The following is a 56,886-nucleotide window of genomic DNA, read 5'->3' as shown; positions in this document are numbered from 1 at the left end:
ATCTGCGTGCAGCACAGGCTGCGGGGCAGATCGGTGATGTGGTTTCTATTGAAGCCAACGAACATATCGCGCCCTATCACGGTGCCTTCTTCATGCGGGATTGGCGTCGCTATTCCAAATATTCCGGCGGCTTCATGCTGGAAAAATGCTGCCACGACCTCGACATTTACAACATGGTCACCGGCTCACGCCCAACCCGCGTTGCCAGCTTTGGCGGAAGAAAATCCTTTGTTCCGAGCAATGCACCGGCAAAAGATGCAGATACGCAGGTGTATCACGTGAAGGAATCCATCTGGGAAGCGGCGGAAGATCCGTTCCTCTCCGATGGCGATATCGTTGATCACCAAACGGCGATCCTCGAATACGAGAGCGGCGCCACCATGGCCTTCCACACCAACATCAACGTGCCGGACGAACACCGCCGGTTCTGCGTGATTGGCACCAAAGGCATGGCGGAAGGCGACTTCGTGCGCGGTTATCTGAAAGTCACCGATGCCCATACCCGTGGCACATTGGTGGACGAAGATTACACCAAGTCCATTGACCGTCCCGGCGCACACTACGGTGCCGACGACATGATGTGTCAGGACCTCTGCGCGTACTTGCGCGGTGAAATGGACAGCCTGCCAGTTTCCGTAGTGGACGCGCTGGAAGCAGGCGTTGCCGCACTGGCATTGGATCAGGCGCGCACCACCGGTCAGGTCGTGGATCTGACCTCCTATTGGGAAAAATTTGACAGTTTCGACCTGCGGGGAACCGCAGCAACAACAAAAAAGATGGAATCAATACAGTGACCAAACTCCCCGGCGCGTACATGCGTGCTGAGATCGATCAGGCAATTCCGGCATTTGCTGAAGGCGTGCTTCAGGACCTTTCAGCAAGTGTCAAAGCAGCAACACTGGACAAGCTCGACGCGTTTTACACCATTGCGCGTGGAAGCTCAGACGCTGCCGCCAACCTGATCTCCTATGAACTGATGGCTGAACTGCAAAAGCCGGTAACAACCTTGCCGCCCTCTGTATTCAGCCTGGGGAATGGATTGCAGCTGGGCAATGCTGGCGCGCTTATTTTCTCTCAATCCGGGGGAAGTAAAGATCTGATCAGCGCTGCAATCGGGTTCAAGAATGCGGGCGGTAAAACACTCGCCATTACCAACACACCCGGCTCTCCGCTGGCAGCCGAAGCGGATGCCTTTGTCGATATCAAAGCAGGGCTGGAACAAGCCGTTCCTGCCACCAAAACAGTGATCTGCACCATCGCCGCCGGAATGGCTCTTCTGGCAGCGCTCAAACCGGATTATGCCAAAGCCTGTGAAGCTGCAGCGAAAGCCATGCTGGCCAGCGCTGATGCCAAGTTAGAGCAGGCTGATCAGATCATCGAGGCCGTGAAATCCACGCCCCACGTCTATGTCATCGGACGCGGATGCGGGTTCGGTGCTGCCCATGAAATGGCGCTGAAGCTGAAGGAAACCACAGCTATTCATGCCGAGGCATACTCCGCGGCGGAGGTGCTGCACGGTCCGCTGCAACTGGCCACCAAACCGCTCTGTGTCCTCATTTTGGATACGGGAGAAGAGGTCAGCAACCAGAGCCTGAGCTTGGCCGAAGAGCGGTTCCGCTCCGTCGGCGCAAATGTTTTCCGCCTGACACCAGAAACCGTTGGTGCGCAGGGCCTTACTCCCGCAGCAAGCTCCGCCATGCTGCTGCGTGCATTGTACCCAGTGATTTTGGAAATTGCTCTCCAGTTGGGTCTGGATCCAGACCAACCGGAAACACTTTCTAAGGTTACTGTAACTATTTGATTTTATGAAGGAATGCTGCGATGGTCGATCTGACCAAATGGGCAACTACGCGCGAAATTCAGGCGCAACCGAAAATCTGGGCAAACTGGGGGCAGGAGTTTTCTACCCGCCTCAGTGACCTGAGCGAGTGGGTCGCCAACTCAGGCGCCACGGAAGTCTGGTTCTGCGGAGCAGGCACATCTGCCTATATTGGCGACCTTCTGTGCAGAGCGCTGGACGCAACCTCCGTGTTGCCAATGCGCTCAGTTCCTTCAACTGATCTGGTCAGCGCGCCACACGCGTTCAAACGCAACGGTGTGATCCCACTGGTCGTTTCCTTCGGCCGTTCTGGCAATTCCACCGAGTCCATTGGCACGCTGGATCTGCTGGACGCGATCTTCCCGGAAGCACCACGACTGAACATCACCTGCAATAAAGACAGTGCTCTGGCAACCCGCCAGCCTGCCTCACAGGCCAGCCAGCGCGTGATTGTGTTGCCAGACGAATGCCACGACAGTGGCTTCGCCATGACCTCCAGCTTCACCACCATGATCCTGACGGCCATGGCTGTGTTTGGGCAGGAAACACCGGAAGAGTTCGCCGCCAACATGAACGAAATCAGCCACGCGGCTGAAATCGTGTTGGCAGAAGCAGATCAGCTGGTGGGCAAACTCACTATTCCGCAGCGTGCTGTATTCGTGGGCTCTGGGCCTTTGGCTTTCGTCGCCCGTGAAAGTGCGCTGAAGGTGATGGAACTGGCTGCGGGCAAAATCCCATCTATCTGGGACAGCTCTCTTGGCTTCCGGCATGGGCCAAAGTCGTTCGTGGATGACCAGTCCAAGGTCTTCGTGTTCCTCTCCAACAACCTGCACTCCCGTCGCTATGACGAAGATCTGGCAGATGAGGTGAAGGCACAGTTTGGTGAGCAAACGGTAGTGACCATCGGCAACTCTGCCAAAGCGGATGTGCATATTCCATGCAAACTGGAGGATGGCTGGATGTCCGTCCTCACGGTACTCATTGCCCAGTGGCTGGGCGTGGCATGGTCCAATCAGCTTGGCTTCAACGTCGACAATCCGTTTGAAGGGCAGGGCACGCTGACCCGCGTGGTCTCGGGCGTAAAGCTCTACGCACTGGAAGAGGCCTGATATGGTTCGAGCAGGTGGCATAGATCTGGGCGGCACCAAAATCGAGGCAACCGCCTTTGATAATGATTGGGCCGTGGTTGAAACCAAACGTATCCCAACACCCCAGGATTCCTACGAAAATCTGGTCGATGCCCTCTGTGAGATGGTGATCTGGCTAGAGGAAACTGCAGGCTCCAAAGGCCTGCCGGTGGGTGTCGGCATTCCCGGCTTCCATTCCAAACGAACGGGAAAGTTCCTCACCGCCAACCTGCTCGCCTCGGGCCGTACCGTTCATCAGGACCTGATCGACAAACTGGGTAGAGCCGTCGCGTTTGAAAACGACTGCAACTGCTTTGCGCTTTCGGAAGCCATGCTCGGCGCAGGCCGCAGCTATGCCAGCGTCTTCGGCCTGATCATCGGCACCGGCGTTGGCGGTGGGTACTGTTCCAACGGCACCCTGATTTCAGGTCTCAACGGTGCTGCCGGGGAATACGGTCACCTCGGCATTCCGTACATGACCATCAAGGAGCTTGGGCTCGATGGCATCCAGTGCGGATGCGGTCGCACAGGTTGTTTTGAAACCTACCTCGCAGGCCCTGGAATGCGCCGCCTCGCAAAGCACGTCACCGGCAAGGACGCAGATGCGCAAGCCATCACTTCAGCAGCCGCTGCGGGTGATCCGCAGATGCAGGAAGTCATGCGCATGTGGGCACGCATTGCCGCTGAACTGGTCGCCGCGCTCCAATGCACAGTGGACCCGGACTGCATCGTACTCGGCGGTGGCCTTTCCAAGATCCCGAACATCGACCGGATCATTTCCGAGGCTCTGCCCGGCCATTTGCTGGACCAGACAGAGCCACCGGAAATCCGAGTTGCCGAATACGGCGACAGCAGCGGCACGCGCGGCGCGGCCCTTGCTGCCGTTCAAAACTACGAAATACTGGAGGAAGCGTCATGAGCAATCCACTGCTTGAGGTGATCACTGCCAACCGTGCAGGCGCCAGAGCCGCGCTTCCTTCCATCTGCTCCGCACAGCCGGATGTGATCCTCGCCTCCGCTCTGCTTGCCGCAGAAAAGAACGCGACCCTGCTGCTTGAAGCCACCAGCAATCAGGTCAATCAGGATGGCGGCTACACAGGCATGATACCTGCTGATTTCGTCAGCTACGTCAAAGGCATCTGCGCCACAGCCGGATTACCCGAAGAAGCGCTGATTATTGGCGGCGACCACCTCGGCCCACAAGCCTGGCGCTCCATGCCAGCTGATCAGGCCATGGCCAAAGCCAAAGAGCTGATGAAAGCCTATGTGCAGGCTGGTTTCACAAAAATCCATCTGGACTGCTCCGAAGGCTGCGCAGGTGAAGAAGCTCAGGTTGGCGACGAGTTAAGCGCCAGCCGCGCAGCAGAACTGGCAGCAGTCTGCGAAGAATTTGCTCCAGACCCAAACCGCCTCAATTACATCGTCGGTACGGAAGTTCCTCCTCCCGGAGGCGCGCGTGAAGAAGGTGAGGCTCATGGCATTGAACCAACCCTGCCTGCGCGTGCCTCCCGTACCTTGCAGATGCATTTCGAGAAGTTCGATGAGCTGGGCCTGCACGCCGCCAAAGAGCGCATTTGCGGTCTTGTCGTCCAACCGGGTGTGGAGTTCTCACCCTTCCATATCGATCATCTGCCAGCAGACGACGGCAAAGCCCTGCGCGCTGCATTGGACCCATTCACGAACGTGGTGTTCGAAGCGCACAGCACCGACTATCAGCTGGACAACGCTTTCCCACGCCTCGCCAATATGGGCTTTGCGATCCTCAAAGTCGGCCCCGCGCTCACCTTCGCTTATCGTCAGGCGATCTACGCACTCGATCAGATGCTGGATTGGCTGGAAGAGGACAAACGCACAGCACCAAAAATCTCGAAAATCCTGGAAACCGAGATGCTGTCAGAGCCCAAATACTGGCGCTCCCATTATCAGGGCTCGGATCAGGAACTACGCCTGCTGCGCCACTTCAGTTATGCAGATCGCATCCGGTATTACTGGCCGCAGGAGAAGGTGCAGGATGCCCTTGAGGCACTCTTTGCGGCCCTTCAAACCCATAAGATTCCAGAAACACTGCTGCTTCAACTGTTTGCATCTCAAACTGTTGAACGTGCGCGGGCTTTGCAGAGCCACGGTTTTGGCATAGAGAAGGCGCTCGTGCTTGCTGAAATCCAGCAGGCATTGGACCCCTATTTCTTTGAGAGAGTTGAGACACCTCAGCTTGAGGAGGCTCTATGAGCACCGCACCGGGCAACCAAGATATCTGGCTGAGCCCAGATCAGCTGTTTGACGGGCAGAACCTGCTGACCGATACTGCCGTTCATCTGGTGAACGGCAAGTGCGCAGGCCTGTCTCCAGCCGACCAGTTGCCTGTTGATGCGACTGTGAAAAAGCTCTCAGGTCTCATCACACCGGGTTTCTTTGATATCCAGATTAATGGTGGTGGCGGTGTCCTTTACAACACCACCCCAACATCGGAAGGTCTGGCGGCCATTGCAAAGGCCCACCGTCAATTCGGCACTACGGCCTTGCTGCCAACGGTCATCACCGATGCGCCGCACGTTCTGGAAGAGGCTGTAGAAGCCATGAAGGATGCCTATGGCACCCATGGCATCAAAGGCATTCACATCGAAGGCCCGCACATCAGCGTGGAACGCAAAGGCACCCACGAAGCCAGCTGGGTCCGCCCGCTCAACAAGCGCAGCTTGGAACTGGTCCGCGATCTGCGGGATCGGGATATCCCTGTTTTGGTGACAGTTGCACCAGAAGCGTTGCCAAAGGCGATGTTGCCAGACTGGTGGAAATGGGCGCCGTAGTTTCTATCGGCCATACCGATGCAGGCGCAGCGCAAATCAAGCCTGTTCTGGAAGAAGGCGCAAACCTCTTCACGCACCTGTTCAACGGCATGTCCCAAATGGTCAACCGTGAGCCGGGCGCTGTCGGAACAGGCATCAACAGCACAGCTTATTGCTCGCTGATCGTGGATGGTCACCACGTGGCAGATGACATGCTGCACCTCGCCATGCGCGCGCGTCCGGTGAAAGACCACATGATCATCATCAGTGACGCCATGCCAACCGTAGGTGGACCAGACAACTTCGATCTCTACGGCCATCAGGTCTATCTGGAAGACGGCAAGCTCATCAACAAAGCCGGATCTCTGGCCGGGGCGCACGTCACCATGTTTGAGTCCGTAGCCGCATGATCAACACGCTTGAGTGTCCACAAGAGGAAGTCCTACGCATGGGTCTTTCCAACCCTGCAGCGCTGATGGGTCTGACCCAGTCTGTCGCCAATCTGGAAACCGCAGATGTCGAAGACCTTCTGCTGATCGCGCCGGACTACAGCTCCTTCACATTCCTCTCGCAGATGGCCTGATCTCCCGCGAGAGGATGTTCCTCACCGCTCCCGAAACGCCTCCGCCTTCACCTTGATCAACGGCTTTGCGATGTAACTCAGCACGCTTTTCTCGCCGGTGAGAATGTCGATGCTCGCTGTCATTCCGGGTGTGATGGGCAAAGGGTTCTCCTCTGATCCCAGATGGTTCTGCCTTGTGCGGACAATCACCTTGAAAAACGCCTGACCGCGTTCATCCTCTGACGTATCCGGGCTGATCCGCTCCAGCACCCCTTCAAGCCCTCCGTAAATGGAATAGTCATAGGCCGTCACCTTCACGCTCACATCTTGTCCCGGGTGCAAAAAGGCCACGTGCTGCGGCTGTATCTGGGCGGCAATCAACAGTGTGTCTTCCAGTGGTACAATCTCTACCAGCGGCTCACCTGCCTGAACCACCGCCCCAATGGTGCTCACGTTGAGCTTGTTGATCACACCGCGAACAGGCGCCACCAACGCACTGCGATGAACGCGGTCCTCCGCTCCCCGCAAACGCTCCTCAATCACTGCCAGCTCTGCTTTCGTTGCTACCAGATCCGATTGCGCCTTAGAGGCAAAAGCTGTCTGCGCAGAGACCACCCGCTGCATCGCTTCCTGCTTCGCCGACCGTGCACTGGCTAAGGAAGCCTCCAACATCTGCTGCTCACCATGCATGGTCGTGTACTGACGCTTGAGCCGTAAAAACTCAATCTCTGGCAGAACGCCTCGCTTATAGAGCTGCTGATTGATCTCCAACTCGCGCGCGATGATAGTGAGGTTAGCGCCCAGCATCTGCGCTTCCGCTTCCAGCTGCTTCAGATCCTGCTCTTTCTGGCTAAACTGGCTGCGCAGCACGGCAACCTCAGCATTGAGCTGATCCTTACGCGCCTTGTAAACCTCCAGCTCCCGCTGCAAGAAGGCAGCAATGTCAGAGGGCGTATTGCTCAGGTTCAGCTGAAGATTTGCCTGCCGCGCCTCCGCCATCAACCGCGCAAGACGCGCCTGCAACGCATACTTCTTCTGCTGTAACTCTCCCAGTTGAGAGGCAAACCCGGTGTTATCCAGCTTCACCAGAACAGCCCCTTGTTCCACGATCTCCCCTTCATAGAACAATACCTCGGAGACGATCCCGCGCTCCGGCGCCTGCACAATCTGCATCTGGCGAGAGGGGATCACACGCCCATCGCCGCGCGTGACTTCCTCCACATGCGCAAAAGCGGACCAGACGAACAGCAGCAATAAGATCCCGGCGCAGGTGAAAATCAGAATGCGCGAATGCTTTGCACTGTGAAACTCTGGCAAGTGCAAAGGCTCTATGGGAAGCGACCACCTCTTCATGCGCGCAGCCTTTCCTCAATGGGTACCTGAGCTGGTCGAGGCACCTCCCGAAGACGCGGTTGCTGCATCATGTCCCGAACCTCATCACTCGGACCGTCTGCAATAACGCGCCCCTGATCCAGAACGATCAGTCGCTTGGTGAGCTTCAGAAGAGAAGGGCGGTGCGTGCTGATGATGAGTGTCAGAGCCCCATTGTTGTAATTTTGCAGCCCCTGCAAAAGCCGTTGCTCCGCGGATAGATCCAGCTGGCTGGAAGGCTCATCCAGAAACAGGATCTTTGGCTTGCGCAGTAAAATCCGCGCCAATGCTATGCACTGCCGCTGACCGCCTGAAAGAGCGCCGCCGTTTTCTCCGACAATCAGATTGAACCCAGCCGGATGCTTGTTCACCAGAGCATCCAGACCCGTGATATGGCAAACCTCCTCGATCTCCTCATTGGTGAGATGAGGCAGACCAAGGCAAAGGTTGTCGCGCAACGTGCCTTGAAACAGTGTGTTTTCCTGAGACTGATAGCCAACAAACCGACGCAGATCCGAAGGATCAAACTGCCGCGTATCAATACCATCGATAAGCACAGCACCCTCTGTCGGATACCGCAGACCGCTCATCAGCCGGCCAACTGTGGACTTGCCAGACCCAACACATCCAATCAGTCCGACTGTATCCCCCGGCGCAATGGCAAAACTGCAATGTGTGATGCTGGTCTTTTCGCTGAGCGGATAAGAGAAGCTCACATTCTGGAACTGAACCTCCCCGCGACATCGCCTGAGGTTTGCCGTTGCTTTCCCCGCTTTGCGTTCTGTCGGCTGGCTCAACAACTCTTCCAACTGATGATAGCTATGCAACACCTGCCGAAAGCGAACCAGCGCGTTGGCGATGGAGGAGATGGGCGCAAGCACCCGGGAAGACAGCATCATCGCAGCGATGAGTCCGCCCATGTTCACCGCGCCAGCTTCAACACGATAAACACCCCAGACAATGATCAGCACCGACACCATGCCCTGTACATGCCCCGTTCCAACCATGGCAAGGTTGGACCAGTACCGGCTCTGTAATAGAACCTCACTGCTGCGCTCCACCGAGTGCTCCCACCGCGCCTGCATATGCGCTTCCGCATTGAGAGCCCTCACGGTTTCATGCCCGCCCAATGTCTCCATCAGGATGTTTTGCCGCTTGTTGCCTTCTAAGCTGGACGCCTGCACCGCGCGCTCCAGCGGCAACTGAGCTCCAAGGTTGATCAGGCAGACCACTGGAATGGCCAGCAACGGGATCCAGGCGATGGGGCCGACAATGAAGAACAGGATGCAAATAAAAAGCCCGACAAAACAAAAGTCGAGCAAGGCAATCAACGCAGTGGAGCTGAAGAATTCGCGAAGTTTCTCATACTCATGAACCGTCCCCGCATACTCTCCCGCACTTTTGGTTTTGACCGCAAAGTCAATATTCTGCATCTGAGAGAAGATCTTGGATGCCAGCCGCTGATCGGCCTTTTTGCCAAGGCTGTTGAGGATGGAAGACCGGGCTACCTTCAGTGCACTGTCTCCGACCAGCGCAATCATCACGCCAATTGTCAGGGCCCATAAAGAAGCGACCGCAAAATTGGGAAGGATGCGGTCGTAAACATTCATGATGAAGAGGGGAGAAGCAAGGGCGAGCAGGTTGATGAGCAACGTCCCAACCGCCACACTGCTATAGTCTGGCCAGAAGCAGGTGAACTCACCCCAGAACCAGTGTTTGTTACTCTCCCGCACCTGCCACTGCTGTCCTTGGCATGGAGCGAGGAAAACAGGATCGCATAGCCAGAATAAGCCCGCTGCAGAACATCAAGGCTAAGAAACTGCGGCCTCTCCAGATCCAGCGGATCCAGCAGCTTTACCTGCCGCGTGGCAGCATCATACCCCACCAGCAAGCGCAAGGCGCGATCATGAAACACCAGCAAGCACGGCACGCTGTTGCTGGAGATATCGCTAAGCGCAATCCGTTGTTTGACGGCTTGCAGTCCGCAGTTCTCGGCGGCTTTCTCAACCTGCGAAAACTGTAGTCGGCCATTAATGAGCGGCAAACCAGCAGTAATGGCGGTCTTGCTGAGAAAGTTTCCATGCGTGCGGGAGATGTAAGCAATGCTTTCAACGAGGGCGTCCAGCACCTCATGCATTGGATGGCTACCTTCCTCGGGATTGAGGGCATGAGGGCTGGACAAGCGAAAATCACTCACGGCGCGTTCCCTTGTTTTATGACGGCAATCTACAATTCAGTGATCTTTGTATTTAGAGGGGCCACGCTTTATTTGGTCTTCTTGCGAGAAGCAGAAAGATAAGCAGATACAACGCATTACTGGGTCCGTCTTATCTCTCAGTTCTCGCTAAGAAGTCTCGGTGTTCTTGTGGGAACTAAGAAAACACCCTGAGTAAAATGTGGCAATCTTGGGAACTTATACCGTCAAATTACGGGGCAAAAATTGCAGGAATGTTCTCGGTAAAAGACTCACTGTAAAATCTACGCCTTTAAAATCAGCGCCTGCTGAATCTCCAGTTTTTCCAGCTTTCTCGACAATTCCCCCTGCATAGATATCGCCGAAAGTGTGAGACAGGGCGTGTGTACGAAGGGGGATAATGGGATAATTTCCGTAAGGGAAGGAATCTCCCTGCTTTCTGAGGGGGCAATGCTGGCAAAGAGAACCAAAGTCTCTCAGAAGCTCTCAATCACAACAGCTTAGGCAGTTTCTCAGCTAAGAAATCAAAGAGCAGCTTGATACGTGGAATTTGCTTGAGGGTATGAGGGGAGGCCAGCCAAACAGGCAAAGCAGGTAAAGGATCTTCCAGTTCAAGGCGAACAAGGCTGTCATCTTCAACGCCAATCCCGATCTGCCCGAGCCCGACACCGCACCCAGCCCGCACCAGCTCCCAATAGGTCACCCTGTCATCACACCGCACGCTGAAGAAGTCCCGGTCTACCTCCAGCCCCGCCTCCTGCATGCCGCGCAGGATCAGGTCCGACCGGTCATAACCAATCCAGTCCAGCGCAAACAGGTCCTCTCTGGTCATGGGCATGCCAACGCGCTCAAGGAACGCCTTGCTGGCGAACAGCCCCAGCGGCGTCTCGCCAATCTTCTTGGCCACGATGTCCAACTGGGTTGGCGTAAACATGCGCACGGCAATGTCCGCTTCCTGAAACAGCAGGTTCTGCGCATCATCAGACGGTACCAGATCAATCTGGATCTCTGGATAAGCCTGCCGAAACTCTGCGATCAGCTTGGGCATCACGTAGTTGGAAATCACCTGACTGGCGGTTACACGCACAGAGCCCGCAAATCCGCTCTGCTTCCGCTCCTCCGCATGCAGCAGAAACTGCGCCGCCGCCGCATGCATCGCTTTGGCATGGGGCAGCAAGGCCTCACCATCTTCCGTCAACCCAAGCCCGCGTTGATGGCGATAGAACAGGGAGACGCCCAGCTCAGCCTCAATCGCTTTCACCTGACGCCCAATGGTCGGCTGGCTCTGGTTCAGCTGTTTGGCCGCTGCTGAAAGGCTACCGGTCTCCGCCACAGCCACGAAAATGCCGATCAGATCCCAGGAAAGATGATGCAAGCTACTATTCATAATTGAATATCATATCTGCATTTCAATCGAATTTACATAGCAAAGAAAGCGCTTACTATCATAATCAAAGAAGACAACGCAGGAGCCAGATATGAGACCTGTCGCTTTGATTTTAGGGGCAACCGGCAGATTTTCCAGAAACATGATTGAGCAACTGGAGGCCGCTGGTTGGGAAGCCCGCAAGTTTGATCGTAAGACGCAAAACATGGTGGAAGCAGCCAAAGGCGTGGACGTCATCGTCAACGGCGCAAACCCACAATATCCGCAGTGGAAGCGGGATGTGTTGCCCTTCACCCGTCAGGTGATAGAAGCCGCAAAGCAGTCTGGCGCAACCGTGATCATCCCGGGCAACAACTACTGCTTCGGCCCTACCATAAAACCTCCCATCGGCCCGCAAACACCTCAAATGGCCACCAATGAGCTCGGCCTCATAAGAATAGAGCTGGAGCGCCTCTACAAAACATCAGGCGTGAAAACCATTCTGTTGCGTGCCGGAGACTTCATCGATACGTCTGCAAGCGGCAACTGGTTCGATCTCATCATGGCGACCAAGCTGGAGAAGGGAAAACTTATCTATCCCGGCAAAACAGATGCACCGCACGCATGGGCTTATCTGCCAGATATAGCACGAGCTGCGGCCCTGCTTCTGGAAATGCGCGATCAGCTGAACACCTATGAAGACATCTCCTTTCCCGGCTACACCTGGACAGGCGATGAGATGAGCAAAGCTCTCTCTGCGGTCACAGGCCAGACGATCGCCATCAAGAGTTTCAACTGGTGGATGATCCGCCTGAGCCAACCATTCTGGTCAATGGCAAAGCACTTGCTGGAAATGCGCTACCTGTGGGATGTGCCGCACTGGATGGATACAAAACGCTTCGACAAGCTGCTCCCTGACTTTCAGGCAACACCGGAAAAGGAAGCCTTAAAACACGCCATCAGTCATCTGCCAGCCTTCCCGTTGAACAAGCCAATCCCATTCAACAAGCACAGAAGAGCTGCATGAGAATTGCACCCAAGTGGCCTCCAAGAGTTTACAGAGGCAAAGCCGACAGGATATAACTGGACATTCCATCCTGATATATTTGCGGCGTTTGCCTCTTGGAATTTTGGAGTGCTCTTTGACCTTTAAACTTGGAATTCTGGAAGTTGGCCGACCACCTGAAAATCTGAGCAAGACCTTTGGTGATTACCCGTCAATGTTCGAAACGCTCTTAAAAGAGCAGGGGGCCGACTGGCACTATATGTCCTATCCTGTGGTGGATGGTCAGTTGCCTCAAACCGTCCATGATTGCGACGGCTGGCTGATCACAGGCTCCAAACACGGCGTCTATGATGACCTTGAATGGATCGACAGGCTCAAAACTTTCCTTAAAAACGCCTATGACGAGCACGTGCCAATCGTCGGCATTTGCTTCGGACACCAGATCCTCGCAGAAGCGCTGGGCGGGAAGGCTGAAAAGTCCGACAAAGGCTGGGGCTGCGGTGTCTTCACCTACTACGTTTTGGAGAATCCAAGTTGGGTACCGGAAGGCCTGACCAGCTTCTCCATCGAGGCCTACCATCAGGATCAGGTGACCAGATTGCCGGAAGATGGCGAGGTCATAGCCTCCTCTGACTTCTGTGAGTTTGCTGCCATTGATTACAAGGGCAGAGCGTTCACACTGCAAGGGCACCCGGAGTTCAACAAGGATTATTCAGTCGCTCTCTTCAAAGAACGTCGCGGTGACACACTGCCGGAAGACATTGCCGATCATGCCATTGCGTCTTCCGATGCACCCATGCAGATCAGCGAAGTCGCGCACATGATCGTAAACTTTATTCAGCAGGCTGCCGTGCGAGAAAAACAAGAAGGGCACTAACCAAAACCTGCGCTGTCTTGGGGGCTTGGGGGAGAACCTTAAGTCCCATCAGGGATGTACATGGCTATTTCGCAAGGCTTTCTTCACGCCAACGACAAGGCAGGCGAATACCCTGCTTCCTACTACACCGCGACTGCAAACAAGCAGTTCTCCTTTCCGGTGCTGGAAGGGGAGCACTCCTGCGACGTCTGCGTGATTGGTGCAGGCTACGCTGGTCTTTCCTCTGCATTGCATCTGGCTGAGCGTGGCTACAAGGTCCACCTGCTCGATGCACACCGTGTCGGCTGGGGCGCTTCTGGCCGCAATGGCGGTCAGCTGGGAACCGGGCAGCGCAAGGATCAGGATGAACTGGAAAGCCTTGTCGGGCTGGAGCGCGCACGGGAACTCTGGATCCTTGCTGAAACCGCCAAATCTCTGGTCAAAGATCTCATTGCCAAACACCAGATCAGCTGTGATCTGAAACCCGGTATTCTCCATGCCGACCACAAACAAAGCTACGTCAGTCACAGCAAAGCCTATGCCGAAAAGCTTGCAGGCACTTACAATTACGACCAGATCCGCTTTGTAGATAAAGCGGAAATACAAGAGTTGCTCGATACAACGGCGTATCACGGTGGCACGCTGGATATGGGCGCCGCACACCTCCATCCCCTCAACTTCGCATTGGGGCTGGCAGAAGCCTGTCAAAACGCAGGTGTCCAGATCTTTGAGAACTCAGAGGTGCAAGACATCCAGAAAGGGGAACCTGCCAGACTGAAGCTTGCCAACGGTCAGGTCACCGCCCGTTATGTGGTCTTCGCGTGCAATGGTTACATCGACAGTCTGGAAACGCGTGTCGCCTCACGGGTCATGCCCATCAACAACTACATCATTGCCACTGAGCCGCTGGGCGAAGACCTCGCTAGAACTCTGATCGCCAATGATGCAGCCGTGGCGGATTCCCGGTTTGTGATCAACTACTACCGCCTGTCCGCAGACAATCGCCTGCTGTTTGGGGGAGGGGAAAGTTACAGCTTCCAGTTCCCGCAGGACATCAAGGCCTTCGTGCGCAAACCTATGTTGCAGATCTACCCGCAGCTCAAGGATGTGCCGATTGAGTACGGCTGGGGCGGCACGCTGGGCATCACGCTCAACCGGATGCCGTACTTTGCAAAGCTCGCTCCCAACATGCTCAACGCCAGCGGCTTCTCAGGCCACGGTGTCGCCATGGCAACACTGGCAGGGCAGCTCATGGCAGAGGCCATCGACGGACAAGCCCGCCGGTTTGATGTGATGGAAAAAGTCCCAACCCACGTCTTCCCCGGTGGCCGCCACTTCCGCTGGCCACTCATGGTCCTCGGCATGCTCTACTACAGCCTACGCGACAGGCTGTAACCTAACTGAGCTAAACTGGCTTAAATATCTGTTTGAGTTCAGAACTTCTGATCAGTTCTTGACTGTCTTCTGAAAGGTGTTGGTACCTGTGCCCATCTTTTGATTCAATGATTGTGCGGCCGTGATATCCGGAGACTTCAGGTTGCTCGAACCCGGCTTTTTTCAGTTCATTCGCTAAAGACTGGGCGAAGGGCTGTGCAACAACCTTTTCTTGGCCGAAGAACCACGTCTTCGTTACTTCACGCTCAGATGCACGCTGAAGATCTGTGGCATCAAATGAGGCTGGTTGTCGTGCATCTGCGCTGTAGCAGGCGACAACACGAACATCCGTGAAAGATTTACTCAGCCCCCCCTGAGAAAGGCGTTGGGCGAGTTCTTTAGAAGAGATAGCATTCCTTGGTTGAGAGCCCTGCCTGTCATCAACGATTTTATCGGACCCATGCGAGCTATGACCGACAATGTAAATCTTGCTCTCATCTTTTTTCAATGTGCTGAAAATCTGTGAGTGCTCATTGCTGATAACTTCAGTTCGTTTCAGCGTATCTGCGCGCCATGCGATGTCTTCTGATGCTCTCAGGGCTTCCTCAAAGTGCTGAGTTCCAACAGCCTGAATATACTCTTGTTCTGTAGCATTGTTTTTCGCAATGAGTGAGTTGCCCATCACGAGGGGGCGCCCTGCATCTTTGAAGAGTTTCTCGGCCATTTGATGCTTGAGCATATCGAGTTGCTGTTTGTCGGCATCACTTTGCACAATGATGTTACGAATGTCCTTGTTTGCTGAGCGTCGTGCATGATTGGTGTTTAGCACGAGTGTAAGCATGTCCTCCGACACAAACGGAGCATAGAAGTATCCCGTCTTGCCTTCGTGCGCGGCTTTAGTGCTCTCGTTGGGGACTTCCGCTTTTGTCGTCGCAGAACTGATGTTCGCGTCCTGTTGGATCTGTCCGCTGGAAATAGCGGGCGGTGAAGAGCTGGTATTTGAAATGGGCATGGGGCACCAAAGTTATCTGTTTGATGCCAACCATAAAGGCCTACCTATACGTGTGTTGTGACATTTAAAACATCCAGCTTGAATGATGGGACCAGTGCAGGCCGAGCTTTAAGAAGAGTCAAGCAACAAGCACCTAACTCTTCTCCAACTCCTGCTCCATTTCCGGCTTGTCCAGATAAAGCCGCTGGCGCTGATAAAGTTTGCCGTCCACCTCAACCAGCAGGCCTTGCCTGCGCAGCGAAGCCACATACTTTGCCATGCCGCGTCGGCCTTTCTTTTCAAAGAACGGCAGAATGCGGGGCATCAGATTGGGCAGCAGCATGGCCAACCGGGTCAACCAGGAATCGCTGGCTTTGGGATAGCGCTCCAGGCATGGCTTTTCCAGATGCTTCACAAACTGATCAGCCACCACGCTGGGTGACTGAGGCTCATCGATAAAGTTGAGCACACTGCCACCTTCCAACGCTTCTTGCCGCAGCATGTAAGTGTCTGTCGCTGTGGGCAGAACGCAGCTCACCTTGATGCCGTGCAGGTCCTCATCCAGCGCAAAGGAGAGCATGGCACCACGCAAACCGAACTTGGTCGCCGCATAAATCGGTGTTTCCCGAAGCGGCTGAATACCGCCAAGCGAAGTGGTTGTGATGATACGCGGATCATCACCCTTCAGCAGATAAGGCACCGCCAATCGGCTCAATACCAAAGGGGCGACCATGTTGATAGCAATCTCTTCTTCAATGCTTTCTGGTGCGCGCTCATGAAAGCGGTCAACCTTGGTGATTGCCATGTTGTTGATGAGAACATCCAGCACGCCAAAGTTCTCTTCCACCTCGCGTAAGAGACACTCCATCTCATCACGCTGTGTCAGATCCCCCTCAAACACATGAACCCGCAGGTTATCCAGCCGGGCCTGAAGCTCTCGGGCAGCCCGACCATTTTTGTCTGCCAGCACCAGGTTCATGCCCCGCTCATGCAAACGCGTGGCGATGTGTCCGGCGATGTCACCGCCACCACCGGTGATCACCGCCGTTCGCCCCTGAAAACGATAGGTGCTCATGCAGCAACCTCCGCCTTCTTAGCAGTTTGAGCTTGCTTGGATTTGGGGGTAGCGCGCTTGAACCGAATATCCTCCGGGAACGTCCATCCCATCCGCTGATAAAGCTTCTTTACATACTTGGTGTGCGCCACTGCATCGCAGTAGCCAGCGTGCCGGTCCGTTTTCAGGAAATGAATGCCACCGGAAAGATCAGGCGTTTCACTTCTAATGATCGCCTCCAGCTGGCTGGCACGGGAAGGATTATCCCGCTGATCCTTCAGATAGTTGGCGACCAGCCCGGCCATGTAGTCAAAGCGCTTGTAAGCGCCGGAGTTAGTTTCAATGTAACTGATACCAAACAGGTTTTTGTGCTCGCGCGAAGCCGCCTGAATGAACATCTTGGGCCGCCCGCCTTCATAGCTGAAGTAGTCACCCGCAAAATCCAACTGCTGGTTATAGCCAGTCGCGCAAAGGATCAGGTCAATCTCTTCGCGGCTGCCATCCTTAAACACCACGTATTTGCCGTCCAGCCGATCCACATCCGGCTTCACCGTTACATCCCCGTGCTGCAGCGAATGCACCAGTTGGGTGTTGAGCAGCGGATGGGTCTCAAACAACTTATGATCTGGCTTGGGTATTCCAAACCGCTGCAGGCTGCCGTTGAACATGCGCAGCAGCAAGGTGAAGAAAGGACGGATCAGCCAAACCGGCAGATCAGGCCCGCCATCCGCAAACACATCGGCAGGCATGCCAAACACGTGCTTGGGAATGATGTGATAGCCACGCCGCATGGAAATGAAGGCCTTTTCGCCCATCACGCCCGCATCACAGGCAATATCGCAGCCAGAATTGCCAGCTCCGACCACCAACACCCGTTTACCGTCAAACTCACGAATGTTCTTGTAGGTCTGGCTGTGGCGGATCTCGCCATCAAATGAGCTTCAACGCGGGCATATTGGCCTGCCACTGTGATCCCGTGGCACAAACAACAGCCTTGTACTCGCGGCATTCGCCGTTGGAGAGCTGTACCTGCCAACGATCATCCTTGGTTTTGGTCAGTTTTTCAATCTTGGTTGAGAAAGTGATTTTCTCCCGCAGGCCATAAGCCTCTGCAAAGTCATGCAGGTACTTCAGGATCTCTGTGTGCTTGGGGTAATCTGCAAAGTGATCCGGCATCGGAAAGTCAGCAAAGCCAGACAAGCTGCGAGAGCTGATGAAATGCGCGCTCTCATAAATCGCAGTGCCTTCGTGCTTAATGTCCCAGAGACCGCCCACATCCGGGTTTGGATCAAACTGATCCCACTCAATGCCGTTGTGCTGTAATGCGCGGGCCATCACAAGCCCCGCCGGGCCTGCACCAGCAATGCAAACCGCGTCACCTCTATCAATAATCTCCACCGTTCCCTCCCCGAACTGTGAAAGGTTTACCTTAGGGGAAGATTAAGGTGGATTAGAAGGACATATACGGACGTAGGGCGGACAATTTCGGCCATATCTTGCGGTCACTCCCGTGTTTCCGCTAGCATGAGCGTGGCGGGAGGGGACATGCAGACGGAAAATCATCAGTTGGCCTTGTCAGATGTGGCACAGCGCTCAAAGGTGCCACCACACTTGCTGCGCTACCTGCTGCAAGAGCTGGAGCAGCGCAGTATTGCGGCTGAAAAAGTCCTGCCGCACACGGTGCTGGACCAGTACGCCGACCCGACAGCTTCCTCTCACATGATGCCCGCCTGACCTACCAGCAAAGCCGCTTGATCATCCTGAAAGCACTGGCTTTGACGGGAGATGAAAGCCTCGGTCTGGCCGTTGGACACCGTCAATCCATTACCTCACTTGGCCTCGTTAGCTTGGCGTTATGGCAAGCGCAACGGGCAGAGAGGCACTGGAACTGGGCATCCGGTATCACCGTCTCACCGGTAGTATGCTGGAGATTGATCTGGAGCCATCCTCCGGCAACGCCCTCACTATGATCGCTCGCAGCCGCTTTCATGAACCTGTGCTCCTCACGTTCTTCGTTCAGGAGCTGTTCGCAGCCATGGTGGGCGTTGTCCGTTTCACCACAGGAAGCAAGCAAGCGATCAATCGTATCGAGATGATGCAGACACCACCTGAAAAGAAGAGCCTGTTTCAGGACGCTCTCGGCTCATCCGTCATATTCGAAGCTTCACGAAATGCTATCGAGTTTGATGCAGACCACCTGCAACGACCATTGGCAACTGCGGACCGATTTGTTCTGCATGAGGTGGAAACACTGCTGGCTGGCATGATGCAGGAAGAAAGCACGCGTCTCGACTTCCTCAAGTCTGTCGAAGAAGAAGCCCGCCGCCGATTGAAAAACAACCCATCCATCGAGGAAATTGCTGGTGTTTTCTCCATGAGCGAGCGCAGCTTCCGCCGCAAACTTTCAGCCTCTCAGGTCTCCTTCCGGGACATCCTCTCTCAGATCCGTCAGTCTCAGGCCATGGAGTTGCTGTTGTGGTCTCGCCTGTCCTCAGAGCAGATCGCAGCGGAGTTGGGTTACTCTGATCCAAGGGTGTTTCGCAGGGCTTTCAAGCAGTGGACAGGGGAGACACCCAGTCAGTTTAGAAAGTCCGCAACTCAACTGTGACGGGTACATACCGCACCAAAAGTTCCATTGGGTCTCTCAACGTTATTTAATATTCTCCGAAAATTCCCTATAAAGGCGCAGGGGCACATGTTGCAATGCGCAATTCTGAGGGGTGATGCGCGCCTTTCAGTGAGGTAGCGCAAAGGCATACCTCTGAAAGCACAGGCAAAAATCGAAACCCAATAATAATAACGCGTACTCAGGAAATGTGCTGACAGACTGGCAGCGAGTGCGCGGGATAACAAAGGATACAAGCAGTACAAAAGCTCTGAGCAAGGGCAAGCTGCTTTGGATGAACGAAACGGGCACCTAAAATCATGTCTCATACATCTGCAATTCGGCGGAAAACCATTAAAGACATCATGAAGGCAAAAGGCCATCACAAGCTGGTCTGCCTCACTGCCTATACTGCGCCAATCGCGCAGATGCTGGATGAACACTGCGATCTGCTGCTGGTGGGAGACAGCGTTGGCATGGTGCTCCACGGCTTGCCAGACACAACAGCCGTCACGCTGGATATGATGATCATGCACGGCAAGGCCGTTATGCGTGGCTCTCAGAATGCGCTCGTTGTCGTCGATATGCCATTCGGTTCTTTTGAAGAAAGCCCGCAGGCTGCTTACCGCAACGCACTGCGCGTGATGCAGGAAACTGGCTGTCAGGCCGTTAAGCTGGAGTACAACTCCGCAGCTCCTGAAACCATCCGCTTCCTCGTGGATCGCGGTATCCCAGTTGTCGCTCATATCGCTTGCGCCCGCAGTATCTGCATGTGGAAGGCGGCTACAAGGTTGCTGGCAAAAACGAAGAAAGCCGCCAGGAGCAGCTGGAATGCGCAAAGCAGGTTGTTGAAGCTGGCGCATTCTGTGTTGTCGTGGAAGGCACCAAAGACGAAGTTGCCCGCGAGATCTCTGACAATGTGCCAATCCCAACCATCGGCATTGGCGCCTCTGTAGACTGTGACGGCCAGATCCTCGTGACGGATGACATGCTCGGCATGTTCGACAAGACACCAAAATTTGTCCGCAAATACGCAGAGCTGAAATCCAGATCGAGCTGGGTGTGAAGGCATTCGCGAATGATGTGCGCCGCGAGCAGTTCCCAGCTGCTGACGAAACCTACTAAGACCGCTCAGGACCGCTGGGAAGAGCTTGTCTCTCAGCGGTTTTACCCCCAAAAATCCATAAATGTTTTGGGGCTGCACCCACATGATAGTGTGCAGCTGCAGGCATAAATTGGCTTGGGGGATCGAATGGTACTTATTCTGGTTCTGGGAGTTCTGTTAGCTCTGGCAGCCCTTGCTGCCTACACCTTCTGGGGTGTTCTCAAGATTCAAACCCCTACCAACGGTCCCTCAATCAAATCTGAAGATCGTCGTGGCACGGCGCTGCTGATCATTGATGTACAGGCCGATTTCACCAAGGAAACCGGCTCCCGCAAATGGGATCCCGAGTACCTGCAATCCCGCCTCGATCAGATCAATGCACTGGCAGAGTTGGCCAAGCAAAAAAGCTGGCCAATCATCGCGATCCGGCATGTCTATCAGGTTGGTACACCAACTTTCTGGTCCGCTTGCTGGGAGGAGGGCTGGGAGCGCAAGGCTCTGCTGGCCTCCAGATGGATCCCCGCATCACAGCAAAGCCGGATCTGGATATTGAGAAGTCCAAAAGTGATGCCTTTGGCGAGCAGGAACTCTCAGCATTTCTGAAAACCCATCAGCTTGATCATCTGATCCTTACCGGTTTGGATGGCAATGCCTGCGTGAAGAACACAAGCATTGGCGCACTCAACAGAGGCTATCGTGTAGAACTCTGCGATCCGGCAATCCTCGCCTACAATCAGAAAGCCTGGGAGCTGCAGAAAGAAGCACTGCAGGAAATGGGTGCCGCTGTCTCCCACGACATCGTTGAGAATGCTGCAGATGCTGGAGCTGAGAAAGACCCAGCCTAGTCGATCAGATTACCGTTCTTGTCAAAGAACGGATGTCGCCCACCAAAGTCACCGATAAAGCTCAGGTGATTGATCAGCTCGCCTCCGGTCCAGCGGAAGATCCGCACCGCTGGTGGATCCATCACAAAGCTTGGTTCTCCATCTGGCTCCAGGTCAAGCGTCACCTGATGCCCTGAGGCAGGGCAAATGCTCACCGGAATACCGTTTTTGAAAACCTCAATCGCCCGGTGCACATGCCCACAAGCAATCTGCAGGATCTGTGATTGCCCGGTGACAACAGGCCAGAAGTCTTCCTCAGCACGCATCAGCATGATGTCATCCATGTGCTCAATGCCGGTCTTGAAGGGGGATGATGCATGAATACGAGCGTCGGCTGATCTTTATGCGCTGTCAGTTCGGCACGCAGCCATGTCTGTTTATCAGCATCAAAATGCCCGTCATGTTTGCCCGGAATGGTCGTGTCCAATCCGATGATCCGCAGACCATCCTTCTCAATAGAGAACTGCAGGGCGCCTTCATTGGTCAGGTAGTCATGATCCGCAAAAGCCTCGCGCATCGCATCCCGATGATCATGGTTGCCAGGGATCACATAAAACGGCATCGTTAGCTGATCAATCTCCTGACGAAACAGCTCATACTCATCTGCATTGCCCAGATCCACGAGATCACCGCTAATCACTACAAAGTCCAGCCGGGGCCGGAACGCGTTCAGATGCGCCACGGCCTTTCGCAGATGGGACAGCGTATCAACGCAGTTGTAGGCGAACTTTCCGCCAGCTTTGATGTGAATGTCGGTGAGCTGCGCGAAAATCATAGATGCTACTCCAAAGAGATAATCGGAATGATCGGTAAAACCAAAACAACGGCAACGCCGCCTTCAAGAAATTGGGCTGCTGACTAATCTTTATTGCCTCAAACAACAAGTGAACTTTTCATGACAGCTGAGAGGTTGCAAGGCGTCAATAAGAACAATCAGGAGGAGAGGTCGATCTGTTCCTCTGTCAAAACAAGGCGTTGCACGTATATGAGCATCTGCTTGGTTTGCTCATTTTCGCCAGTTTTGAGCAATAAAATCGCCTAACTGCGGGTTTTGACGCATTGAAAGGATTTTTAAAACATATCACAGTACACCCCTGAAATATGAGAGGCGAATTTTCGGGAGATATTCGGCTCCAGACAGTTTCGAGCCGTAGCGGAGGAGGAACCGCGAGCGGTTCATTGGGAGAAGGGCGTGCTATGGGGATAGCACGCCCTTATTTTTTAAAAAAGCGCGTCTCGCAAAGCCTAAATGATCAGGCTTCTCAAGGCATAAGAGACCACCGTCACGGAAGCGACGCCTGCAATCCAAAGGGCTGCAAACCATAGCAAACGCTTCCAGAGGGGGAGTTCGACTTCACCAGTCTTGTCAGAGGTCATCAGTGGTAACCCTCCGTTGATTTAATCTTGCCGCGGAACACGTAGTACGCATAGGCCGTGTAAGCGAGGATCATCGGAATTAGGATGACCGCCCCCACAAGCAGGAACTTCAGACTGCTGTCAGGTGCAGCTGCTTCCCAAAGCGTGTAAACGTGTGGCACCACATACGGAAGATGTTGATCCCCAGTCCCACATAAGTGAGCAGGAACAGCACCAGTGAGGCGAGGAACGGCGTGTAATCCGCATCGCTCATCAGCGCACGCCACAAAATCAGCGTGGTGATCGCGACGAGAAGTGGCACAGGGAACGTATAAAGCAGATACGGGAAGCTGAACCACTTCTCCATAATGCTCTCATTGATGAAGGGCATCCAGATGCTCACCAGCAAAAGGAAAGCGATCAGCAACAGTGCTGCGTACTTTGACACGCGGCGGAAATGCGCTTGCGGTACACCTTCCAGCTTCATCACCAGCCAGGTCGATCCCAAAAGGGCGTAACCGGAAACAACCGCAAAACCAGTCATGACGGAAAATGGCGTCAGCCAATCCCACCAGCCACCGGCGTACGTGCGATCCACCACTTCAATGCCTTGAACCAGAGTACCCAGCACCAGACCCTGACAGAACGCAGCCACGATGGAACCTGCAAAGAAGGACAGATCCCAGAACGGCCTGCGTTCAACAGAGGATTTGAAGCGGAACTCAAAGGCCACACCACGGAAGATCAAGCCGATCAACATGCCGATAATGGGTGCATACACCGCAGGCATGATGACGGAGTAGGCCAGCGGAAACACCGCAAACAAGCCACCACCACCAAGGATGAGCCACGTCTCGTTACCATCCAGACCGGGGCAACACTGTTCATCATCAATGTGCGTTCATCTGCATCTTTGGTGGTCGGGTACAAAATCCCGATACCAAGATCGAAGCCATCCAGCACAACATAAGCGAAGATCGCAACGGCTATGAGAAAACCCCAGATAAGCGGATAATCAAGCATCATGAGAACGATCTCCCTCATTCGGTTGAAGGGCTTGGGCAGGTGTAATGCCCGCAGTTCTGACCGGAACGCCTTCTTCGACGCCCAGGCTTGCATCTGGTGACTTCGCCATGGCCCGGAAGATGTAGAAGATGCCTACACCAAAGACGATGAAGTACACCGCGACAAACACCACAAGCGAGGCCCAAACTGCAGGCGCTTCAACAGGCGAGACCGAGTCCGCCGTTCGGAGCAGTCCGTAGACCGTATAAGGCTGACGTCCAACCTCCGTTGTTGTCCAGCCTGCGATCACCGCGATGAAGCCCGCAGGACCCATCACCATAGACGCACGCTGTAACCACTCACTCTCATAAAGCCGACCACGCACGCGGGACCACAGACCCCACAGACCGACCAGCAGCATCAGGACACCAATGCCAACCATGATGCGGAAGGATACAAACACGATTGCTGCAGGCGGCCAGTCTTCCCGAGGAAACTCATTCAGACCCGGCACAACGCCATCAAGGCTGTGGGTCAGAATGATGCTGGAAAGATAGGGGATTTCCACCTTGAACTTGGTCTCGCCAGCTTCCTCATCCGGCCAGCCAAACAGGATCAGCGGGGCAGGGCCTTGCGAGTCAAAGTGGCCTTCCATGGCAGCAACCTTGGCAGGCTGATGCTCCAGAGTGTTCAGGCCATGATAATCACCGGCAATCATCTGGATTGGGGTGACCACCACGATCATCCACATGGCCATGGAGAACATCACCTGGGCGGATTCATTGAAGCGATTGCGTAGCAGGTGATAAGCGCCCACCGCACCAACCACAAAGGCAGTGGTCAGATAAGCAGCCAGCACCATGTGCACGAGCCGGTATGGGAAGGAGGGGTTGAAGATAATCTCCCACCAATCCGCAGGTACAAACTGGCCAACGTCATTCATGGCGTAGCCAGCAGGCGTCTGCATCCAGCTGTTCACGGAAAGGATCCAGAAAGCGGAAAGGGCAGTACCGATGGCAACAACCACGGTGGCGAAGAAGTGGAGCTTTTTGCCAACCCGGTTCATACCAAACAGCATGATGCCGAGGAAACCGGCTTCCAGGAAGAACGCTGTGAGCACCTCATAACCCATGAGCGGCCCGATGACCGCGCCGGTCTTGTCTGCAAAAGCAGACCAGTTGGTGCCGAATTGATACGCCATGACGATGCCGGAAACGACACCCATAGCGAAAGAAAGGGCGAAGATTACGATCCAGAACTTGAAGACCCGTAAGTATACATCACGTCCTGTCCATAGCCATAAGCCTTCAAGCACAGCAAGAAAACTTGCCAGACCTATAGTAAAGGCAGGGAAAATGATATGGAACGCGATTGTAAAAGCAAATTGGAATCGAGCTAGATCAACTGCTAAACTGTCCATGTGACCACCTGTCGATGGGATGTGCTGATTTCAAATCATGGAATTCCGTAGCGGAACACTGTTAATAATTATGTTTTTTCCGCGATCCATGACCAGTGCACCCCAAAAGATAGGGCACTTGTCTTTGCTGTAGTAACTGTTTCCTTGAAAAAGTGAGTTGCATTCCGACCTATGCGCTATGCAAAGTGTCGCATAATTTTTGCTTATGCCCGATCCAACGCGGCACTATCCAGTTTGTATTCATTCTAATTCTAATATTTGGTTTTGCCTTGGTATGAGGGCTGCACAAACCAATAAAGCAGCAGCAACTCTCCGAGAATCGGTATGAAAGCGATCAGCAACCAGAACCCGGACTTGTTGCTGTCATGCAGCCGCCTCACAGCCACCGCTAGTGAGGGCAGGAAGAATGCGATCGTCAGAATAGAGCTGAGGGGAGCACCATCCTGAACGCTGCCAGCAGGCAACCCCAGCGTGGGTGCGATTACATAGTTGTCGATCAAGTGAGCTGTAATCATCACAATGAGAACAAACAGAACCCACCACCAATATTCTGAGCGAGGCGCCCGCCCAGTGAACTGCACATATTTCTTGAAACAGGTTCTGATGGCGCGTTCAAAAGTCATCCTGTCCTCACACCGTTATTTATCTGTCTGCGTGACTGAGCATCTGGGTGCCTAAAAGCAAGTTCAGCAGCAATCACTGAGTTGCTGCAAGGCTATTGATATTTGACCTGCACGGTTTGTCGGGATGGTAAGACGTGCAAATAAAACAAAAATGCCCAACCAATAATTGGCAGGAACCAGAGAAACAGCCAGAAGCCTGAATAGTTCACGTCATGAAGGCGGCGAACGCCCACCGCCAGACCGGGAAGTAGAAGAGCTGCTGAAACAATCATGCCAATCGGGCCGGATGAATGTTTATTGTCTGGTGGGATCTGCTCAAAAACAGACTCTAGGATTAAGGCATCAAAGCCGGCGGCAAGAAGGCTCATCACAACACTGAAGAGAACCCACCACCAGAACTCTGCACGTGTAGCCCGGCCATAGAAGTGAGCGTATTTTTTGAAACAGGTTTTGATGGCGTCTTGAAAGCTAACCACAACACCCTCCTTTTTGCAGGAAAGGCTAGAGTGGGCTTTCTCACCAGAAAGTTGAGGCATAGGCCAAATGCAAAACAAGAGAGCAAAGAACGTGTCCTTACTCTCCTGTTTGTGATTGTTTGCTTAAGCAGAACTTATTGCTTTAGTTGATACTGAACCGTTGGTGCAAAGCTGCATCCCCCGCAGGAGCTGCCACAGCTGCTGGAGGAAGCACTGGAAGAACAACCCACTTCCTCAATCCGTCCAAGGGCCTTCAGTTGAGAGACCATAGCCATGGCAAAGTCACTTGGGATGTTCATATCCTGAGCAATCTCGCCAACAGTGGCACCGCCTCGTTTTGCCAATACACCTTCGATCCGCTGCAACATCTTATTCTGCTGCCTCCAGTGCTGCGCGCTGTGCAACAGTGTTGTCCGCTTTCTGGCGCATGAACACCAATACTCCAACAATGGATGCGAGCAGGACAACGATCCAGATTGCAGAGGATGTCGGATGGCGAGCAAAAGTGCCGATCTGATAAGCCAGAGAAGCGCCGGAGTAAGCGAGCAGGGTGGTCCAACCGGCTGCAAACAGTGCCCAGTTGCGTCCAACCTCACGCCAGATGGTTGCCAAAGCCGCAGTACAAGGAATGTAAAGCAGAACTGCAATCATGTAGGCAAACGCGCCAACCTTGCCATCAAAGTGCGCAGCAAGCGCGGTGAACAAGCCAACTTCAACTTCTTGCTCTTCAGCCGCAATGGAGTAGCTGGAGGTATCACCGATATCGATCCCAAGCGGATCAAGCATCTGAGAAGTCAGATCCACAATGCTGGTGGTGAAGGTGTTGATCGCGTCCTGGGCAGTCTCCAATGGAGCAGGAGCACCGCCTTCCTCATCTGTGGTGACATAAAGCGTCTGCAAGGTGCCAACCACGGCTTCCTTTGCAAAGATGCCAGTCACGAGACCAACAGTTGCTGGCCAGTCATCTTCGCTCAGTCCCATTGGAGAGAAGATCGGGGTGACCTGTTTGGAAACAACGGCGAGCACAGAGTTGCCATTGGCCTCGTTGCCAACGTTTCCTTTGAAGTCCACGGAGTTCAGGATCGTCAGCACAGCCACAACAGTCACAATGATCTTACCAGCACCAAACAGGAAGATCTTCAGACGTGTCCAGACCAGCTTCATCACCTGCGCAAACTGCGGCATCTGATAGGTTGGCAGCTCAATAGCAAGGCTGGTGGACTGGCCTTTATAGAAGGAGTTGGACAGCGCCCACCCTGTAAAGATCGCAACGCCCACACCCAGCAGATACAGCGCGAATACGATGTTCTGACCATTGACCGGGAAGAACGCGGCTGCAAACAGAGCATAAACCGGCAAGCGAGCGCCACAGGACATGAACGGCGCCATCATGGATGTCACCACACGCTCACGTTCTGTTTCCAGCGTACGGGTCGCCACAACCGCTGGCACAGTGCAACCAAAGCCCAGAATAAGCGGCAGGAACGCGCGGCCTGGCAAACCAATCCGGCGCATCAGCCCATCGGCAACCACTGCCGCACGAGCCATGTAGCCGCTTTGCTCAAGGAAAATCTGGCAGAGGAATAGTATACCGACGATAGGGGCGAACGTACCGACGGTTTGTAAACCTCCGCCAATCGCTGTGATCAGCATTTCCAGCGCACCACCTTCAAGCCCAACTGCGTAAAGCAGACTCAGTGGTGTCTGGATAAACAAGGCATCTCCCAGTCCATCAAACAGATCGATGAAGTAGGAGGAAACATTAATCGCGATGAAGAACATCGCATACATCGCACCAAGGAACACAAATGGGCCAGCCCATTTGGAAAGCACGAAACGGTCAATCTTGTCTGAGAAGCCGCGCACATCCTGAGGCTCAGGCAGCTCCATCAACTGTGAAAGCGAGTAGGCGCGGTTGAAGTAGCTCGTCGCCATCACCAGTTCGGTTGGATCTTGCAGACGAAGCTCACATTTCCTGGAAACATCCTGTGCCTTTTCCAGAACTGCTTCTGGAACCATCTGACGGGCCAGCTTGTCACCTTCCATCAGGCGATGAGCCAAAGGCATGGACTGAGAGGACAGCTCAGGAGCCAGCTTCGCTATTTCCTCGGCCAGTTCTTTGACAGGTTTGATCAGATCAAATGGATCCGTCAGCAGGCGGGAAGGAGCCTCAGGAGAACGAACCGCCGTAGACAGCTCATCACGCAGACCTGCCAGAGAATGCTCGTCATGAACTGAAGTTGCGATAACAGGCATGGCAAGCGCAGCAGAAAGACGATCCGCAGCGGCCTGCAAAACGCCGGCGGGCCACAAATCTGCTTTCGTCAGCACTGCAACAATTGGCACATCAAACGCCAATGCCTGAAGCAAAATGGCAAGAGAGCGTTCCAGTGCAATTGGATCAAGCACAACAGCCAGAGCGGCCGGGCGATCAGACAAAAGCGCCTGACGGGTAATACGCTCGTCAATGCGGTCATCTTCAGGGGAGGAAAGCGTAGCCACACCTGGCAAATCCAGCAGAGCCAGATCTATACTCTGCGTTTCACAAATGCCGGTTTTACGGTCTACTGTGACGCCCGGCCAGTTGCCGATGACCTGACTGCGGCCTGTCAGCTTGTTGAACAGACTGGATTTACCGGAGTTTGCAGTGCCGAGCAGATGGACTTGGGGTTTGTCATCGCAGCGACAAGAGGCGGTGTCGTGACAGCTCATTGGCTGACCTCTTCCACCAAAATGGTGTCAGCCAGATCAACACCAACAGCAACGCGCTGCGAGCCAATGGAAAGGATACGTGCCCGCGAGCCACTTCCTTCAAAAATAGTAAGCGAACGATCACTGGTCAGACCAAGCGAGCGCAGCTTCAAAGCATCTGCCCGATCTCTTCCAAGGCGAACGACTTTCAGTTCAACACCAGCACGCGCTTCGGTCAGCGGCTTAGCCTGCACGGGTGGAACGAACGTTTCGCGGTAGGGTGCGAAGACTTCTTTGTGGGGTGCTTGCTCGAATGTTTCTCTGGCTAGCAAAGACATCTACGTCTCCAAAAATCTTAGTTCTTGAAGACATGGAACTGCAATTGCGAATGACTTGCATTGACAGCAATCAAATTCGCGAGCGTTGTCGTGAACCAAAAAGCTCAGCTATCACTTTGTAATTCCTGTAAAAAATGGAATATCAGAGAGCCGGTTCCAGTCCGGTCACGCTACACGCTTGTTCTAAAACAGCTTCTTTGGATTTGCTGCTGTCCAGCTTTGCCCAATGAATCTCGCCTAAGTCGTAGGTCTGCTGCAAACGCACCACCTCTGCATCTGCATCCGATGCGTCGCCGTGTCGCGCATCAACGCGGTTGATAAGCGTCTCAACGTCAGCTTCAAGCCAAATCCCTATGAACTCAGCGTTGGTTTTCTTGGCAAGTTGCTCAACTGAGTCTCTCTCAGCGGGCTTGCCATAAACGCCATCAATGATCACCGAATGCCCGGCGGCCAAAACCATCTCGGCCCGCCGCAGCAGTTCAGTATAAACCTTCGCGGAGAATTCTGGAGTGTAGGTGTCCTTGCTGGCCTTATCCGCTTCACCAATCTCCAGCATCTCTTTGCGGATAACATCTGTCCGCAAATGCACCGCACCGGGCATCCGCCCAAGCTTCGGCGCCAGTCCTTGCGCAAGTGTCGTCTTACCTGTTCCAGACAATCCACCAACCACACAGAGAACCGGAGGTGTCGGCGCCAGAGCTCTTTGGCAGATCCTGAAGTACTCCTGCGCCTGCCCCTCAGTCTTCCGGCGTGTTGCTCCTTCCTGATGCAACGAAGCAGCCGCCCCAATCTTGGCGCGGATAGCGGCACGCATCATGAGATAGAACCGCAATACGCGTATGTCTTCCAGATGTCTGAGTTCATGCGTTTGCTGCAGATAAGCATTGAGCACCACATTCGCCGCTTCAGGCTCTTTCCGCTCACAAAGATCCAGCAGCAGAAACGCCAGATCGTACAGCACATCTCCGGTCGCGATCGCATCATCAAACTCAACAGCATCAAACAGCAGCGGCTTGCCATCATGCATCACAATGTTAGCCAGATGCGCATCTCCATGGTTGAGCCGCACAAGCCCATGTTCGCCGCGCTTCAGTATAATACTCTCAATGAACGTATGTTCTTCTCGTGCCGCTTTATCGAGCGCGATCACCTGATCTGCTGGAAAGAACTGAGGGAACTCCTGAAATGCATCAAGGTTCTGATTGGTATAGGCCAACAGATCTTCGATCCATGGCTGCGCTTCCCGCTGTGTCGTCCGACTGTGGGCATCCACCATCAACTTGGCAAGATCAAGAGCCAACTCACGGCTGATCCCCTTTTCCTCAGCAACTCGGTCTAGCCCAAGGTGCTCGTTGAAGCGGTTCATGTGAACCACCCACTCCACAACGTCCCCTTGGCCGGCAAGTTCCAGAGAACCATCCCGCTCCAATGTAATGGGCAGGGTACTGCGGTAGATCTGTGGTGCATACTGACTGTTGAGCCGGATCTCCGCTTCACACGCGCTTTTGCGTTTCTCAAGGCTGGAGTAATCGAGAAATGGAAACTTCACATCCCGCTTCATCTTGTAGGCGTCATTCCCAACAAGGAAAGCAATGTTTGCATGCGTATCGATGCGTTTGACCTCTTGCCCCCTGTGCGCGTCGGGGGAAGAGAAGAAGCCAATGATATCGCTTTGGGTCAGGGTATCCACGTCAAAACTATCAGCGGTCATGGGTCCATCCATCGAAACTGCGCAAATCTATAGGTGTTGTGCACCTTCAGGCTGCAATTGCCAATCTATCAATCGGGCTTAGGAGGTATTCTAGGGCTATGGATCTTTTGTGAAAGTGAAAAGCAAGGGTAACTCAATAAACTACTCAATCTGTCATGCAGGCTTCATCATTCTCACTGTGATTTGCCCAGTTCATTCCGTCTCGGAATAATAAAGGGAAATACTGCAGATTTTCACGAGCGCATATTCCGCGTATCTTCGCCCCAATCAAATTACGACTGGAGTGAGGGATGAGCCAGACAAAGCGGACCGGTGGTCAGTTAATCGTAGATGCGCTGGAAGATCAGGGCGCAGAGCGTGTCTTCTGTGTGCCGGGTGAGAGTTATCTTGCAGTTCTGGATGCGCTGTACGATGCCTCCATTCCAGTAACCCTGTGCCGTCAGGAAGGCGGCGCGGCCATGATGGCTGAGGCTTGGGGCAAAATGACCGGTAAGCCGGGTATCTGCATGGTAACCCGCGGTCCGGGCGCTACCAATGCTTCTGCAGGTGTTCATGTGGCTCAGCAAGACTCCACGCCGATGATCCTGTTCGTGGGGCAGATCGCACGTGACATGCGTGAGCGTGATGCCTTCCAGGAGGTCAACTACCGTCAGATGTTTGGCAGCATCGCCAAATGGGTTGCCGAGATTGATCAGCCAGACCGCATTCCTGAAATGATCTCTCGTGCCTACCACGTCGCCACGTCTGGCCGTCCGGGCCCCGTGGTTCTGGCTTTGCCGGAAGATATGCTGATTGAACTGGCAGAAGCGCAGAGCGTTCCAGCCATGCGCCCAATCGAAACGCACCCATCTCAACATCAGATGGAAGAGTTCCGCGAGCTGCTGGAAGGTGCTGAACGCCCATTCTTCATTCTAGGTGGCTCCCGCTGGTCAGAAGAAACCTGCGACACCTTCAGAGCCTTTGCTGAGAAGAACAGCCTGCCGGTTGGCGCATCCTTCCGCCGTCAGATGCTGTTTGATAATGGCCATGCATGTTATGCGGGCGATGTCGGCATCGGTATCAACCCAAAACTCAAAGCGCGCATCGAAAACTCTGACCTTGTCGTGTTGCTTGGAGACATCCTCTCCGAAATGCCAAGTCAGTCCTACTCCATGCTGAACATCCCTGTTCCAGCGCAAAAGGTGGTGCACATCCATCCGGGTGCAGAAGAACTTGGTCGCATGTATCTGCCAACGCTGGGCATCAATGCAAGTCCGGCTGGCTTCTGTGAAGTGCTGTCAAAGTTGGATTTGAAACAGCAGTCGGGCTGGAAAGCACAGGTTGAAGAGGCTCATGCAGATTATCTTGCATGGTCAGGTGCGCGGCCAAAAGTGGCTGGTGACTTGCAGATGGCGGAAGTGATGGAGTGGATTGAGAACAACCTCGACGACACCACCATCTTCGCCAACGGTGCTGGCAACTACGCCACATGGGTGCACCGCTTCCACCGCTTCCGTAAATACAACACCCAGCTCGCGCCAACTTGTGGTTCCATGGGCTATGGCCTGCCAGCGGCTGTTGCAGCCAAGCTGAAGTTCCCGGAACGCGATGTTGTTTGTTTTGCCGGTGACGGCTGCCTGCAGATGACCATTCAGGAGCTAGCAACCGCAGCACAGGAAGAGGCCAACATCATGGTTGTGGTTGTCGACAACGGCATCTACGGCACCATTCGCATGCATCAGGAACGAGAGTATCCGGGCCGTATCAGCGCAACCACTCTGCAAAATCCAAATTTCGCTGATGTGGCAAAGGCCTATGGCTACCACTCCAGCACAGTGAAAACAGCAGATGAGTTCGGTCCTGCATTTGAAGCAGCGAAAGCAAGCGGCAAGCCAGCCCTGCTGCACCTGCATCTGGATCCGGAAGCAATCACGCCAATCCGCTCGCTGACAGAAATCCGCGAAGCCTCTATGGCGGCGAGTTAAGCCAGACATTGCGGAGGCGATGGTTTACTGCGTATCTCCGAAAAGTGGAAACCGGTTTTCGGATAAAGATACGCAATTTCAAAAGCTAAAGCTGTTCACATTACAGCTTTAGCTCATCGTCTCCCGATCAAGGGCGGTCACGTCCAAAATGACGTCTGAAAGCGCATCATCATCCGGGGAGCGCTTTACGCGGAAACCGAGGCTGCGGCACATATCCAGCATGGTGGTGTTCTCGCGCAGCACTTCCCCTTTGACTGTCTGGATACCATCCACCTTCGCATAGCGAATAATCAGCTTCATTAGCACCCAGCCGAGTCCCATACCTTTCAGGTTGGACTGAACCATCACCGCATACTCGCCTTCAGTGTGGTCAGGGTTGGCATGTAATCGAACCACGCCCAAAATATTGCCAGTCTCCGGATCAATCGCCGCAAACGCCATCGCGCGCGCATAGTCCAGCTGAACAAGGCGGGCGAGGAATGTATGTGAGAACTCCTTGACCGGTGCAAAGAAACGCAAGCGCAGATCTTCAACGGAAACCTTTTCAAAGAAGCTCTTCAGTTTGCCCTGATCTTCAGGCCGGATTGGCCGGATAAGAACAGTCTTACCATCTTTAAGCTTGTGCGTGTGCTCCCACTCAACAGGGTAGGGCACAATGGAAAGGCGAGATGCACCTTGCCTTCCCGGGCGTTTTGCCGGAGAGCTGATCGCCACGCGGGCATCCAGAACCACGATGCCGTTCTCGTCGACAACAACCGGATTAAGATCCAGCTCGCGAACCTCTGGGAAATCAACTGCGATCTGAGAGAGCTTCACCAAAAGATGCTCCACCTCAGACACATTGGCAGATGGTCTGTTGCGGAAGCCTTTCAGCAGTTTGGAGGTGCTGGTGCGCGAAACCATCGCCTTGGCAAGGTTGAGATCAATCGGCACCAGATCAATGGCGCGGTCGCCCACCACTTCAACGGAAGTTCCACCCTTACCGAAAACAACAACCGGCCCAAACACCGGATCATCTGCAAGGCCTGCATATGTCTCCAGACCAAACCGACGGGTCACCATAGGCTGGATTTCGACACCTGTAATCTCGGCTTCAGGATAAGAGTGCTTCACATTGCCAAGGATCTTCTCAAAGGTTGCTTTCACTCCTTCGACGCTATCCACGCCGAGATGCACTCCGCCCACATCGGATTTGAAGGTCAGATCAGGGCTGCTGACTTTCAGCACAAGTTGGTTGTGCTTATCAAACAGAACCTCAGCCACCTTGGCGGCTTCCTCAACGGTCTTGACCAGATGCAGCTCTACTTGATTGACGGAGTAAGCCCGCAGCAACTCGCGTGTCTGCAAAGGCGTGAGCCACTTCTGGCCATTCTCCAGCGCCACGCGGATCGTCTCTTTCGCAAGTCTTAAGTTCGGCTTGTAGTCACTGGGCAGGCTGTCCGGCACGGCTGAAAGGTGGTCTTTTGCTTCTTTGTAGCGAACAAGGTGCATGAAGGACCGGATCGCGCCGGATGGGCTTGGGTAACACGGCACCCGCGCTTCATCCAGAACTTGACGCGGAATGTTTGCCCCGCCAGCAAGCGTCGTCACAAAGGCTTGATGTTTGCCAAGCCGCTTGCGATCTTCCTTGCCTGCTTCCGCCAGTGCTTTTGCGATTTCAGTAAAGTCCTCAAATGCAGTCGGTGCAGCAATGGCAAGAACACCATCGGAGTTCGGGTCTTTCAGCAGAGCACTGATGCCCTCTTTAAACTCTTCAGGGCTTGCAGCCTCTTGCAAAACCATCGGGTTGTCTGCGCGTGCATCTGTACGTGTAAGCGAGACCAGCTTCTCTTTGGTCTCTTCACTGATAGGGGCCAGCTTACCGCCTACTTTGGCAAGACGGTCAGCGGCAAGTGTCGCCAGACTACGACCGTTCGCGATGATGGAAAGACGTCGTCCAGCAGACGGAGCGACACGGGTAATCGTCTCAGCCGCCTCAAACATCTCATCAAGATCATAAACACGCAGCACGCCTGCACGCTGTAGTGCCGCATCATAAACGGAATCGCGCGTTGCTAAGCGGCTGGAATGTGCTGTGCCGGAGATATGCTGGTCACGGCTCGCACCACTACGGATCACAATCACAGGCTTGGAACGCGCCGCTGCGCGAGCCGCCGACATAAACTTGCGCGGGTTTGCAATAGTCTCCAAATGCACAAGGATCGCCTTGGTCCGGTAATCCTGTGCGTACCAGTCCAGCAGATCCGAGACATCTACATCCAAACGGCGCCCAAGAGAAACCACGCCGGAGAACCCGATAGAGTTGGCCTTGGCCCAGGCAAGCGTTGTGTTGAAGATGGTGCCGGAACGGGAAATCAGCGCCAGCTCTCCCTTCAGGGCCTGCTCGCTGGTCAACAGTGTTGAGAGCTTGGAGTGCGGGGAGGCTATCCCGAGGCTACCCGGTCCAAGAATGCGAATGTTGAATGGGTGTGCAGCTTTCAAAAGCGCATCAAGGTGTTCATCCCGCCAACTATCAAAACCACTCGCTGGAATAACAACCGCCCGTGTGCCTTGCTCTCCAAGCTGCTTGATATCTTCTGCCGCTGTTGTGTGATCGCCAAGCAAAATCGCCAGATCAGCTTTGCTCTCGACCTCTGCAATTGAAGCAATGCCTTTAAAGCCGTCTGCTGATGCATCTGGTAACCCGACAAACGTCTTGGGTCCGCTAAAACCACTGCTCACGATGCTGTCGATCAAACGTTGCAGGATCACCTCCTGCTTGCTGTTCGGGCCAACAATGGCAATGGAGCGTGGAGAGGTCAGGCCCTCAAGATTGCAGATCGTCATAGCGCACTTCCCGTCAAACTCACTCGAGTTTTAAAGCGTACTCCCGAAATGTGGGCACCGGTTTCCGGGTAGAATACGCGGCAAAAACAAAAGCCAAAGCAGTCTGAGCGATCCAGACAAATACAAACTGCTTAGGGTGCTGTTTCCGTTGGTTTCATTGAGGCTGATTCCCGTTCACAGATGGTGAACTGATAACATGATCCTCAAAATAGAAGAGAGGTGCGACAGCAAGGCGACACCTCTCTCCGTTTCATAAGGCAAGGATCAGGAGGCGTAATGGGAACATAGCTCCCGATAAGATTAGTGAGCCATCAGAACTGGAATGGTCATGGAATGGAGAATGTCGCGGGTTGCTCCACCTACGAGATACTCACGCATACGGCTGTGGCCGTAACCACCCATCACCAGCAGATCAACTGCGTTTTCAGAGACGTAATTGAGAAGCGCATCACCAACACCGATTGGTGGGTTGTTGATCACGTCAACGTTGATCTCCAGATCATGGCGTGCAAGGTACGTTGCAATGTCAGAACCTGGCTCACCTTCAAGTGGCAGACCTTTGTTAACGATCACGATTGTCACTTGCTCAGCCATTTCCAGAATTGGAAGCGCTGCGTGCACTGCGCGTGCTGCTGTTGCACTACCATCCCATGCAACGACGACTTTCTTAGGAGTGAAGTCACCTTTGGAGATGAATGGCACGATCAATGTTGGTACACCGGATTCGAACAGCAGGCCTTCGATCAGCATTTCGCGCATTGGTTCTGGTGCTTCAGGATTGTCCTGACCAATCACAACCATGTCGCTCAAGCGGCAATGACCCATAATGGATTCGAGGCTGCCACCGGTCACGATCTCTTCCACACGGGTTTCGGTAGAGATACCAGCGAGTTCTGCATAGCCTTTAAACTTCTCGGTAGAAGTCTTAGCAGCATCGATGGCCTGGTTTTTAGCAACCTGTAAATAGTCGGTTGGCATTGGTGCAGCCAGGAAGCCTGGTACAATTGGCTCAAATGCCAGCGCAAGCCCCGTCGCATGTGCGCCAGCCTGACGTGCGAACTCGACAGCAACTTTAGAAGCTGTTTGATCGCCGTTCAGATCTGTAATGGTAAGAATGTCCTTGATTGCCATAAGCCTGTCTCCTTGCCCTCTATTTCTTAGCGGTACGGGAGGTTGTCCCTCGCCTGAAATATTAGGTCAGCATTGCAGTCTCTGCTTTGATCCTTGTCAACCTTAAACATTGGGATAAGGTTTTGAAAAATAATGCAGTTTCACTATTATTGAAAGTAAGGGAGTGTAAGGTAGCGCAGTTTCGACCCGAATAGGTATACTTAAAGTCTTTATACTTTAGGCAAAGAAGAACTGACAGGCTGCATAAAAAGCAGATATTTTATACACTTGCGCCCTGCAAAGATAAGTTGAAGAACCGAACCTAGGGGCATGTGAATATTCACTAAACCTTCGAACTACTAAGGTTTATTACTGAGAAAATTGTGATATTTCTATATGCGACGGAATTTAGGGAGGGGCTGAAATTGCGTGTTTTGCAAGGACGGCCAAAATAATTTTCGGGAGTTGATAAATGAAAAATCTTAAGGTTGCGACCGCTGCACTCGCCGCAACAATGGGCTCCGCATTCGTGGGCGAAGCTCTGGCTGCTGATGTGACTTGGAATGTATCTTTGTGGGGCAAACGCCGTGCATTCACCGAGCACGTCGAGAAGCTGTCTGAAGAAGTAGCTGCGCGTACGAACGGTAAGTTCGAAATCAAACTGCACTACGGTGGAGCTCTGTCCAAGTCTCGCGAAAACCTTGATGGTATCTCCATCGGAGCGTTTGAGATGGCTCAGTTCTGCGCATCCTACCATGCGGACAAAAACCCAACTCTGACCACAACTGACCTGCCATTCCTTGGTGTGCCGGATCTGGAAACTCAGGTGAAGGTAGACTTCGCGCTCTACAATCACCCAGCAGTTCAGAAAGACCTCGGTCGCTGGAACGCAAAGCTGCTGATGCCATCCCCAATGCCGCAGTACAACCTGCTGGGTAAAGGTGATGCACCTGCAAAGCTGGCTGATTTTGAAGGCATGCGTGTGCGTGCTCTTGGCGGCGTTGGCAACGCGATGAAGACCATTGGCGCAGTTCCAACCACTGTGACAGCTTCTGAAGCCTATCAGGCAATCGATTCTGGCACTGTGCAGGCCGTTGCTTTCGCTCCACACGCGCATCTGGCATTCAAAACCATTGAAGCTGGCAGCTGGTGGACCAACAACCTGAACCCAGGCACCGTGAGCTGCCCGGTTGTTGTCAGCACAGATGCCTATGACATGCTCTCACCAGAGTTCCAGAAAGCTCTGGACGAAAGCGTTGCACCAGCTGTTCAGCATTACCTGGACACCTACGCAAAGGTCTACGACAAGTTCTACCCGGCTCTGGAAGCAAATGGTGTAAAGCAGATCTCTTTCTCTGAGGAAGAGCTTGAAGGCTTCAAGGCTGTTGCTGGTAAGCCAATCTGGGACAAGTGGGTTGAAGACATGTCTGCAAAGGGTCTCCCAGCAGCTGAACTGCTCACACTTGTACAGAACACAATCGCTGGCAAGTAATTGCTTTTGCAAAGGCGCATCTCATTCAGATGCGCCTTTCTTTATTCCGATAGGCATCGCTTGTCGGAGGTTTGCTTAAGAGCCTGCTCAAACGTACCGCTTTAGAGCAGGGCGCAACATTTCTCTTAAAGTCGGGCTGATAACATGTCCAAACCAAACGGCCCCACATATCCAGCATCGGATATGGCCTATCTCCGCTTTAATGGTGCGCTGGGAAAAATCGAGAACCTGTTCAACCTCATCGCAGCCACATCTATCCTCATCTTGATGTTGCTGGCAGTTGTTCAGGTCGTTGGACGTAACCTGTTCAACCAGCCCGTGCCCGGTTTTATTGATATTACTGAACAAGCCATGGCCGTGTTCGCGTTCATGGGCATTGCTTACTGTCAGCGTGTTGGTGGCCACATCCGGATGGAACTGGTGATCGGTGTGTTTAAAGGGCGTGCTCAATGGATCGCTGAGTTCCTTGGCGTCTTTGCAATTCTTCTTGTGATTTCCGTGTTGATTTATGGCTCATACTTGCACTTCGATCGTGCATGGACCTTCGGCGACAGCACCATGGATATCTCCATTCCAACATGGCCATCCAAACTGGCGGTGCCTATTGCGCTCTCATTGCTTTGGCTGCGCCTCGTTCTGCAGCTCTTCGGGTATAGCCGCCTGATCATCAATCCAAATGCGTCCGTGCTGGATCTGCCGCATGTGATGGATGCCGCTGCTCATGCGCAGGCTGAAATTGAAGAAACCTTCCACTCTGCAGAAAATGGAGAAGAAGCGCCAGAAATGCGAACACCTGCGGCAGGAGGTGCGTCATGACCCCGTTTGATATCGGCCTCATCATGACCGGGGTGCTCCTGCTCCTCGTTATCATCGGTGTTCGTGTGGCTTTCGCTGCCGCCTTCGTCGGCATTGTTGGAATGATTGCGATTTTCTCCATGCGTCTGGGCTTCGAACGTGGTGTCATGACCGCTGCCAAAATGGCCGGCACAATCCCACATTCCAAGTCAGTCACCTACGCCTTGTCCGTGCTGCCAACCTTCATTCTGATCGGCTTCCTTGCTACTATGCGGGCCTGACCAAACACCTGTTCGAGGCATCCAAACGCTGGCTCGGCTGGTTGCCGGGTGGCATGGCGATCGGTACGGTTTTCGCAACAGCAGGTTTCGCCGCTGTATCCGGTGCTTCAACTGCAACGTCTGCGGTGTTTGCCCGCGTAGCAATCCCGGAAATGCTGGCCGCAGGTTATTCCAAACGCCTCTCAGCAGCTGTTGTTGCGGCTGGTGGTACGCTGGCTTCCCTCATCCCGCCAAGCGCAATCCTCGTGATCTACGCCATTCTAGTGGAAGAGAGCGTCGGCAAGCTGCTTATGGCTGGTTTCTTGCCGGGTGTTGTTTCCGTCCTTATCTACGCCGCGATCATCTACGTCATTGCTGCTTGGCAGGGCGGTGCTCCAGCCATTGGTGGTTACAGTTGGAAAGAGCGTTTCGAGTCTGTGCCGGGAACTTTCCCGATCATCGGCGTGATCCTCATTATCTTCTGTAGCCTCTACTTCGGCTTTGCCACGCCAACAGAAGCGGGTGCTTGTGGTGCGTTTGTTGTGCTGCTGACAGCCTTTTACAAAGGCATGCGCACCAAGCAGCTTTTCCTGGCTCTTCATGAAACAGCCAAGCTGACAGTGATGATCTTTACTCTCATCTGGGGTGTGCTGGTCTACGTGCGTTTCCTCGGTTTCGCGGGGCTGCCAGATGCATTCCGTGAGTTCATCGTCTCGCTGGATTATCCACCAATGATGATCATCGTCTGCATCCTGCTTGGGTATGCAGTGCTCGGCATGTTCATGGATGCGATTGGTATGCTGGTTTTGACCCTGCCAGTGGTCTTCCCAGCGATCATGGCACTCAATGGTGGTCTGGATGTCAGCGCTGCAGAAAGCACGCTCGGCATGTCTGGTGCAGCGTGTGCGATCTGGTTCGGCATCATCGTGGTGAAAATGGCGGAGCTTTGTCTGATCACACCGCCTATTGGCTTGAACTGCTTTGTGGTCTCGGGTGTTCGTCCGGACATACCGGTTCAGGAAGTTTTCCGCGGAGCAACCCCGTTCTTTGTGGCTGATGTCCTGACTGTGGCCGTGCTGGTAGCCTTCCCGGCAATTATCACGTTCCTGCCATCCTTGATGTAATGCGGACGATCAGTTGAGATAATGGAAAACCCCGGTCAGTGGACCGGGGTTTTTTACTGCGCCATACTTCGTGATTTCCAACAAAGAGAATTGCCATGAAAATCGAAAAATTATCTAATGAACACAAAGAAGCTACTTGGCAGTTCCTTATGAACCACGCCTACAGCTCCATGTTTCTGCTCAACAACATCGATAAATCAGGCCTGAACTATACAGGTGAACTTTACTCGGGAGAGTATTGGGCTGCTTTCGATGATAAGGGTGAAGTCAAAGGCGTTATTGCACATTTCTGGAACGGAAATCTGATGGTGCAGGCGCCTGAACAGGCTGCGCTTGCTGCGTTAACAACGTACTTCCTGAAAAATGCCAATCGGCCAATTGCTGGGATGGTGGGAGAAGGTGAGCAGACACTCTATGTGCTGGACCAGCTTGATCTTCCCAATGAGGCCTATAACACCAATCGCAGCGAAGGCCTCTATCAGCTGGCTTTGGAAGATCTTCAGCTGCCAGATAAGGCACTCGCTGACAAATTTAAGCTCATCCCAACATCAGCAGCGGACATTCAGCTCCTATTCGATTGGCTCAAAGCCTACGAGCTTGAGGCATTCGGCGGTGAGCCGAGTGCGGAACACGATGAGCATATCCGAAATCGTGTCAGTCAAATGCAGGAAGGTGACTTTGCATGGGTACTGTTGAATGATGGTGAACCAGTCTCTCTCAGTGGTTTCAACGCAACATTGCCTGAAATCGTTCAGGTCGGTCCAGTTTGGACACCGCCAGAACACCGTAACAACGGCTACGCCCGCATCACAGTTGCCCTCACACTTAACGCTGCTAGAGCTAGTGGAGTGCAAAAGTCAGTCTTGTTCACGGATCATCCAGCCGCCGCAAAAGCATATGAAGCTATTGGTTTCAAGGAAAACGGCAGTTTCCATATCGCCTTGCTGAAAGATGCGGTTGAGATGAGCAAGGAGCCTACCTCTGCTTAGCAATTTAGCCCCCAAGTCTCTCGGATAGAGATTTCTGCCAAGGGTCGATAGCATCCAGAAACCCACCTTCTTTGCAAAGCAGCAGCGTGAGCCAGTCCACGCAATCGGAGAAGTTAGGCACTCCGATCGTAGCAACGCCTGGTGAAGGAGGTGGTAGATGGATGAAGCTTGAACTCAGGTTCAAAATAGAAAAAGCACGGAACAGACTGGTCCTCTGGTTCCGTGCAATTCTAAAATAAGCCATCGGGAAAGGGGGCATTGGCTCCCTTTCTCTTCCTCAATATAGCCCTGATCTTTTAATCTCGCAATAATGAGGATATGGAGGGTATTCCTCCGCAGGTCCTTCTAAAACAAGCTGCCCTGCGCATCGGGATCAACTAAATTTTTCTTCTTGCGTGCTGGTTTTTTGGCCTGCTTTGCTTTTGTCTGAGCCATATGCTCCTCCAAACTCTTTGGAGGTGAGGTCGGTGCTGAAGGCTCAGCAGCTTCTGTTGGTGTAGGGATTGCTACTCGCGGAGGTGTTGGCGTAACGCCGCCACCGTCAGCAACGGCACCCACTGTTCCACCTTTCATCTCCAGCTTCAGAGCTTGACCAGCCTGCACAGCCTGAGCACTAGCCAGCGGAATACCGTTCTCATCACGAACCACCGCATAGCCACGCTCAATTACGCGCTCATAACTCAAAGAACCGAGCAGTCCAGCTGAGTTGCTGAGACGAAGACGTTGTCGCTGAACCTGATTGGAGAAGGCTGTTGCCGCGCGAACCTTCAGCACTTGCAGTCGTTCACGGCCCTGAGCAACCTGACGTTCCAGCGTAATCGGACGCAAACCGGAAGAAACAGCCGTCAGAGAGTTCCGGTGTATCTGCGTGTTCATCTTAAGTCCGTGCTCAAGACGGCCAGCCACCATATCAAAACGTTGACGAGGCAGTGCAAGTAGATCGCGTGGAGCTGGCAACGCAGCACTGGCGGCCCGCAGCTCTGTCCGGCGCGACTGTACCAATCTCAGCAGGCCAGTTGATAGGCGGCGCGAAAGGTCATCCACCTGAGCGGTCATTTCGGCTTTCACAGGCACTGCAAACTCAGCAGCACCTGTCGGTGTTGGTGCACGCACATCAGCAGCCAGATCAATCAGTGTCCAGTCAGTTTCGTGACCGACTGCTGAGATCAATGGGATCTGAGAGTCTGCCGCTGCCCGAACCACTGCTTCGTCATTGAAGCCCCAAAGGTCTTCAATAGAACCACCACCACGGGCAACGATCAAAACATCAGGGCGCGGGATAGCGCCGCCAGCTTCCAAAGCGTTAAATCCGCGAATACCAGCAGCCACTTCTGCGCCACAAGTCTCGCCCTGCACACGTACTGGCCAAACCAGTACATGCAGAGGGAAACGGTCGCTGATACGGTGCAGAATATCGCGAATAACGGCACCAGTCGGTGACGTAACAACGCCAATCACGCGCGGCATACGCGGCAGCGCAACTTTGCGTTCTTCTGCGAACAGACCTTCTGCAGCCAGCTTGCGCTTGCGTTCCTCAAGCAAGGCCATCAGTGCACCGGCACCAGCAGGCTCAAGGCTATCAATCACCATCTGGTATTTGGACTGACCAGGGAAGGTGGTGATCTTACCGGTTGCGATCACTTCAAGTCCTTGCTCGGGCTGTACTTTGAGACGTGAGGCATTGCCACGCCAGATAATACCGGAAAGGACGGCCTTATCGTCTTTAACATCCAGATAGATATGCCCGGATGCTGGCCTGCTCACACGGCCCAGCTCGCCTCGCACACGGATATAGCCAAACTTGTCCTCAAGCTCGCGTTTGATATCACCGGAAATCTCGGAGACGGTATACTCAGCAATGTTGGAGCGTTCAGACAAGGTCAGGCTTCTTTCATATGCGGAAAAATTAATCCATTCCCTCTTAGTGTAGACCGCGACAATTGCAAAGGGGAACCGTGAGAACCGCTTCCATCTGTTGAGACATTAAGTTCTCACCAGCAAATCTTTAAGCGCAACGTGGTATCTATGGTGAGCTTGGCATATGGTGCCCCCATGTCACGCTATGAGTTTCGCATGCAACGCTTATTTGTCGATCAAGAACTACGCGCGGGCCTTCATTTGGAGGCAGATCGCGCCCAGGCCAACTATCTCCTAAATGTTCTGCGCATGAAGGAGGGCGGTGAGGTGCTCGTCTTCAACGGCAAGCATGGTGAGTGGCGTGCTCAGATTCTACCAACTGGCCGTAAGTCTTGCGAACTGATCGTCACCGAGCAACTACGTGAACAAACGCCGACACCGGATCTCGACTACCTGTTTGCACCGCTGAAGTTGGCACGGCTGGACTACATGGTTCAGAAAGCCGTTGAAATGGGAGCAGGGCGTTTGCGTCCGGTGATCACCCAGTTCACCCAAAACCCAAAGATCAAACTGGAACGTATGGAGTCCAACGCGCTCGAAGCTTGCGAACAGTGTGGCGTGCTTTCTGTACCCTCCGTGTTGGAACCGGTTCAGATCAAGAAACTGCTCTCCACATGGGAACAAGAGGAAGGCGATCGTCAAATCATCTTCTGCGATGAAGGGCACGGCACTCATAATCCTCTGGAAGCTCTGAAAGATGTACCAAAAGCGCCTCTGGCTGTGCTGATTGGGCCGGAAGGCGGGTTCTCTGAGGAAGAGCGGGCGCTGCTCCATAGCAAACCCTTCGTGCATGCTATTCCGCTCGGCCCCCGAATTTTGAGGGCAGATACAGCTGCCGTCGCGGCTTTGGCCGTTGTTCAGGCAAAATTGGGAGATTGGTTCTAAGCTACCTTCAAACGGAGGCCTGCATGGACCTGAACAACAAGACTGCTGACGCTCAAAAGCAGCCCCAATCAGATCGCTCTGCGAAAAAGAGCAAGAAAAGATGGCGCCTGTCTATCTCCGCTGTCTTTAGCATAGGCGCAGCCATGCTGCTGGCCTTAATCGGCGGCTCCATGCTCTTGTATGTGTCGGATGCGACCAACAAGCAAACCACTGCGATTATGCGCGAAACTGGCGCGCTTATTGTGGAGCGCGGTCTTGAGGTGGTGGAAGACTTTTTCCGCAACGAAGAGCGTATGGGGTTACTGGCAGCGGAAGTCCTGTCAGACCCGTTGATCTATGACGCACCGATGGCTTTGAGAGAACAGTTGATCTCCATCCTATCTCGTCAAACCAACATCAAGCGGATTTCCTATACATTCCCAACTGGCCGACGGATTACAGTACAGCTGGATCATGCGAACCAGCCTGTTCGTGAGAAAATGGTCATCCCCCCCAGCGAGCAGGATATGGAAGTTGGCCATCACAGGTGGGCTCCTCCATATTATGATGAGAGTCTCGGCGAAACCTTCATGCAGTTCGCCATCTACATCCGCAATCCAATTGACAACACCATCTCCAAGCTCACATTGGATTACCCAACTGCACTGCTTGGACAATTGATGGCGCGCATAAAGTGGCGAGCCTCTCAAGTCCCTTTCATCCTCTATGGACGAGATCAGGTTCTAGCGAGCTCAGAAGAAGCATTTTTCGAGTTCAAGCCTAGTGTGGCAAAACCCATACCATTGATATCAGACCTGAGTAACACACCGCTCAGCGATATTTGGGGTCACAATGCGCAGCGCAGGTCGCTCAATACGACCTATGAAGCGCACATCGACACAACCGTCCATGGGACTTACCTCTATCTCTATGATGATCTGAGGAATGGAAACCGCTTCCCGATTATCATTGGTAGCTATGTGCTGGCTTCAGAGTTTAGCGTACCCTTTAATAATCTGCACAAAATCTTTGTTGCTGCTACGGCATTTCTTGCGGTTGGTGTTCTGGTGATGTTTTTGATTGGCCGTAAGCTGGCAAACCCATTCATTGCCCTCGGCGTGCAGGCAAATGCCATTCGCAAGTTACATATGGAAGGTTTGTGCGCGCTTCCCAGATCACGACTGAAAGAGATCGATCAGGCTAACCAAGCCTTTAACTCTGCTGGGGTCGCGCTGAGTGCATTTTCCAGGTATGTGCCGAAAGACCTCGTGCGGGTACTTCTGGAGCGAGAGTTTGAAGGTCTTAACAGCACCGAACTGCGTGAGATGACTATACTTTTTTCCGACATCGCCGGCTTCACAGGTGTTGCATCAAAGTTGACCGCGGAAGAGACAACTGCTCTGCTCAATACACACTTTCAGGAACTCGCTGATTGCATTAGCCAGACCCACGGAACCATCGACAAGTATATCGGAGATGGCTGTATGGCTTTCTGGGGTGCACCTGAAACGATGGAGAACCATGCTGAAGCGGCAATAGAAGCGGTGCATCTGATCGCTGAGAGGCTTGCAGTCGAGCTCGAAAATGAAGAAGGAGCAATCGAAAAGCCGAGACTTCGCATTGGTGTTCATACCGGAACGGTTGTCGTAGGTAACATCGGAGCCATCGAGCGTATGAACTACACAGTCGTTGGAGATGCCGTGAATGTGGCAGCTCGCCTCCAGGAGCTTGGCAAGCAAGTGGACCCGGAAGCACGTGTGATTGCGCTGGCCAGCAGTGCCACTGTGGAGCATCTCACAGACAAATCTCATACCGTGCACTTAGGAGATTATCAGCTACGCGGTCGCGAAGCTGCGGTTGATGTCTACCGGATTGTTTAGGGCAGGCATCACTATTGAACCCAATTCAATCAAATTTCGTCTCTTAGACATAATATTTGCAGAATACTACATCCAAAATTAGGGAACTGACGTTACGTCTGTTGGGTGATTAAATAGCCTTGAGAAGCTTGCGAGGGGAAAACCTCATGTTACAACAGTCCAATAACAATATGTTTTCCCTTATGGAAATGCTCAGTCAGAACTACGCAAAGGCTTATAAAGACTATTGCGAAACCAGTCACGGCTTCATGCCTTTTATGCAGCCTGAGAAGAAGGCCTCCGAAAAGTCGGGAGCCAAATCATCTGGTGAAGCTGAACTTCCATTCATGAATTGGGCTGATCCGAGCAAATGGCAGGGGATGACTGCCATGCCGCAGCAGGCGATGTTCTCCGAGTTTATGAGCATGTTCGCAGGCGATAAAAACATTGCCTCGGCCATGCAGCGTCACTTTAAGCGTAAAGATGCCATGAACATGGAGAGTTGGATGGAGCTGATGCCAATCCTGATGATGCTCTCTCAGGGAAACATGCTGAAGAACTATCTTGTTGGTCCGCAACGCACCATGATGGAAGCATTCTTACAAGGCTTTGCAAAGGGGTGCCCGGAACTACATCAGGATACAGAAGCCGCTCGCAATCCAATTCTGGATGCCCGCGAAGCCTTCTGGTCTCAAATGATGCCCTTTGAGAATCCAATGATGGATCTATGGAGCAAAGCTCTTCAGGCACCGTTCCTGAACCGCCAAAGCCGAGTATTGATCCTGAAAAACCTGCTCCGAAAAAAGCACAGGCTAAAAGAACAGTAGAGCCTTCGTCACGGACAAATGGAACTCGCCAGCACACTCCACGCCAGTCAATGAAGAAGGAATCGCATATGCCAACCTATCAGAGGGATTGGCTAAGATGCAGCAGGCTCAGGGAGAAGCATGGCAGCAATATTGCAGTGTTTTCTGGCCGACGCTGTCTCATAGGTAACAATTTCTCACAGATATCTGAGGATAACTTTTTGTGATGAAAGTCACGAATTGAGAAAGTTGTTTGCTGCAATTATCTCCGTTTCCGTTCCGACCAAGAGTTCAAAGTTAGCCTAATCGTCCACCTGATCATCACTTTGCATGAATAGATCTAGCATAACTCTCCATTATCATGAGAATTACTAGCCGAATTATATGGCAGGACTCTATTCGCGCTTCGCTACCTAGTTTTTTATTTGAACTGTTGGATTCTTTCGAGAGTCTAATCCAATATAAGTGTCAATTTCATTATATTAATTATTGTGATGAATTGCTGTAAACACCAGAAAAGCGCGAAATGACTGCGAAAATAAAGTAATATGTTCCTGCTCTCGGTTTTCTTTCCTCCATAATTCTGTATATTCATATCAAATTGTTATGGATTGGGGACATGACAGCACTACTAGACTTAGATTCTCTGCGAACTCTGGTTATGATTGCGGATACTGGGAGTTTCACAAGAGCAGCAGAAGAACTCGATAAAACGCAATCAGCAATTTCCATGCAGATGCGCCGCATGGAAGACAAGCTTGAACGCACCATCTTCCGACGGGAAGGGCGGCATTCAAAACTGACTGAAGATGGCGAGCTGTTGCTTCGTCACGCGCGTCAGATGCTTCGCCTGAATGACGAGACATTAGCTATGTTCTCGGAGCGGGAAGTGACCGGTAAAGTTCGTCTTGGCCTTGCGGAAGGCATCGATGAAACCAGAACCGCGAAAATCATCTTTGAGTTTTCGAAGAACAACCCGAAAGCGGAAGCATCCATCGTCTGCGCACCTGCAGCAGATCTGCGCAAAGCTCTCGAAGCTGGTGAACTGGATCTCGCGATTATCGGCAGCCTTGCCGATGAAGCCGAAAATGCTGAGGGAAGCGTTCTTTCCAGCGAGCGTCTTGTTTGGGCAGCTGGCAGCAATTTCAAGCTGGCCAGCGAAAAGGAACTGCCATTGGCAGTGGGACTGGAGCAATGCCGGATTCGCAAAGCAGCTGTAGAGGCGCTTGAAGACGATGATCGTGCATTCCGTATTCAGTACAGCTCAAGCAATCCCGGTCTTGTTGAGATGACAGCAGCAAGTGGCATGGCAATCACCATCCAGCCGCGCTCATCTCTGGTCAGCTCCGACGCTGGTTTGCTGGAACTGGAAGGCCTGCCAAAACTGCCAAACTATGTTGTAAAGCTGGTGCGCGGTAAGGAAAGCCACTTCAAAGCGGCAAATGCTTTGAGCGATCATCTGGCAAAGTCATTTGAAAAAACAGCAGCATCTGCTTGAGACAGTTTTCTAGACTCACATGCTGAAGAACAAAAAAGAGGGCCTGCGTAATGCAGGCCCTTTTGATATGTGGGTGATGATTTTTTAGCGGTTCAAATAGGGGTAGAACCGCCAATAGAGGCTCCCACAATTTCAAAGCATGCTCCCGAAGGTAGTCGCGGGTTATCGGAAAAGAACATGCTCAGAAGAAACAAAGGCAATTGGAGACGTCCTGCTTAAGGACAAACTGCCTTATGCGCGTTGACGGCGCTTTTCAATTTCGGCGCAGCGGCGTTCACTTGCACGGATGCGCAGGTGAAAACTAGGATCTTTGCCATCGCCAGCAGCAAGCGCGCTGTAAACGTCGTCCCGAGTGATGCCGATATCATCCAGCATACGATCTTCAAGACGTGTCAGCTCAATCATGGCACGGCGGTCTTGGTAGTGCTTCCAAAGCTTCATTGGAAGGGCTGCCAGCACATGCAGAGTGTGCGCAAGCGTTAGCGGTTCAAAGGTGCCTGCATTAGCGCGATTTGGGTTGCGATATTCAGAAGGGGTAGGGAATGCAAGCGTCATGATACTACTCTCCCGTTTGGATAAGCTGCTCTGGCTATCCATTGGAATTGGTATAGGGGGTTATAAACTAAGGGAACTGTGTCGTTCGATGCGTCAAATATCACCGAAAAGTTGTAACTCGACAAGAGAATGTTTTCGATTGAAATCCATTCAAGATCGTGATTGATTGATCGGGATCAAGTGGGAGGGAGCCCATGCCTTATTCGATCGATGTCGATCAGCTAAGAACATTTCTCGCCGTTGCAGAGTTGGGAAGCTTTACCAAAGCCGGTGATGCTGTTCACAAAACCCAGTCCGCCGTTTCCATGCAAATGAAGAAGCTTGAGGAACGTATTGGACAACCAATATTTGTGAAAGACGGACGTAACTCTAGGATAACTGAACATGGAAGACGTCTCGTCGAATATGCAAGGCGCATGGTTGCTTTGAATGACGAAACGCTCTCTGCGTTCCATGAACCAGAGATCGCCGGACGCATTCGACTCGGACTGCCCGATGACTACGCAGAAAGACTGTTGCCACAAGTACTTGCTGCATTTAACCGGTTGAACCCTTGTATCAATCTTGATGTGGAATGTTCCAGTTCCAACGAGATTGGCCGACGAATCCAAAAGGGTGAGCTGGACGTGGGAATCGTCACCAGTGGTGACTGCACCAGCGTGCCGGGACAGATCGTGCGCCGCGAACCCCTGCAATGGGTCGGATCGCGCGAACACATCGTCTATGACCAACGCCCACTACGCCTTGCTGTCGGTCCGACGACCTGTTCATGGAGACAGGCTGGCGTCGCCGCGCTGGATCATCTGAACATCCAGCATCAGGTCGTTTACACCAGTGCCAGCGCCGCAGCTCTGGCAGGCGCGGTGAATGCAGGATTGGCAATTGCAATCTTGCCAGCCAGTGCTTTGCGTCAGGGGCAGCGCATTCTGGGAGAAAAAGAAGGCCTTCCGCCACTTCCTCCCTGTGATATCACAATCATTAGGTCGCAAATGGCAATTGAGCCCGTGCACGATGCGCTGTGTCACCACATCGTTGCGTCTATCGGCAATGTCACGATGGAATACAATGGGATGGATGCAGAAGCCGCCGAATAAGCGGCTTCGTGCGAGATAGTTTCTGGCCCGGTGCGTCGAGCACTGGGCTTATTTTTTTTGGGCAGAACGGCTCAACACGATCCAGTTGCCACCAAGAGCAAACAGTAGGCCGAGAATGGATGTGATCGTCCAGGTGTAACCTTCCATTGCGGTGGAGACACCAAGAGCTACAATCGGGAACATCACAGTGGCGTAGCTGCACGCGCAGAACCAATACGGCCCAGCAGCGTCAGATAAGCACCAAACGCCACGATAGAGCCGATGACCACCATATAAAGGAAGCTCCAGATAAACTCTGGTGTAAAGGGAACGTCAAAGCTGGCACCCTGCATCAGCCCATTTGCACCCAGCAATATGGTGCCGTAGACCATGCCCCAGGCACTGGCAGAGATGACAGAGATCTTCTGCGCGGTCGCGCGGGCTGAAACGATGTTACCAAAACAGAAGCTCAGTGTTCCCAGCGCACAAAGCCCAAGACCGCCAAGAGCTGCGAGGTTCCAGGTGCTTCCAGCAATCTCTTGATAGAACATCAAGCAGATGCCGGAGAAACCAAGAACAGCTCCGACAACAAGGGCCCGGCTGACTTTCTGCCTGAACAGGACAAACCCAAGTACAATGTTGAACACTGAGGCGAGTGAGAACACCACGGAGAGTAAACCGGAAGGCAGCTCTCTGGAGCCATGGTAGAACAGCAGGAAGTTGGTTGAGAACAGTAATAAGCCAAGCGCTGCGAAGCTGAGGTGAGCGCGAAGTGGAAATAGCAGCTTATGTCCGCCCAGCTTGGCCCAACCCCACATCAAGAACGTTGCAAACAAAAACCGCCAGAACAATGCAATTTCTGGCGTGATCACAGCCTGCAACTTCAGGGCGTACCAGCTAAATCCCCACGCAAACACGGTTGTTCCGTATAGGAAGAAATCAAACATGCTAAGTGATTGAGGCTGTTGTGAAATTACTGCGCCTGCATCAATATCGCTCGCGCTCGTCATGAAATATTCCTGCTAATCTAAAGTATTCCAAGCAACTTCCTGCATGAAATGACGAAATGAAACAAATGAATAAACGTCATCAAATCATTTGAAAAACGAATGGGTCGTGCGTCTATCTGTCAGGATTACGTATTAAACGCACCCCACTTCGGTGCGTAACCATCCCTCAGGATCTTTATGATCTGCGGCGGCGTCACCAGCGTTACTTGATCAGGCAAAGTGTTGGAAACCGGCGTATAACCTTCAAAGCTCCAACTCCACCATCTGCCTTCTTTCAGTGCCAAAAACGTATCTGCTACCTGAACCACTGTTCCATCAGGCCAATCCTCATGAGGGTTGATCACTGGCAATGAAGCGGGAGACTTTTTGTGTCCGCAGCGTTGCTCGTGCAGAACCTTGTCCATCTCATCTGAGCTGGGTGGTTTTTCTAGTCCCTCACAATGCATCCAATTATCAGCAAAACGCTTCGCATCTTCTTTCCGGCAAAAGAAGCAAGGTCTGTGACCAGCAGCCAGTGCAGTCACCTCATCGAAGAAAAACAGCTCCGTATAAAACTTGCCCCAGACATCTCGGTGCCAGTCCTTATAGGTCGTGGAACAACACAGCCACCGACGGGAAGCATGCGTTCGCCCGGTCAGCTTTTGCGTCTCTGGATCATGAATACGGCCCCCTCGATTGCCCATGAACATGCCACGGGCAGAGACAGCACACAGCTCTCCATCGGGAGCAACACGGTTTTGCAAAGGCATGGGCATACTCAATCAAGCAAACTGAGAGCGGCGAGCAACAAAATGAGAAACAAGCCGCGATAGGGAAGAAGGCTTTAGCCTATCTGCTCAATAGGAAAATGCCAAGGGCAGGGACCAGAAAGAAGATGCCAACAACGTAGCTGGCCGCAACCACAAACCGACGTGCGCCGAGATCACCCACGAACTCAGCAAGCTGAACAGGCAGATATCGCATAAACGGCACGCAGTAGATCAGCAGCACGCCGAGCACGTTGTAAACCAGATGCACAATAGCAATCTCAAACGCCAGCTCGCGCTGCCCTGTGACTGCAAAGGCCGCCAAAATAGCCGTCAAACAGGTGCCAATGTTCGCACCAAGCGTAAACGGATAAACCTGTCTGGTGGTCAAAACGCCTGAGCCAGCCAGTGGCACGACCAGACTTGTCGTGGCTGACGATGACTGCAGCAACAGGGTCGCCACAAGGCCCGTGAAGATGCCGGAGGATGGCGCTGCAGACGTCATCTTTTCTGCAAGGCGGCGCGCATGACCAGCAAGCAGAAGCTTCAGCAACTGGCTCACAAAGGTGATGCTGATGATGATCATCACAAAGCCAATCGCCGCAGTAACCAGCCCGTTCCAAGGCTGGGACAGACCAGCAGCCAGTCCTTCTATCTCTTGGATGAGTGGTCCTGTGAGGTAGTTGATGAAGTTGAAGTTGGCTGTGATCAGTTTGTCTGCTGGGTCAAGCGCTGTGAAGAAGTCCCCCACCCACATAGCGATGGTCTGCAAGAAGCCAAAGGCAATCTCCAGCGGCAGAAAGATCAGCAGACAAATCAGATTGAACGCATCATGCACTGTCGCAGCACTAAAGGCGCGCCGGAAATCCACACGATCGCGAGCATATCCCAGGCTTACAAATGTGTTGGTGAGAGTGGTTCCGAAGTTAGCACCGATCACAATCGGCACTGCAATCGAAATCGGCAATCCTGCTGCAACCAGACCAACCAAGATGGATGTGGTGACGGAAGAGCTTTGCACCAGCGATGTGGTGAGGATACCGACAAGAACTCCCGCAATCGGGTTGGTCGCATAGGAGAAGATCTGCTCTGCAGTCTGGTGCCCAATGGCAATAAAGCCGGCTTCAATAAGGCCAACAGCGCAAAGAAGAAAATAAATCAGGAATCCGACAGAGATCCAGTTGAGCAAACTTATGCCCAACGGCATGTGATGCTCATCCTCAAGATAAGGCTCGTCGTTGTTCAGGGGATCTTTTTGCACCGACATATCCGTCTATAAAAGTTCACCACGACATTTAGCCGTATCTTCTAACATCAAATCGCTCAGCCTAGGAAATCACCAAGGCTTTCGTTGACCACCTCTGCATTTGCAGAGTAAATAATCAAGCCAACTACGGCATTTTACAGGTCAATCACCCGCATCCTATTGCTCACAGATCGGCTAGCTGTCAACATCCGCCGGGTGTGATTCTGCCAGATTTTTCTACGTGGTGGCCAGATTTTCCTTGGAGGGGACATACCCGATGATGAAGAAATTTAAACTAGCAATCGCAACCCTTGCTCTTTCTGTCGGCTTTGGAGCTGCAACTTCCGCAGCGGACCTGCCAGATCTGAAGGGCCGCACCGTTGTTGCAGTGACCGAGAATGCGTATACACCTTTGAACTTTGCAGACCCAAAAACCGGTGAAGGCATCGGTTGGGAATATGATGCTTTCAACGAAATCGCAAAGCGCCTCAACATGAAGGTGGATTGGCGTCTGGCCTCCTGGGACAGCATGATTGAAGCTGTACGTCAGGGGCAGTTTGATGTGGGCATGGATGGCATCACCATCAACGAAGAGCGTGAAAAGCAGATCGACTTCTCCGATCCTTACATGACCTCCGAGATGTTCATGTTGGTGCGGGCTGATGAAGACCGCTTCGACAATCCAAAAGCCTTTGCAGATGACCCAGGCCTGTTGGTTGGCGCACAGCCGGGCACCACGAACTTCTACACTGCCGTATACTCGGTGCTCGATGGCGACGAAAACAACAAGCGCATCCAGCTGTTTGAAACCTTTGGCGCGTCTGTTCAGGCCCTGCGCGCAGAAGACGTAGACATGGTGCTGATGGATGCAACTGCTGCTGCTGGTTACATGGGTGCATCCCCAGACAGCTTTAAAGTGGTTGGTGGTCCAATCGGTTCTGAGGACTTCGGCTTCATTCTGACTCCGGGTTCTGATCTGCGCGAGCCAATCAACGCAGCACTCAGCTCAATGCGTGAAGACGGCACCATTGATGCCTTGAACCAGAAATGGTTCTTCGACTATAAGTCCAAGAACTAACAAGAGTTTAGTTGGTTTGGCGGGTGCACGGTGCCCGCCATTTCATTTTGTGGCTTATCCCAAAAGCAGGAAACTGGATTTCGGATAGGCCAGATAAACAGCCCTAAGGGCGTCATTCAGGGCTTCTGCACCTCATCAGGAAACCCAAACAGATTTGAAGGAAACGCGATGGGCAAGCGTTCTGCCAAAACGTCCCGGTTGGACAAGCTTCCTTGGTGGTTGCTCGCATCTTTTGTTCTTGCTGTTTTCTTCCTCTGGCTCATCGCTGCAAACGGTGATTATCGCCAAATCTTCATGACCCTCTTCAAAGGCGTTGGCATCACGCTCTTTGTGACGTTCGTTTCTTTCTTCATTGCCAGCATTTTCGGGCTCTTCATTGCCATAGGGCGTGGCTCCAAGCATCGCATTATCCGTGAGATGTGCTCGTTTTATACGGAGATCATGCGCGGTGTTCCCATGTTGGTGCTGCTGTTCTACATCGCTTTTGTCGGCGCACCGCAGATGGTCGCTGCCTACAACTGGATCATGTCACCTCTGATCGACCTGGAAATCATCGACAAACTCCGCGTTCGTGACCTTTCTATGATGTGGCGTGCGATCATCGCGCTCTCTCTTGGCTACTCCGCATTCATTGCAGAGATTTTCCGGGCTGGTATCGAAAGCGTGGATGAGGGACAGCTGGAAGCAGGCCGTGCACTTGGCCTGTCCAGATGGCACACCTTCCGCTTCATCATCTGGCCGCAAGCGTTCAAGAACATCCTTCCGCCACTTGGCAATGACTTCATCGCCCTCATCAAGGAAAGCGCTCTTGTTTCTGTTCTGGGTGTGCAGGACATCACCCAGCTCGGTAAGATCTATTCCGCCTCCACGTTCCAGTTCTTCGAAACCTACAACGTGGTTGCCTACCTCTACCTCATCATGACAGTCTCACTGTCTCTAGTGGTCCGCGGTCTGGAAAGACGCATGAAGCGGGCCTTTGAAAACGAAGCTTAGATCTGCTCCGCAAAAGGGCGGGATCAGATTTCATAGAAAACGATAATTGCAGCACGCTAAACCCCATAGCGCAGCTGCACATAACAGGGATTTGGAATGACAGTTCTCGTTATTGAAAACTGCGAAAACGTAACGCTCGGCCTGCTTGGTCAGGCTCTGGATGAAGCAAAGATGCCGATTGATCTGCGTGTCATGGCAGAAAATGATCCGCTTCCTTCAGATATCTCCAAGTTCAGCGGTCTGGTTGTTCTGGGCGGCTTGCAGCACGCGCGAGCTGATGAGGAGTTCCCGTTCCTTAAAGATGTCTGCAACACCATTTTGGCATTCCACAAAGCCGATAAGCCTGTGATGGGCATTTGCCTCGGCAGCCAGCTCATTGCCCGCGCATTTGGGGGAGAGAACATCCTCGGTAATCCGGTCGAAGCGGGATGGTTGCCTTTGCAACTCTCAGAGGCAGGCAAGCAGGATCCGGTAACCTCAGCATTTGAGCAAGGTGACCATATTTTCATTCTGCACACAGACACTTACACTCTGCCAGAAGGTGCAATACATCTGGCATCCAGCGAGATGACGCCAAATCAGGCCTTCAAAATGGGCCGCGCCACCTACGCGTTCCAGTTCCACTTTGAGTGCTCCGTTGATCAGGTCAACCACTGGAACGGTTGCTTCCATGGTCCAATCAATGAGCTGGTGCCACACTGGAAGGAAATTCTGGAAGAGCAGGGGCCAAAACACGGCCCGAAAGCAGACGCCCTTGGCTTGGAAATCTCCCGCCGCTGGATTGATCTGCTCTAGCTCTATCACCCGTTATTCTTCATAAACCTGAATGGTCATCTCACAGGCCTCATCGCGCAGTGGGATGATCCTTTTGTAGGCCTCGGAAGTATAAAACTCTTCGAGGCTCTGAAGGTCTTTGTAGCGAAACACAGCTGCAATGTGCGGCAACAACTCATCACCTCGTTTGGTTTGTGAGAATGTGCCGCGTACAATAACTTCTACGCCAGCCTCTTCCATCAGTGCCGCAGCAGCCTGCACATAACGCTGAAACTGGCCCATATCTTTGATCGTGGCGTAAGAAAAGTTCAAAACAGACATTGAGAGAAACCCTTTCAAATACACCGTGAGTGTGTATCCGGCTCACTCCTCTTACAAGTGAGCTGTTCGCAGGATTCCTTGCGTCACGCTATCGCCGCCCACCCAATTGTCTCAGCAGTCTCGTAGTGAGCCTGATCACCCAGTTAGGTACTTTCATGAAGCGAGATCGGATGCCGGTCTTGTAGGCCTCTCGCGCTTCAATCCGGCTAATCCAATCATTCACCCGTGGCAGAGATACGAAGGAGTAGCCCAGCTGGCGAAGGATGATCGTGTTTGGGAACCACGCAATATCTGCCAGTGAATACTGGTCACCGACCAGCCACTCCTGCGTCTCAAGCAAACGCTCTAACTCTGAAAACTGCTCAAAAACGATCCGCTTCGCTCCCTCTGGATTATTGGCAGTTCGGCCTGCAAATCTGTCTGCATGAAACTGCGCACGATGGGGAACATGATCCTTGTAAAACTGAGCGTCGCGTGGGGTTGGCAATCGACCATAACCGCAGGAGTAAACATAGTTCACCACCATGCTCATATGCGAAGCCTCAGCACTTTCCAGCAAAGCCTCCATCTGAGCTTTTTGAGCGAGATCTGAAGGTGTGAAGGAGGGTGCCGGATACAGTTCCTCCAGATATTGAAGGATGTCGATGGATTCGTTCATCGCGACGCCATCATGCACCAGAGCAGGCACGGCAGCGTCGGGATTGATTGCGTGATACTCTGGCGTCAGCTGCTCACTTCGCATCAGTCGACAAAATGCATCTCAGCTTCGATGCCTTTTTCCGCCAGCAGCAACATCACACGCTGTGCGCAGTTGGAATAAGGATTGTAGAAAAGGTGAAGCCCGCGCAGGTTTTGGGGATCAATGG

General features: G+C 53.1%; 55 protein-coding genes and 4 pseudogenes (1 of these 59 only partly in view). 31 read left to right on the top strand and 28 right to left on the bottom strand.

The genetic code is table 11. The features are described 5' to 3' along the window. The 8 genes and pseudogenes from JCM12308_RS23540 to JCM12308_RS30930 all read left to right on the top strand — a co-directional run. Positions 1–794, top strand: a pseudogene (locus JCM12308_RS23540) (Gfo/Idh/MocA family protein) (it extends 390 nt beyond the left edge of the window). Then, positions 791–1,801, top strand: a complete 1,011-nt coding sequence (locus tag JCM12308_RS23535; protein WP_054785265.1) for an SIS domain-containing protein — start codon at positions 791–793, stop codon at positions 1,799–1,801. Before JCM12308_RS23540 ends, JCM12308_RS23535 begins: the two are co-directional and overlap by 4 nt. 20 nt (positions 1,802–1,821) lie before the next feature. Continuing rightward, positions 1,822–2,928 carry an SIS domain-containing protein gene (locus tag JCM12308_RS23530; RefSeq protein WP_054785264.1) on the top strand — a complete coding sequence of 369 codons (1,107 nt, stop codon included), beginning with the start codon at positions 1,822–1,824 and terminating at the stop codon, positions 2,926–2,928. Between the two features lies 1 nt (position 2,929). Further along, the gene (locus JCM12308_RS23525) at positions 2,930–3,865 is read left to right on the top strand and encodes an ROK family protein (RefSeq protein WP_054785263.1); all 936 of its coding nucleotides are present in this window, start codon (positions 2,930–2,932) and stop codon (positions 3,863–3,865) included. Next, positions 3,862–5,175 (top strand): class II D-tagatose-bisphosphate aldolase non-catalytic subunit, encoded by a 1,314-nt coding sequence (locus tag JCM12308_RS23520; RefSeq protein ID WP_054785262.1) that lies wholly within the window; start codon positions 3,862–3,864, stop codon positions 5,173–5,175. The genes JCM12308_RS23525 and JCM12308_RS23520 overlap by 4 nt, the downstream gene beginning before the upstream one ends. Beyond that, positions 5,172–5,753, top strand: coding sequence for an amidohydrolase family protein (locus JCM12308_RS30940; RefSeq protein ID WP_208978906.1), 582 nt, complete (start codon positions 5,172–5,174; stop codon positions 5,751–5,753). The genes JCM12308_RS23520 and JCM12308_RS30940 overlap by 4 nt, the downstream gene beginning before the upstream one ends. Continuing rightward, positions 5,741–6,142 carry an N-acetylglucosamine-6-phosphate deacetylase gene (locus JCM12308_RS30935; RefSeq protein WP_208978905.1) on the top strand — a complete coding sequence of 134 codons (402 nt, stop codon included), beginning with the start codon at positions 5,741–5,743 and terminating at the stop codon, positions 6,140–6,142. Before JCM12308_RS30940 ends, JCM12308_RS30935 begins: the two co-directional genes overlap by 13 nt. Then, on the top strand, positions 6,139–6,315 hold the full coding sequence (locus tag JCM12308_RS30930; RefSeq protein ID WP_208978904.1) for a hypothetical protein: 177 nt from the start codon (positions 6,139–6,141) through the stop codon (positions 6,313–6,315). The genes JCM12308_RS30935 and JCM12308_RS30930 overlap by 4 nt, the downstream gene beginning before the upstream one ends. A 21-nt stretch (positions 6,316–6,336) precedes the next feature. On the opposite strand, the gene JCM12308_RS23510 is transcribed toward JCM12308_RS30930, so the two are convergent. From JCM12308_RS23510 to JCM12308_RS23495, 3 genes are all read right to left on the bottom strand, one after another. After that, positions 6,337–7,647 (bottom strand): HlyD family type I secretion periplasmic adaptor subunit, encoded by a 1,311-nt coding sequence (locus tag JCM12308_RS23510; protein ID WP_054785261.1) that lies wholly within the window; start codon positions 7,645–7,647, stop codon positions 6,337–6,339. Next, entirely contained in the window at positions 7,644–9,398 is a 1,755-nt protein-coding gene (locus tag JCM12308_RS23505; RefSeq protein ID WP_208978903.1) for a type I secretion system permease/ATPase, read from the bottom strand. The genes JCM12308_RS23510 and JCM12308_RS23505 overlap by 4 nt, the downstream gene beginning before the upstream one ends. A gap of 951 nt (positions 9,399–10,349) precedes the next feature. After that, positions 10,350–11,246: a LysR family transcriptional regulator gene (locus JCM12308_RS23495; protein WP_054785259.1), complete on the bottom strand. Its 897-nt coding sequence runs from the start codon at positions 11,244–11,246 to the stop codon at positions 10,350–10,352. A 91-nt stretch (positions 11,247–11,337) separates the two neighbouring features. On the opposite strand from JCM12308_RS23495, the gene JCM12308_RS23490 reads away from it, so the two are divergent. The 3 genes from JCM12308_RS23490 to JCM12308_RS23480 all read left to right on the top strand — a co-directional run bounded on the left by JCM12308_RS23490 (position 11,338) and on the right by JCM12308_RS23480 (position 14,482). Further along, positions 11,338–12,252, top strand: a complete 915-nt coding sequence (locus tag JCM12308_RS23490) for a Rossmann-fold NAD(P)-binding domain-containing protein (protein ID WP_054785258.1) — start codon at positions 11,338–11,340, stop codon at positions 12,250–12,252. A gap of 115 nt (positions 12,253–12,367) precedes the next feature. After that, a complete protein-coding gene (locus JCM12308_RS23485; protein WP_054785257.1) occupies positions 12,368–13,108 on the top strand; it encodes a glutamine amidotransferase-related protein in 741 nt (246 codons plus the stop codon). A gap of 60 nt (positions 13,109–13,168) precedes the next feature. Continuing rightward, entirely contained in the window at positions 13,169–14,482 is a 1,314-nt protein-coding gene (locus JCM12308_RS23480) for an NAD(P)/FAD-dependent oxidoreductase (protein WP_054785256.1), read from the top strand. A gap of 10 nt (positions 14,483–14,492) precedes the next feature. On the opposite strand, the gene JCM12308_RS23475 is transcribed toward JCM12308_RS23480, so the two are convergent. The 4 genes from JCM12308_RS23475 to JCM12308_RS32580 form a co-directional block, all read right to left on the bottom strand. Continuing rightward, the gene (locus JCM12308_RS23475; protein ID WP_054785255.1) at positions 14,493–15,473 is read right to left on the bottom strand and encodes a hypothetical protein; all 981 of its coding nucleotides are present in this window, start codon (positions 15,471–15,473) and stop codon (positions 14,493–14,495) included. A gap of 133 nt (positions 15,474–15,606) precedes the next feature. Further along, complete coding sequence (locus JCM12308_RS23470; RefSeq protein WP_054785254.1) at positions 15,607–16,527, bottom strand: SDR family NAD(P)-dependent oxidoreductase; 921 nt, start codon at positions 16,525–16,527, stop codon at positions 15,607–15,609. After that, the gene (locus tag JCM12308_RS23465) at positions 16,524–17,402 is read right to left on the bottom strand and encodes an NAD(P)/FAD-dependent oxidoreductase (RefSeq protein WP_280138419.1); all 879 of its coding nucleotides are present in this window, start codon (positions 17,400–17,402) and stop codon (positions 16,524–16,526) included. Before JCM12308_RS23465 ends, JCM12308_RS23470 begins: the two co-directional genes overlap by 4 nt. 34 nt (positions 17,403–17,436) lie before the next feature. Continuing rightward, positions 17,437–17,904, bottom strand: a complete 468-nt coding sequence (locus tag JCM12308_RS32580; protein WP_208978902.1) for an NAD(P)-binding protein — start codon at positions 17,902–17,904, stop codon at positions 17,437–17,439. A gap of 147 nt (positions 17,905–18,051) precedes the next feature. On the opposite strand from JCM12308_RS32580, the gene JCM12308_RS30920 reads away from it, so the two are divergent. The 6 genes and pseudogenes from JCM12308_RS30920 (at position 18,052) to JCM12308_RS33130 (ending at position 21,061) form a co-directional block, all read left to right on the top strand. Continuing rightward, on the top strand, positions 18,052–18,240 hold the full coding sequence (locus JCM12308_RS30920; protein ID WP_208978901.1) for a hypothetical protein: 189 nt from the start codon (positions 18,052–18,054) through the stop codon (positions 18,238–18,240). Between the two features lie 17 nt (positions 18,241–18,257). Beyond that, a pseudogene (locus JCM12308_RS33140) lies at positions 18,258–18,658 on the top strand (AraC family transcriptional regulator ligand-binding domain-containing protein); the annotation flags it as partial. A 111-nt stretch (positions 18,659–18,769) separates the two neighbouring features. Then, the gene (locus JCM12308_RS33135; RefSeq protein ID WP_373282412.1) at positions 18,770–19,114 is read left to right on the top strand and encodes a helix-turn-helix domain-containing protein; all 345 of its coding nucleotides are present in this window, start codon (positions 18,770–18,772) and stop codon (positions 19,112–19,114) included. Between the two features lie 317 nt (positions 19,115–19,431). Continuing rightward, positions 19,432–20,236: pseudogene (gene panB, locus JCM12308_RS23455) on the top strand (3-methyl-2-oxobutanoate hydroxymethyltransferase). A gap of 127 nt (positions 20,237–20,363) precedes the next feature. Continuing rightward, positions 20,364–20,819 carry an isochorismatase family protein gene (locus JCM12308_RS23450; RefSeq protein WP_208978899.1) on the top strand — a complete coding sequence of 152 codons (456 nt, stop codon included), beginning with the start codon at positions 20,364–20,366 and terminating at the stop codon, positions 20,817–20,819. Further along, positions 20,729–21,061, top strand: a complete 333-nt coding sequence (locus JCM12308_RS33130) for an isochorismatase family protein (protein WP_208978898.1) — start codon at positions 20,729–20,731, stop codon at positions 21,059–21,061. The genes JCM12308_RS23450 and JCM12308_RS33130 overlap by 91 nt, the downstream gene beginning before the upstream one ends. Here the strand turns inward: JCM12308_RS33130 and JCM12308_RS30905 are convergent. The 11 genes and pseudogenes from JCM12308_RS30905 to JCM12308_RS23405 form a co-directional block, all read right to left on the bottom strand. Next, the gene (locus JCM12308_RS30905; RefSeq protein ID WP_208978897.1) at positions 21,058–21,384 is read right to left on the bottom strand and encodes a metallophosphoesterase family protein; all 327 of its coding nucleotides are present in this window, start codon (positions 21,382–21,384) and stop codon (positions 21,058–21,060) included. The two genes, JCM12308_RS33130 and JCM12308_RS30905, sit on opposite strands and share 4 nt — an antisense overlap. After that, entirely contained in the window at positions 21,366–21,875 is a 510-nt protein-coding gene (locus tag JCM12308_RS30900) for a metallophosphoesterase (RefSeq protein WP_208978896.1), read from the bottom strand. Before JCM12308_RS30900 ends, JCM12308_RS30905 begins: the two co-directional genes overlap by 19 nt. A gap of 470 nt (positions 21,876–22,345) precedes the next feature. Then, a complete protein-coding gene (locus JCM12308_RS27980; RefSeq protein ID WP_014284191.1) occupies positions 22,346–22,477 on the bottom strand; it encodes a DUF2474 family protein in 132 nt (43 codons plus the stop codon). Next, positions 22,477–23,500: pseudogene (cydB, locus tag JCM12308_RS23440) on the bottom strand (cytochrome d ubiquinol oxidase subunit II). Before cydB ends, JCM12308_RS27980 begins: the two are co-directional and overlap by 1 nt. Further along, a complete protein-coding gene (locus tag JCM12308_RS23435; protein WP_083417031.1) occupies positions 23,472–24,881 on the bottom strand; it encodes a cytochrome ubiquinol oxidase subunit I in 1,410 nt (469 codons plus the stop codon). Before JCM12308_RS23435 ends, cydB begins: the two are co-directional and overlap by 29 nt. Before the next feature lie 251 nt (positions 24,882–25,132). Further along, the gene (locus tag JCM12308_RS23430) at positions 25,133–25,504 is read right to left on the bottom strand and encodes a DUF805 domain-containing protein (protein ID WP_054785253.1); all 372 of its coding nucleotides are present in this window, start codon (positions 25,502–25,504) and stop codon (positions 25,133–25,135) included. Between the two features lie 92 nt (positions 25,505–25,596). After that, positions 25,597–25,980 carry a DUF805 domain-containing protein gene (locus tag JCM12308_RS23425; protein ID WP_208609032.1) on the bottom strand — a complete coding sequence of 128 codons (384 nt, stop codon included), beginning with the start codon at positions 25,978–25,980 and terminating at the stop codon, positions 25,597–25,599. 134 nt (positions 25,981–26,114) lie between these two features. Further along, positions 26,115–26,348: a FeoC-like transcriptional regulator gene (locus JCM12308_RS23420; RefSeq protein WP_054785251.1), complete on the bottom strand. Its 234-nt coding sequence runs from the start codon at positions 26,346–26,348 to the stop codon at positions 26,115–26,117. 1 nt (position 26,349) lies between these two features. Beyond that, on the bottom strand, positions 26,350–28,692 hold the full coding sequence (gene feoB / locus JCM12308_RS23415) for a ferrous iron transport protein B (protein WP_054785250.1): 2,343 nt from the start codon (positions 28,690–28,692) through the stop codon (positions 26,350–26,352). After that, on the bottom strand, positions 28,689–29,009 hold the full coding sequence (locus tag JCM12308_RS23410; protein WP_083417033.1) for a FeoA family protein: 321 nt from the start codon (positions 29,007–29,009) through the stop codon (positions 28,689–28,691). The genes feoB and JCM12308_RS23410 overlap by 4 nt, the downstream gene beginning before the upstream one ends. Positions 29,010–29,151: 142 nt before the next feature. Continuing rightward, positions 29,152–30,720: a bifunctional aminoglycoside phosphotransferase/ATP-binding protein gene (locus JCM12308_RS23405; RefSeq protein ID WP_208609033.1), complete on the bottom strand. Its 1,569-nt coding sequence runs from the start codon at positions 30,718–30,720 to the stop codon at positions 29,152–29,154. Positions 30,721–31,010: 290 nt separating this feature from the next. On the opposite strand from JCM12308_RS23405, the gene JCM12308_RS23400 reads away from it, so the two are divergent. Next, complete coding sequence (locus JCM12308_RS23400) at positions 31,011–32,684, top strand: thiamine pyrophosphate-binding protein (protein WP_054785248.1); 1,674 nt, start codon at positions 31,011–31,013, stop codon at positions 32,682–32,684. A 108-nt stretch (positions 32,685–32,792) separates the two neighbouring features. On the opposite strand, the gene JCM12308_RS23395 is transcribed toward JCM12308_RS23400, so the two are convergent. Then, a complete protein-coding gene (locus JCM12308_RS23395; RefSeq protein ID WP_054785247.1) occupies positions 32,793–35,510 on the bottom strand; it encodes a bifunctional acetate--CoA ligase family protein/GNAT family N-acetyltransferase in 2,718 nt (905 codons plus the stop codon). 300 nt (positions 35,511–35,810) lie between these two features. Further along, positions 35,811–36,641: a universal stress protein gene (locus tag JCM12308_RS23390; RefSeq protein WP_008552141.1), complete on the bottom strand. Its 831-nt coding sequence runs from the start codon at positions 36,639–36,641 to the stop codon at positions 35,811–35,813. Between the two features lie 451 nt (positions 36,642–37,092). Here JCM12308_RS23390 and JCM12308_RS23385 point away from each other — a divergent pair, with 451 nt between their 5' ends. From JCM12308_RS23385 to JCM12308_RS23370, 5 genes are all read left to right on the top strand, one after another. After that, entirely contained in the window at positions 37,093–38,112 is a 1,020-nt protein-coding gene (locus JCM12308_RS23385) for a C4-dicarboxylate TRAP transporter substrate-binding protein (protein WP_008552196.1), read from the top strand. A gap of 144 nt (positions 38,113–38,256) precedes the next feature. Next, a complete protein-coding gene (locus JCM12308_RS23380; protein WP_054785246.1) occupies positions 38,257–38,928 on the top strand; it encodes a TRAP transporter small permease subunit in 672 nt (223 codons plus the stop codon). After that, positions 38,925–39,188: a hypothetical protein gene (locus JCM12308_RS30895; RefSeq protein ID WP_208978895.1), complete on the top strand. Its 264-nt coding sequence runs from the start codon at positions 38,925–38,927 to the stop codon at positions 39,186–39,188. The genes JCM12308_RS23380 and JCM12308_RS30895 overlap by 4 nt, the downstream gene beginning before the upstream one ends. 41 nt (positions 39,189–39,229) lie before the next feature. Continuing rightward, complete coding sequence (locus JCM12308_RS23375) at positions 39,230–40,291, top strand: TRAP transporter large permease (RefSeq protein ID WP_244272005.1); 1,062 nt, start codon at positions 39,230–39,232, stop codon at positions 40,289–40,291. 95 nt (positions 40,292–40,386) lie between these two features. Continuing rightward, positions 40,387–41,280 carry a GNAT family N-acetyltransferase gene (locus tag JCM12308_RS23370; RefSeq protein ID WP_054785245.1) on the top strand — a complete coding sequence of 298 codons (894 nt, stop codon included), beginning with the start codon at positions 40,387–40,389 and terminating at the stop codon, positions 41,278–41,280. A gap of 345 nt (positions 41,281–41,625) precedes the next feature. Here the strand turns inward: JCM12308_RS23370 and xseA are convergent, their stop codons facing one another. After that, entirely contained in the window at positions 41,626–43,158 is a 1,533-nt protein-coding gene (xseA, locus tag JCM12308_RS23365; protein ID WP_054785244.1) for an exodeoxyribonuclease VII large subunit, read from the bottom strand. 195 nt (positions 43,159–43,353) lie between these two features. On the opposite strand from xseA, the gene JCM12308_RS23360 reads away from it, so the two are divergent. The 4 genes from JCM12308_RS23360 (at position 43,354) to JCM12308_RS23345 (ending at position 48,224) form a co-directional block, all read left to right on the top strand. After that, a complete protein-coding gene (locus JCM12308_RS23360; RefSeq protein ID WP_008552088.1) occupies positions 43,354–44,082 on the top strand; it encodes a 16S rRNA (uracil(1498)-N(3))-methyltransferase in 729 nt (242 codons plus the stop codon). Between the two features lie 23 nt (positions 44,083–44,105). Beyond that, on the top strand, positions 44,106–45,941 hold the full coding sequence (locus tag JCM12308_RS23355) for an adenylate/guanylate cyclase domain-containing protein (RefSeq protein WP_054785243.1): 1,836 nt from the start codon (positions 44,106–44,108) through the stop codon (positions 45,939–45,941). Positions 45,942–46,111: 170 nt separating this feature from the next. After that, complete coding sequence (locus JCM12308_RS23350; RefSeq protein ID WP_208978894.1) at positions 46,112–46,747, top strand: hypothetical protein; 636 nt, start codon at positions 46,112–46,114, stop codon at positions 46,745–46,747. Positions 46,748–47,345: 598 nt separating this feature from the next. After that, entirely contained in the window at positions 47,346–48,224 is an 879-nt protein-coding gene (locus tag JCM12308_RS23345) for a LysR family transcriptional regulator (protein ID WP_008552245.1), read from the top strand. A 231-nt stretch (positions 48,225–48,455) separates the two neighbouring features. Here the strand turns inward: JCM12308_RS23345 and JCM12308_RS23340 are convergent, their stop codons facing one another. Then, positions 48,456–48,779: a DUF1127 domain-containing protein gene (locus JCM12308_RS23340; protein WP_008552145.1), complete on the bottom strand. Its 324-nt coding sequence runs from the start codon at positions 48,777–48,779 to the stop codon at positions 48,456–48,458. A 194-nt stretch (positions 48,780–48,973) separates the two neighbouring features. Here JCM12308_RS23340 and JCM12308_RS23335 point away from each other — a divergent pair, with 194 nt between their 5' ends. Next, positions 48,974–49,873, top strand: coding sequence for a LysR substrate-binding domain-containing protein (locus JCM12308_RS23335; RefSeq protein ID WP_008552162.1), 900 nt, complete (start codon positions 48,974–48,976; stop codon positions 49,871–49,873). 48 nt (positions 49,874–49,921) lie between these two features. Here the strand turns inward: JCM12308_RS23335 and JCM12308_RS32575 are convergent, their stop codons facing one another. The 4 genes from JCM12308_RS32575 to JCM12308_RS23320 all read right to left on the bottom strand — a co-directional run bounded on the left by JCM12308_RS32575 (position 49,922) and on the right by JCM12308_RS23320 (position 52,875). Further along, complete coding sequence (locus tag JCM12308_RS32575; protein ID WP_280138418.1) at positions 49,922–50,056, bottom strand: hypothetical protein; 135 nt, start codon at positions 50,054–50,056, stop codon at positions 49,922–49,924. Further along, positions 50,056–50,862, bottom strand: coding sequence for a DMT family transporter (locus tag JCM12308_RS23330; protein ID WP_208978893.1), 807 nt, complete (start codon positions 50,860–50,862; stop codon positions 50,056–50,058). The genes JCM12308_RS32575 and JCM12308_RS23330 overlap by 1 nt, the downstream gene beginning before the upstream one ends. 125 nt (positions 50,863–50,987) lie before the next feature. Then, a complete protein-coding gene (locus tag JCM12308_RS23325; protein ID WP_054785242.1) occupies positions 50,988–51,611 on the bottom strand; it encodes a hypothetical protein in 624 nt (207 codons plus the stop codon). Positions 51,612–51,690: 79 nt separating this feature from the next. Further along, positions 51,691–52,875 (bottom strand): Na/Pi symporter, encoded by a 1,185-nt coding sequence (locus JCM12308_RS23320; protein WP_054785241.1) that lies wholly within the window; start codon positions 52,873–52,875, stop codon positions 51,691–51,693. A gap of 256 nt (positions 52,876–53,131) precedes the next feature. Here JCM12308_RS23320 and JCM12308_RS23315 point away from each other — a divergent pair, with 256 nt between their 5' ends. From JCM12308_RS23315 to JCM12308_RS23305, 3 genes are all read left to right on the top strand, one after another. Beyond that, the gene (locus JCM12308_RS23315) at positions 53,132–53,932 is read left to right on the top strand and encodes a transporter substrate-binding domain-containing protein (RefSeq protein ID WP_054785240.1); all 801 of its coding nucleotides are present in this window, start codon (positions 53,132–53,134) and stop codon (positions 53,930–53,932) included. A gap of 168 nt (positions 53,933–54,100) precedes the next feature. Further along, complete coding sequence (locus tag JCM12308_RS23310; RefSeq protein WP_054785239.1) at positions 54,101–54,925, top strand: amino acid ABC transporter permease; 825 nt, start codon at positions 54,101–54,103, stop codon at positions 54,923–54,925. Positions 54,926–55,021: 96 nt separating this feature from the next. Continuing rightward, the gene (locus JCM12308_RS23305; protein ID WP_054785238.1) at positions 55,022–55,720 is read left to right on the top strand and encodes a type 1 glutamine amidotransferase; all 699 of its coding nucleotides are present in this window, start codon (positions 55,022–55,024) and stop codon (positions 55,718–55,720) included. A 12-nt stretch (positions 55,721–55,732) separates the two neighbouring features. Here JCM12308_RS23305 and JCM12308_RS23300 read toward each other — a convergent pair whose 3' ends face one another. Both JCM12308_RS23300 and JCM12308_RS23295 read right to left on the bottom strand, forming a co-directional pair. Then, positions 55,733–56,020, bottom strand: coding sequence for a DUF1330 domain-containing protein (locus JCM12308_RS23300; protein WP_054785237.1), 288 nt, complete (start codon positions 56,018–56,020; stop codon positions 55,733–55,735). Positions 56,021–56,108: 88 nt separating this feature from the next. After that, positions 56,109–56,762 (bottom strand): glutathione S-transferase family protein, encoded by a 654-nt coding sequence (locus JCM12308_RS23295; protein WP_208978892.1) that lies wholly within the window; start codon positions 56,760–56,762, stop codon positions 56,109–56,111. Positions 56,763–56,886: the final 124 nt, after the last annotated feature.

It is taken from the genome of Pseudovibrio denitrificans JCM 12308 (assembly GCF_001310815.1).
Taxonomy (GTDB): Bacteria; Pseudomonadota; Alphaproteobacteria; order Rhizobiales; family Stappiaceae; genus Pseudovibrio; species Pseudovibrio denitrificans.
Note: the sequence above shows the minus strand (reverse complement) of the source record. Positions and strands in the feature narration are given on the sequence as shown.

Coding starts and splice junctions, on each gene's coding strand:
- JCM12308_RS23390 (WP_008552141.1), bottom strand. CDS start 36,641: ATGGCAATCAAGGACATTCTTACCATTACAGATCTGAACGGCGATCAA.
- JCM12308_RS23400 (WP_054785248.1), top strand. CDS start 31,011: ATGAGCCAGACAAAGCGGACCGGTGGTCAGTTAATCGTAGATGCGCTG.
- JCM12308_RS23310 (WP_054785239.1), top strand. CDS start 54,101: ATGGGCAAGCGTTCTGCCAAAACGTCCCGGTTGGACAAGCTTCCTTGG.
- JCM12308_RS23480 (WP_054785256.1), top strand. CDS start 13,169: ATGGCTATTTCGCAAGGCTTTCTTCACGCCAACGACAAGGCAGGCGAA.
- JCM12308_RS30935 (WP_208978905.1), top strand. CDS start 5,741: ATGGGCGCCGTAGTTTCTATCGGCCATACCGATGCAGGCGCAGCGCAA.
- JCM12308_RS23525 (WP_054785263.1), top strand. CDS start 2,930: ATGGTTCGAGCAGGTGGCATAGATCTGGGCGGCACCAAAATCGAGGCA.
- JCM12308_RS23475 (WP_054785255.1), bottom strand. CDS start 15,473: ATGCCCATTTCAAATACCAGCTCTTCACCGCCCGCTATTTCCAGCGGA.
- JCM12308_RS23410 (WP_083417033.1), bottom strand. CDS start 29,009: ATGTCTTTGCTAGCCAGAGAAACATTCGAGCAAGCACCCCACAAAGAA.
- JCM12308_RS23325 (WP_054785242.1), bottom strand. CDS start 51,611: ATGCCTTTGCAAAACCGTGTTGCTCCCGATGGAGAGCTGTGTGCTGTC.
- JCM12308_RS30900 (WP_208978896.1), bottom strand. CDS start 21,875: ATGATTTTCGCGCAGCTCACCGACATTCACATCAAAGCTGGCGGAAAG.
- JCM12308_RS23435 (WP_083417031.1), bottom strand. CDS start 24,881: ATGGACAGTTTAGCAGTTGATCTAGCTCGATTCCAATTTGCTTTTACA.
- JCM12308_RS23405 (WP_208609033.1), bottom strand. CDS start 30,720: ATGACCGCTGATAGTTTTGACGTGGATACCCTGACCCAAAGCGATATC.
- JCM12308_RS32575 (WP_280138418.1), bottom strand. CDS start 50,056: ATGTTCCCGATTGTAGCTCTTGGTGTCTCCACCGCAATGGAAGGTTAC.
- JCM12308_RS30895 (WP_208978895.1), top strand. CDS start 38,925: ATGACCCCGTTTGATATCGGCCTCATCATGACCGGGGTGCTCCTGCTC.
- JCM12308_RS23370 (WP_054785245.1), top strand. CDS start 40,387: ATGAAAATCGAAAAATTATCTAATGAACACAAAGAAGCTACTTGGCAG.
- JCM12308_RS23380 (WP_054785246.1), top strand. CDS start 38,257: ATGTCCAAACCAAACGGCCCCACATATCCAGCATCGGATATGGCCTAT.
- JCM12308_RS23305 (WP_054785238.1), top strand. CDS start 55,022: ATGACAGTTCTCGTTATTGAAAACTGCGAAAACGTAACGCTCGGCCTG.
- JCM12308_RS23490 (WP_054785258.1), top strand. CDS start 11,338: ATGAGACCTGTCGCTTTGATTTTAGGGGCAACCGGCAGATTTTCCAGA.
- JCM12308_RS23320 (WP_054785241.1), bottom strand. CDS start 52,875: ATGTCGGTGCAAAAAGATCCCCTGAACAACGACGAGCCTTATCTTGAG.
- JCM12308_RS23335 (WP_008552162.1), top strand. CDS start 48,974: ATGCCTTATTCGATCGATGTCGATCAGCTAAGAACATTTCTCGCCGTT.
- JCM12308_RS30940 (WP_208978906.1), top strand. CDS start 5,172: ATGAGCACCGCACCGGGCAACCAAGATATCTGGCTGAGCCCAGATCAG.
- JCM12308_RS23430 (WP_054785253.1), bottom strand. CDS start 25,504: ATGACTTTTGAACGCGCCATCAGAACCTGTTTCAAGAAATATGTGCAG.
- JCM12308_RS23330 (WP_208978893.1), bottom strand. CDS start 50,862: ATGACGAGCGCGAGCGATATTGATGCAGGCGCAGTAATTTCACAACAG.
- JCM12308_RS27980 (WP_014284191.1), bottom strand. CDS start 22,477: ATGACCTCTGACAAGACTGGTGAAGTCGAACTCCCCCTCTGGAAGCGT.
- JCM12308_RS23470 (WP_054785254.1), bottom strand. CDS start 16,527: ATGAGCACCTATCGTTTTCAGGGGCGAACGGCGGTGATCACCGGTGGT.
- JCM12308_RS23360 (WP_008552088.1), top strand. CDS start 43,354: ATGCAACGCTTATTTGTCGATCAAGAACTACGCGCGGGCCTTCATTTG.
- feoB (WP_054785250.1), bottom strand. CDS start 28,692: ATGAGCTGTCACGACACCGCCTCTTGTCGCTGCGATGACAAACCCCAA.
- JCM12308_RS23340 (WP_008552145.1), bottom strand. CDS start 48,779: ATGACGCTTGCATTCCCTACCCCTTCTGAATATCGCAACCCAAATCGC.
- JCM12308_RS23520 (WP_054785262.1), top strand. CDS start 3,862: ATGAGCAATCCACTGCTTGAGGTGATCACTGCCAACCGTGCAGGCGCC.
- JCM12308_RS33130 (WP_208978898.1), top strand. CDS start 20,729: ATGGATCCCCGCATCACAGCAAAGCCGGATCTGGATATTGAGAAGTCC.
- JCM12308_RS30930 (WP_208978904.1), top strand. CDS start 6,139: ATGATCAACACGCTTGAGTGTCCACAAGAGGAAGTCCTACGCATGGGT.
- JCM12308_RS23300 (WP_054785237.1), bottom strand. CDS start 56,020: ATGTCTGTTTTGAACTTTTCTTACGCCACGATCAAAGATATGGGCCAG.
- JCM12308_RS23355 (WP_054785243.1), top strand. CDS start 44,106: ATGGACCTGAACAACAAGACTGCTGACGCTCAAAAGCAGCCCCAATCA.
- JCM12308_RS23495 (WP_054785259.1), bottom strand. CDS start 11,246: ATGAATAGTAGCTTGCATCATCTTTCCTGGGATCTGATCGGCATTTTC.
- JCM12308_RS33135 (WP_373282412.1), top strand. CDS start 18,770: ATGATGCAGGAAGAAAGCACGCGTCTCGACTTCCTCAAGTCTGTCGAA.
- JCM12308_RS23530 (WP_054785264.1), top strand. CDS start 1,822: ATGGTCGATCTGACCAAATGGGCAACTACGCGCGAAATTCAGGCGCAA.
- JCM12308_RS23385 (WP_008552196.1), top strand. CDS start 37,093: ATGAAAAATCTTAAGGTTGCGACCGCTGCACTCGCCGCAACAATGGGC.
- JCM12308_RS23350 (WP_208978894.1), top strand. CDS start 46,112: ATGTTTTCCCTTATGGAAATGCTCAGTCAGAACTACGCAAAGGCTTAT.
- JCM12308_RS30905 (WP_208978897.1), bottom strand. CDS start 21,384: ATGGATGACATCATGCTGATGCGTGCTGAGGAAGACTTCTGGCCTGTT.
- JCM12308_RS23345 (WP_008552245.1), top strand. CDS start 47,346: ATGACAGCACTACTAGACTTAGATTCTCTGCGAACTCTGGTTATGATT.
- JCM12308_RS23395 (WP_054785247.1), bottom strand. CDS start 35,510: ATGACGATCTGCAATCTTGAGGGCCTGACCTCTCCACGCTCCATTGCC.
- JCM12308_RS23315 (WP_054785240.1), top strand. CDS start 53,132: ATGATGAAGAAATTTAAACTAGCAATCGCAACCCTTGCTCTTTCTGTC.
- JCM12308_RS23510 (WP_054785261.1), bottom strand. CDS start 7,647: ATGAAGAGGTGGTCGCTTCCCATAGAGCCTTTGCACTTGCCAGAGTTT.
- JCM12308_RS23295 (WP_208978892.1), bottom strand. CDS start 56,762: ATGCGAAGTGAGCAGCTGACGCCAGAGTATCACGCAATCAATCCCGAC.
- JCM12308_RS23420 (WP_054785251.1), bottom strand. CDS start 26,348: ATGTTGCAGCGGATCGAAGGTGTATTGGCAAAACGAGGCGGTGCCACT.
- JCM12308_RS30920 (WP_208978901.1), top strand. CDS start 18,052: ATGCAGACGGAAAATCATCAGTTGGCCTTGTCAGATGTGGCACAGCGC.
- JCM12308_RS23450 (WP_208978899.1), top strand. CDS start 20,364: ATGGTACTTATTCTGGTTCTGGGAGTTCTGTTAGCTCTGGCAGCCCTT.